Below are 56,199 nucleotides of genomic sequence, written 5' to 3'. Positions count from 1 at the left end.
ACGAGCGCGCCGGGCGGAACGCCGTCCCCGGCACCCACGAAGCATGACGTGAAGGTGATGGCCTACACCGCCGACGGCCGGGACCTGACCATCGCCTACGAGGGCGGGGTGTGCGCCGACTACACGGCGTCCGTGAGCGAGGGCTCCGACCGGGTGACGGTGACCGTGACCGGGACGCCCTGGCGGGGCAAGGTGTGCATCATGATCGCGAAGGTCTACCACGAGACGCTGCACCTGAAGGCGCCGCTGGGCGACCGCCAGGTGGTCGGTTCGGACGGCAGGCCGATCCCGAAGGGGACGGTGCCGGCCGACGGGGCGGGGCCCCCGCTCGCACGGTAGGAGGCCGGCTCCAGGGACGGACGAAGGCGGCGCCCCCCGGACCGGGGGTGCCGCCTTCACACGTCCGCGCCGGGCGCCGACTCAGCTGAAGGAGTCGCCGCAGGCGCAGGAGCCCGTCGCGTTCGGGTTGTCGATGGTGAAGCCCTGCTTCTCGATGGTGTCGACGAAGTCGATGGTCGCGCCGCCCAGGTACGGGGCGCTCATGCGGTCGGTGACGACCTTGACCCCGCCGAAGTCCTTCTCCACGTCGCCGTCGAGCGAACGCTCGTCGAAGAAGAGCTGGTAGCGCAGGCCGGAGCAGCCGCCGGGCTGAACCGCGACGCGCAGCGCCAGGTCGTCACGGCCTTCCTGGTCGAGCAGGGCCTTGACCTTGGCCGCGGCGGCGTCGGTCAGGATGATGCCGTCGGTGACGGTGGTGGTCTCGTCCTGTACGGACATCTACATCTCTCCCGGGTTGTACGGAGACTGCTTGCCGACGAGTGCAACCGGCCCGGCCGCGGATTCATTCCGGGCCGAGCACGCTTCCTCTCGCGTCTCGCTTCTTCTTCATGCTCGCACACGCCGCGAAACACGCCTACCGGCCTGTGGAGGGACGCGTCCCCGCAGGACCCCCGCCGGGATTCACGTCACATAGACGCAATGGCCATCGTCAAAGTGACATGAAGCGGTTATGATAGATAGCGTCAAATCGACGAAAAGGCTTGTCCAGCATGTCCCGCCGGCCCGTCCGAGGGCCGGCGAGCCGCAGAACAGAAAGGGTGCGTGTCGTGACCACCGCCCAGACCCAGGAGCTCGACGTACAGCCGACGCCCCTCGCCCTGCTGCTGCTCGGCCGTGAGGCCGACCCGAGGAGCGAACGGGGCGTCGAGTGTCCCGGCGAACTCCCCTCGCCGTCCGACCCGGACCTGGTCGAGCGCGCCCGCGCGGCCAAGGAGAAGCTGGGCGACAAGGTGTTCGTCCTCGGGCACCACTACCAGCGCGACGAGGTCATCCAGTTCGCGGACGTCACGGGCGACTCCTTCAAGCTGGCCCGGGACGCCGCCGCGCGGCCGGAGGCCGAGTACATCGTCTTCTGCGGTGTGCACTTCATGGCCGAGTCGGCGGACATCCTCACGTCGGACGACCAGAAGGTGGTCCTGCCCGACCTCGCGGCCGGCTGTTCCATGGCCGACATGGCGACCGCCGAGCAGGTCGCCGAGTGCTGGGACGCGCTGACCGAGGCGGGGATCGCCGAGCAGGTCGTCCCGGTGTCGTACATGAACTCGTCCGCGGACATCAAGGCGTTCACCGGCAAGCACGGCGGCACCATCTGCACGTCGTCGAACGCGCAGCGGGCCCTGGAGTGGGCGTTCCAGCAGGGTGAGAAGGTCCTGTTCCTGCCGGACCAGCACCTGGGCCGCAACACGGCCGTGCGGGACATGGGCATGTCCCTGGACGACTGCGTCGTCTACAACCCGCACCGGCCGAACGGCGGCCTGACGGCCGAGCAGCTGCGCGCCGCGAAGATGATCCTGTGGCGGGGCCACTGCTCGGTGCACGGCCGCTTCAGCCTGGACTCGGTGAACGACGTACGGGAGCGGATCCCGGGCGTGAACGTGCTGGTGCACCCGGAGTGCAGGCACGAGGTGGTCGCAGCCGCGGACCACGTGGGCTCCACGGAGTACATCATCAAGACCCTGGAAGCGGCTCCGGCCGGCTCGAAGTGGGCCGTGGGCACGGAGCTGAACCTGGTCCGCCGCCTGGCGAACCGTTTCGCGCCGGAGGGCAAGGAGATCGTCTTCCTCGACCGGACGGTGTGCTTCTGCTCGACGATGAACCGCATCGACCTGCCGCACCTGGTGTGGGCGCTGGAGTCCCTGGCGGAGGGGAAGCCGGTGAACCGCATCCAGGTGGACAAGGAGACGGAGGCGTTCGCGAAGCTGGCGCTGGAGCGGATGCTGGCGCTGCCGTAGCGGATTCGTCAGTACGCGGGTGAAGAGCGACGCTCAGTGTGAGCGGCGCTCTTCGCCGTTCTGGCCGCGTCCCCGGCCGCGCGTGCCGCAGCGGACGAGCCCTCTCCCACCACCAGAGGTCGTAGTGCGGCCGCCTCAGGCCGCACCCGGCGGCGGTTGCCACCGGTGCCCGGCCCGGCCCGCCGTCCACCGGCGCTTCGCCCGGTAAGGGCCCCGTCCGAGGACGGGGGGCCGGCTCACGCCGCTCGGTCGTTCCGCGAGCGATCGAGTCTGCGCGGTCGACACCAGCCGCGGTGGACCCGATCCGGTTGGCCCGGGCCCACCCGATCCGGCCGGCGGCACCGCCGGGTCAGGTCACTCCATCCGTGGACGCACCAGTCCGGACTCGTAGGCCATGACCACCAGTTGTGCCCGGTCGCGGGCGCCGAGTTTCGCCATGGCCCGGTTGACGTGCGTCTTCACCGTCAGCGGGCTGACCTCCAGGCGCTCGGCGATCTCGTCGTTGGAGTGGCCGCCGGCGACCTGCACGAGCACTTCGCGCTCCCGGCCGGTGAGCGTGCCGAGCCGGTCCGAGCGGGCCGGGTCGCGGCCGTCGTCGTCGCCCTGGGCGAGGAACCGGGCGATGAGCCCCTTGGTGGCGGCGGGCGACAGCAGTGCCTCGCCACCGTGGGCGACGCGGATGGCGTTCAGCAGCTCCTCGGGCTCGGAGCCCTTGCCGAGGAAGCCGGAGGCTCCGGCGCGCAGCGACCGCACGACGTAGTCGTCGACCTCGAAGGTCGTGAGGATGACCACCCGGACGTGGGCGAGAGCGGGATCGGCGCTGATCAGGCGGGTGGCGGCGAGGCCGTCCGTGCCGGGCATGCGGATGTCCATCAGGACGACGTCGGCGCCCCGCTCCTTGGCCAGCCGCACCGCCTCGGCGCCGTCGGACGCCTCGCCCACCACCTCCATGTCCGGCTCGGAGTCGACGAGCACCCGGAAGGCGCTGCGGAGCAGCGCCTGGTCGTCGGCGAGCAGGACCCGGATGCTCACGGGCGCTTGCTGGGTGGCGGTCACACGGTCTCCCCGGCTGCGGTCGTCGCGTGGTTCCTGACCGGCAGGATCGCATGGACCCGGAAGCCGCCTCCGTAGCGGGGGCCGGTGGTGAGGGAGCCGCCGAGAGCGGTGACGCGCTCCCGCATGCCGAGCAGGCCGTGGCCGCCGTTGCCGTCGTCGTCGCCGGGTGCGGTGTCCTCGCCCGGGCCGTCGTCGAGGACTGTGATCTCCACGTCGGGGCCCACACGGACGACGCTGACCTCGGCCTTCGCGGTGGACCCCGCGTGCTTGCGCACATTGGTGAGGGCCTCCTGGATGACGCGGTACGCGGCCAGGTCCACGGCGGCGGGCAGGGTGGTGCCGTCGTCGGCGCGGGCGACCTCGACGGGAAGGCCGGCGCTGCGGAAGGTGTCGGCGAGCTCGTCGAGGCGGGCGAGTCCAGGGGCGGGCTCGGTGGGGGCCTCGGGGTCGCCGGACTGGCGCAGCAGTCCGACGGTGGCACGGAGTTCGTTCAGTGCCGAGCGGCTGGCCTCGCGGACGTGGGCGAGGGCTTCCTTGGCCTGGTCGGGCCGCTTGTCCATGACGTGGGCGGCGACTCCGGCCTGCACATTGACCAGGGCGATGTGGTGGGCGACGACGTCGTGCAGGTCACGGGCGATGCGCAGCCGCTCCTCGGCGACACGGCGGCGGGCCTCCTCCTCGCGGGTGCGCTCCGCGCGCTCGGCGCGCTCCCTGATGGCCTGCACGAAGGCGCGGCGGCTGCGCACGGCGTCGCCGGCGGCCGCGGCCATGCCGGTCCAGGCGAAGAGACCGAGGTTCTCCTGGGCGTACCACGGCAGGGGGCCGGAGAGCATGGCGGCGCCGGTGAGCACGGTCATGGTCAGCAGGCCGACGCGCCAGGTGGTGGGGCGGTCGGTGGTGGAGGCGACGGTGTAGAGGGCGACGACGGCGGACATCGCGACGGGGGCGCGCGGGTCTGCCGTGAGCAGTTCCACGAGGGAGAGGACCCCGGTGACGGCGAGGACGGCCATGGGGCTCCGCCTGCGGAGGACGAGCGCTGCCGCGGCGAGCACCATGAGGACGAGGCTGAGGGCGCCGGGAGTGTGCGGGACCCAGGTGGCGCGGTGGTCCCGGGGGGCGGCGAAGGACGTGGCCAGCATGGAGACCAGCACGCCGAGGGCCAGGACCGCGTCGAGGACGAGGGGGTGGGCGCGGGCCCGGCACCGGGTGCGCTCTAGGGTGCTCACGGGTTCACGGTACGGGGTGCCTGCGGCGGGCGGAACCGAGGCCGCCGCCCGGCCGCACGTATGGTCCGGGGGCTGCGCCCCGGACCACCGACCGGCCTGAACGGCCTCGTCCTCGAACTCCCAAAAGCCCTTCCAGCAGGGGGTACCCCCAGCGGCTGGATCTCTGCCCCGGGCCGAACCGTGCCCGTCACCCAGGGATCAGCCCGTCTCCGCTCAGCATCTCCCTGACCTCCTCCAGACTCGCGTCCGGCGACGGCAGGATCAGTTCCGACGGTTCCAGGGAGTCGTCCGGGAGCGGGGAGCCCAGACGGCGGACCTCCGCGAGCAGCGCCGCCAGGGTGCGGCGGAAGCCGGCCTCGTCGCCGTGCTGCATCTCCGCGAGCAGCTCGTCGTCCAGCTTGTTCAGCTCGGTGACGTGGGCGTCGTCCAGCCGCACCTGACCCTCACCCATGATCCGCACGATCATGTCGCCCTCCTGAAGGGGTGAGACCGGCTCACTGCTTGTCGAAGCGTGGGGTGTCCTGCGGCTGGGACTGGTTCTGACCCTGCCCGGTGCCGCCCTCGAGCGCCTGCCGCTGGTCGGAGGAGCCCCCGGCCAGCTCCGCCTTCATGCGCTGCAGCTCCAGCTCCACGTCCGTACCGCCGGAGAGCCGGTCCAGCTCGGCCTGGATGTCGTCCTTGGCCATGCCGGAGGGGTCGTCCAGGGCACCGGAGGCCAGGAGCTCGTCGATCGCGCCGGCGCGGGCCTGGAGCTGGGCCGTCTTGTCCTCGGCGCGCTGGATCGCCAGGCCGACGTCGCCCATCTCCTCGGAGATGCCGGAGAACGCCTCGCCGATCCGGGTCTGGGCCTGGGCCGCCGTGTACGTCGCCTTGATGGTCTCCTTCTTCGTGCGGAAGGCGTCCACCTTCGCCTGCAGCCGCTGGGCCGCCAGTGTCAGCTTCTCCTCCTCGCCCTGCAGGGTCTGGTGCTGGGTCTCCAGGTCCGTCACCTGCTGCTGGAGCGCCGCGCGCCGGGACAGCGCCTCGCGGGCCAGGTCCTCGCGGCCGAGCGCGAGCGCCTTGCGGCCCTGGTCCTCCAGCTTCGACGACTGCTGCTGGAGCTGGTTGAGCTGGAGCTCCAGGCGCTTGCGGGAGGTGGCCACGTCCGCCACACCACGGCGGACCTTCTGCAGCAGCTCCAGCTGCTTCTGGTACGAGTAATCGAGGGTCTCGCGCGGGTCCTCGGCCCGGTCAAGGGCCTTGTTCGCCTTCGCGCGGAAGATCATCCCCATACGCTTCATGACACCGCTCATGGGCTTCGCGCGCCCCCTTCTGACCGACTCCGGCTCACAGCTCTGCGACAGAACCCACAGTACGGGCCCTGCATCCATTACCGCACTGTTCGGGAACGGATGCGGTCATCCCCAAGGACGACTGCGTACGGTCCCGCTCCGGCGTAGGGAGTAGGTGTCCCCCGGGCTTACGTACGGGAGGACGCCGGGTTTCCCTCAGCCACCCTGTGGAAGAACGTCGGCGGTCTTCCCCTCACGGCCGCCTCGTACCCGTGGAGACGAGCGGTGTTGCCGGATCGTTCCCCGCGGGGCTGGGGTCCATGCCCGATGACCCCGTACCCTTGGGTTTCGTGTTCCGTAGCCGTGCCAAGGAAGAGAAGGCCCCGACCGCCGACAAGGCGCCGGTGACCGTCTCCAAGCAGCCCCGTGACCCGCAGGCCCCGAAGGGCAGGCCCACGCCGAAGCGCAGTGAGGCCCAGTCCCAGCGGCGCAGCGTCGCCAACACCTCGATGTCGCGCAAGGACGCCGCCAAGCGGCAGCGCGAGGAGCGCCGCGTCGCGCTGGAGAAACAGCGGCAGGCGCTGGCCGGCGGGGACGAGCGGTATCTGCCTGCGCGGGACAAGGGCCCGGTCCGCAGGTTCGCCCGCGACCACGTCGACTCCCGGCTCAACGTGGCGGAGTTCTTCCTGCCGATGGCCGTGGTCATCCTCGTGCTGAGCGTGGTGCGGGTGGGTGCGCTGCAGTCGATCGCGCTGCTGCTGTGGCTGGTCGTGATCGTGGCGATCGTCATCGACTCGATCATCTCCGCGTTCCGTCTGAGGAAGCGGCTCGCTGAGCGCTTCCCCGACCAGAACAAGCGCGGCGCGGTCGCCTACGCGCTGATGCGCTCCCTGCAGATGCGCCGGCTCCGGCTGCCGAAGCCGCAGGTCAAGCGCGGAGAGCGGCCCTGAGCACGACGGCCTTCTCCGGGGGCGCGGACGCCTGGCTGAGCAAGCTCGGCGCTCTGCGTGATGTGGTACGGCAGGAGCTGGTGGCCCGGCATCTGGACGAGCAGATAGCCGGGCGGTTCCCGGTCGGGCAGCGGCTGCGGGTGCTCGACGTGGGCATGGGCCAGGGGACGCAGGCGCTGCGCCTGGCCCGGGCGGGGCATCAGGTGACCGGGCTCGAGCAGGACGAGAAGATGATCGCCGTCGCCCGCGAGGCGCTCGCCGGTGAGCCGGAGGGCATCCGGGAGCGGATGCGGATCATCGAGGGCGACGGCCGGGACACGGGCGTGCACTTCCTGCCGGGCAGCTTCGACGTGGTGCTCTGCCACGGCGTGCTGATGTACGTGGAGGAGCCGGACGCCCTGCTGGCGGGGCTCGCCCGCGTGCTGGCTCCCGGTGGGCTGCTCTCCCTGCTGGTGCGGAACGGGGACGCGCTGGCGATGCGGCCGGGCCTGTCCGGTGACTGGCCGGGCGCGCTGGCCGCGTTCGGCACCGTGTCCTACACCAACCGGCTCGGCCTGGAGGTGCGCGCGGACCGGTTGGAGGCGTTGACCGCGACGCTGGCGGGGATCGGGGCACCGCTGCACGCCTGGTACGGGGTGCGGGTCTTCACCGACACGGCGGCGGACGACGCGGAGGTTCCCGCCGACGTCGAGACGCTGCTGGCCGTGGAGGAGCGGGCCGGCAGGACCGATCCGTACCGCGGGGTCGCGGCGTTGCTGCATCTGTGCGGGGTGCGCGGCTGAACGGGTGGCTCCGCCACAAGACCTTTCGGCAACGCGGATGGGGTCCCCCTGCTCGCAGAGCCCGGTGAGTGAGTGCCGGGCGTCGCGAGCCGGGCGCCCATGGTGTTCGGGGCTCCGAGAGCGGGGCGGTCCCGTTCGGGTGATCACCGGGGGCAGGGCCGCCGGCCCTTGGCGAGACTCGGGGCATGGACGCTTCCCGGACCCGTGCGCCGCGCCGGCTGTGCGCCGCGCTCCTCGTGTGCTGTCTGCTCCCGCTCGGCGGCTGCACCACCGGCTCCGGGAACCCGTCCCGGCGGGAGGACACGGCGGCCGGTGACCTGCAGAGCGAGTACCAGCGGGTCATCAAGGACGTGCTGCCGTCCGTCGTGCAGATCCGGACGGGCAACGCGCTCGGGTCCGGCGTGGTCTACGACGGCAGGGGACACATCGTCACCAACGCGCATGTGATCGGGCACGAACGGGTGTTCCAGGTGACCGTCGCCAACAGCGAGCGGCCGCTGACCGCCCGGCTCGTCTCCTCGTACCCGGAGCAGGACCTCGCCGTCATCCGGCTGGACAGGGTGCCGCGCGGGCTGCGGGCGGCCTCGTTCGGGGACTCGGCCAAGGTCGAGGTGGGGCAGGTCGTACTCGCCATGGGCTCCCCGCTCGGGCTGTCGTCGAGCGTGACGCAGGGGATCGTGTCGGCGACCGGACGGACCGTCAGCGAGGGCGGCGGCGACGGCGGCGGTACGGGCGCCACCATCGGGAACATGGTGCAGACCTCGGCGGCGATCAACCCGGGCAACAGCGGGGGCGCGCTGGTCGACCTCGGCAGCCGGGTCATCGGCATTCCCACGCTCGCCGCGGTCGACCCGCAGCTCGGGGGCGGTGCGGCACCCGGCATCGGGTTCGCGATCCCGGCGTCCCTGGTGAAGACGGTCGCCGACCAGATCATCAGGACCGGGCATGTCACCGACTCCGGGCGCGCGGCCCTGAACATCACGGCCCGCACGGTGGTGAACGACTCCTACCAGCCGGCCGGGGTCGCGGTGGTCGACGTCAAGAGCGGGGGCGCGGCCGACCGGGCGGGGCTGAGGGCCGGCGACGTCATCGTCGAACTCGGCGACACGCGCATCACCACGGTGACGTCCCTGGCGCAGGCACTGGCCGGTGACAGACCGGGGCAGCGGACGACGGTGACGTTCCTGCGGGACGGGCACCGGAAGAGGGTGGACGTCACCCTGGGCGAGCAGTAGGCAGACGGGCGAGGGCCGGGCCCCCGCCCCCGTGCCGGTGGACTACTGCTCGGCGTGCAGGCTCATCGGCCCGTAGACCTCCGTGCCGTCCTCGAACAACCGGACCTGGTCGGCTCCTCCGGCGAGCAGTTCCTTCCAGTGCTCCCCGATCCAGGACTCGGCGTCCCCCTGTGTGGTGAACTCCTCGGGCGCGACCGCGGGCTGGACCTCCGTTCCGTCGGCCTTCTCGAACCGCCACGTCCATGGCACCATCTACGCCTCCACGATGTGAGCACCTGCGAACCGGGGGCCGGATCTCGGTCCGGCTCGTGTGTCGAGCCTAGCCGGATGGGCAAGACCTGCGGGGACCCGGGAAAATCGGGTCCGTGGAACTCACTGTGCTCGGTACCGGTGCCCCGCTCGGACTCCCCCGGCCCGGCTGTCCCTGCGCGGCCTGCGCGCGGGCGCTCGGGCCCGCGGCGCGGGCGGCGACCTCCCTGCTCGTGGACGGGGCGCTGCTGCTCGACCTGACGCCGGGCGCGGCGTTCGCGGCCGCGCGTGCCGGGCGGTCGCTGACGGGCGTACGGCAGGTGCTGCTCACGCACCCGCACGACGGTCCCCCGGTGGAGGTGCCGGCGGGCCTGCCGCAGCCCGGGAGGGTGCCGGACGGGCGGGAGTTGGCGCTGCTGACGGGGCACCGGGTGCGGGCGCTCGCGATGGACGCGCCGGGCACGGGGTACGCGGTGACCGGCCCGGACGGGATGCGGCTGCTGTATCTGCCGCCGGGCGCGGCGCCCGCGGGGCTCGCGGGGCCGGTGGAGCCGTACGACATGGTGGTGGCCGATGTCGTGGGGCGGCCGGACGCGCTGGCGAAACTGCGGGCGGTGGGGGCGCTCGGGCCGGCCACGGACGTCGTCGCCGCCCATCTGGACCATGAGGTGCCGCCGGGCGCCGAGCTGGCGCGGCGGCTCGCGGCGGCGGGGGCGCGGGCGGTGCCGGACGGCGCGCTGCTGGCCGTCGGCGCCGCTGAGGACGTACCGGACGTCCCCCGGCGCACCCTGGTGCTGGGCGGGGCGCGGTCCGGCAAGTCGGTCGAGGCGGAGCGGCGTCTGGAGGCGTTCCCGGACGTGCTGTACGTGGCGACGGGCGGGTCGCGGGGCGGGGACACGGAGTGGGCGGCGCGGGTGGCCGCGCACCGGGAGCGGCGGCCCGGGTCCTGGCGCACCGCCGAGACCTGCGATCTCGTACCGCTGCTGAAGGAGGACGGGCCGCCGCTGCTGATCGACTGTCTGTCGCTGTGGCTGACGGACGGGATGGACGCGGTGAACGCCTGGGACGACGCGGAGTGGACGGCCGGTGGCGAGCGGGAGCTGCGGGCGCGGGTGGACGAGCTGGCGGCGGCGGTCCGTGAGACCCGGCGCACGGTCGTCGCCGTGTCGAACGAGGTGGGCTCCGGTATCGTCCCGGCGACCGCGTCCGGCCGCCGCTACCGCGACGAACTCGGCCGTCTGAACGCGGCGTTCGCGGCCGAGTGCGAGCATGTGCTGCTGGTGGTGGCCGGGCAGGCGCTGACGCTGCGCGGATGACGGACAAGGGGTGCTCTCGCGCACTCCGTGGGCGCGGGTGGCGCCTTGGCGTTCGATCTCTGCCGGTACTGTTCGGCGAATGAGCTCGCTTAATCTCGACGACTTCACCGATCTGATCGAGCGCCCCGACGGCGGGGTGCGCCGCGACGCGGAGGCGCGCCGGGAGCGTCAGATCGTTCCGCCCGGGGCCCTGGGTCGCCTGGACGACCTGGGTGAGTGGTTGGCGGCGGCGCAGTCGGCCGTGCCGGTGCGGCCGATCGAGCGGCCGCGCGCGGTGTTGTTCGCGGGCGACCACGGGGTCGCCTCGCTCGGCGTGTCGGCGCGGCCCGCGGGCGGCGCCGACCGGCTGGTGCGGGCGGTGCTTCAGGGAGCCGGCCCGGTGTCGATCCTGGCGCGGCAGCTGGACGTGCCCGTGCGGGTGGTCGACATGGCTCTCGACTGCGACCCGGAGGAGCTTCCGGCGGACGTCGTACGGCATCGGGTGCGGCGCGGCAGCGGGCGCATCGACGTCGAGGACGCCTTGACCCTTCAGGAGGCGGAGGCCGCGCTCCGGGCCGGTGTCGCGGTCGCGGACGAGGAGGCGGACGCCGGGACGGACCTGGTGGTCCTCGGCGATGTGAGCGTCGGCGGGACGACGCCGGCGGCCGTGCTGATCGCCGCGCTGTGCGGGACCGACGCCTCCGTGGTGACCGGGCGCGGAGGCCTCGCGATCGATGACCTGGCGTGGATGCGCAAGTGCGCGGCGGTCCGGGACGCGCTGCGGCGGGCCCGGCCCGTGCTCGGCGACCAGTTGCAGCTGCTGGCGGCGGTGGGCGGTGCCGATCTGGCCGCGATGACCGGTTTCCTGCTGCAGTGCGCGGTGCGCAAGACGCCGGTGATCCTGGACGGGGTCGTGTCGGCGGCGTGCGCGCTGGTGGCGCAGCGGATCGCGTTCCGGGCGCCGGACTGGTGGCTGGCGGGCCAGGACAGCGGGGAGCCGGCCCAGGCGAAGGCGCTGGACCGGATGGCCCTGGAGCCGCTGCTCGACCACGGTGTGACGGTCGGTGAGGGAGTCGGGGCCCTGCTCGCGCTGCCCTTGGTGCAGGCCGCCGCCGCCCTGGCGGCGGAGCTCCCGGAGAAGCCCGCGGAGGCCGACGGCAAGGAGTGAACCGGCCCGTTTCTGCCTTGAACCGCTCCCCCGCACGCCCCCAGGCGCCCCATATCATCGCCCTTCATGGGAGATGCCCGATTTAGCGTGGAACGGGAACGCTCGGTTCGGCCTGGGGGCGGGGGGCGGGTCTCCCGGCGGGCCGCCGCGTTCGCCGTCTGGTACCTGCGTGCCGTCACGTTCGTCAACTTCCTCTCCGCCGTCTGGGTCTCCTTCGGGCAGGACGTGCGACGGCACAACCAGGAGAACCTCTTCACGCCGTACCTGCTGACCGCGGGTTTCGCCTCCGGCGTGTTCACGATGTTCCTGGCCGTCACCATGCGGCGCCGCAAGCGGGCCGCGTGGATCCTCAACCTGGCGCTCAGCGGCCCGTTCCTGCTGCTGTTCGCGTTCGCCATGACCTTCCCGGAGATCCGGCGGTACGCCCAGAACTGGATCTCCCTGGTCCTCACCACGGCCTTCGCCGGCGCGCTCGTCGTCGGCCGGCGCGAGTTCTACGCCAAGGGCGACCGGTCCAACCCGCGGCTCGCCGCCGCCGTCGCCGCCGTCGGTCTGCTCAGCACCTCGCTGCTGGCCGCGCTCGTGGTCACCGTCACCAACACCGCGCGGGACGCCCACCGTTCGACCTTTGCGGAGCGCTGGCGCTACGGCACCCTGCGCCTGGTCTCGGTCACCGTCGACGACTCGCACTACCCGGGGATCGCCACCCCCAACTGGGTGAACGTCACCATCAACGTCTTCAGCACGCTGCTCGTCCTCGCCGTCCTGTACGCCGCCTTCCGCTCCCGGCGTGCCGTGGACCCGATCACCGAGGACGACGAGAAACGCCTGCGGGCCCTGCTCGAACGGCACGGTGAACGCGACTCCCTCGGCTACTTCGCGCTGCGCCGCGAGAAGAGCGTCATCTGGTCGCCCACCGGCAAGGCGGCCGTCGCCTACCGGGTCGTCGGCGGCGTCTCGCTCGCCTCCGGCGACCCGCTCGGCGACCCGGAGGCCTGGCCCGGCTGCATCGAGCCCTGGCTCGCCGAGGCCCGGGCGCACGGCTGGATCCCGGCCGTGATGGGTGCGAGCGAGGAGGCCGGGACCGTCTACGCGCGGCACGGGATGGACGCCCTGGAACTCGGTGACGAAGCCGTCGTGGACGTCGGCGAGTTCACCCTCGAGGGGCGGGCCATGCGCACCGTCCGCCAGGCCTGCAGCCGGGTCCGGCGCGCCGGGTATTCGGTCCGCATCCGGCGTCACGCGGACATTCCCGCCGCCGAGATGGCGTTCCTGCTGCAGAAGGCCGACGACTGGCGCGACGGGGCCACCGAACGCGGTTTCAGCATGGCGCTGGGCAGGCTCGGCGACCCGGAGGACGGGCAGTGCGTGATGCTGGAGTGCACGGACGGTGCGGGCCGGTTGCGGGCACTGCTGTCCTTCGTGCCATGGGGACCGCACGGCCTGTCCCTGGACCTGATGCGGCGCGACCGGGACTCCGACAACGGCCTGATGGAGTTCATGGTCATCGAACTGCTGCGCGGCGCCCGGGAGATCGGGATCACTCAGGTCTCGCTCAACTTCGCCATGTTCCGCTCCGTCTTCGAACGTGGTGCACGGCTCGGCGCCGGACCGGTGCTCAGGCTGTGGCGTTCGCTGCTCAGCTTCTTCTCGCGCTGGTGGCAGATCGAGTCGCTGTACCGGGCCAACGCGAAGTACCGGCCCATCTGGGAACCCAGGTTCCTGCTCTTCGAGAAGAGCGCGGACCTGCTGCGCATCGGCGTCGCCTCGGCGCGCGCCGAGGGGTTCCTGGGGGGCCTGGCGTCGGATTCCCGTCGTCCGCCCGGAGGGCGGGCCCTGCGGCGTCCGGTGCGTGCGATCGCAAGGCGCCGGAACTGCCTCGACGGGGGTCCCCCCTGCTCGAGCGGAGCCGAGAGCTCGGGGGAGGAGCCACGTGGGCGCTTCGGCGACGCGGCGTGAGGGTCCCCCCTGCTCGAAGGGCTTGGGGGCGTGCGTGCCGGGCGCCGCGGGGCGGGCGGGAATCCGGCGCCGGGCCCCGCGGCACCGGGGCTGCCGAAGTGGCTGCACCGCACGTACTTTCAGTCGCACAGGTGAGGAGCACGGGGGACGTGATGAGCGCCGGGGACGTGACGAGCGCCGGACAGATGCGGACCGCTGGATGAACGCCCTCGTCCGCCTGGTCGGCGCCGAATGGGGACCGCCGTACGTCACCGTGCGCCGGGCCCTCGCGCGACGCAGCTGGCGGGCACTGCCGATGACGCTCACGGCCGTGTGCCTCACCTCGGTCCTGCAGTTCGCGCAGAACCAGCCGTGGGGCTTTGGGTTCGTGCAGCGCATCGGGTCCGTACGGGCCGAGGAACCGCTGCACATCGCCCTGTTGCGCACCCCGCTCTCCCTGTTCGTACCGGCTCTCGACCTGCCGGTGTGGGGGGCGCTGCTGCAGATGCTGTTGGTATTCGGGACCGCCGAGGTCTGCCTGGGCCGGCGGCGCACCCTCGTCATCGCCTACACGGCGACGCTGGCCGGCACCCTGTACGCGCGCGTGGGCATCGGGCTCGGCCCGCACCATCCGCTGGGGCTGCCCGCGACGGACGCTCAGGTCGTCGACACCGGGCCGTCGGCGGCGGTGATCGGGCTGGCCCTGTTCCTGTGCTGGCGGTACGGCGCCCGCGTCACGGGAGGCGTGGTCACCGCGGCCATGGTCGTGGAGCTGCTGGTGAAGGACAACCTCGCGGGCAAGGAGCACATCGCGGCGATCGGGGCGGTGGCGTTGCTGTGCCGGGTGTCGGAGCTGCGTGAGCAGTCCCTGGCGGGTGCCTGGTTGCGTGATACCCGGGGGTGAGGCGGGATGGGGCGCCGGCCCGGCCAGCTACGCTGCCGCCGTGTCCAGGATCCCGCCCGCCCATGGTCTCCGTTTCGCCTTCGGCACCCTCACCGTGCTCCCCGTCAAGGTCACCCGGTGGGACCGGGACGCCGCGCGGGAGGGAATGCTGTGGGCGCCTCTCGCCGGAGTGGTCGTCGGGGGGATCGCCGGGCTGGTCGGGGCGGCGATGGTCACGCTGGGGGCCGGAGCCCTGCTCGCCGCCGTGGGCTGCGCCGCCGTGCCCGCCGTGCTCACCCGGGGGCTGCATCTGGACGGGCTGGCGGACACCGCCGACGGGCTCGGGAGCGGCAGGCCGGCCGAGGACGCCTTGCGGATCATGAAGCAGTCCGACATCGGACCGTTCGGTGTGATCACGCTGCTGTTCGTGCTGTCGGCCCAGGTGGCGGCGCTCGCGCAGGCGTACGGCCACTCCTGGGAGCGGGGTGCCCTCGCGGCGGTCGTCTCGGCGACGGCGGCCCGCGTGGCCCTCACCCTGGCCGCGCGCGACGGCATACCGGCCGCCCGGCCCGAGGGGCTGGGGGCCGCGGTCGCGGGCGTGGTGCCGGCGGGCGGTGCGCTGGCGGTGGGCATCGCCGTCGCCGTGGCCGCGGCGGCCGGGGGCGCTCTCCTCGGTGCGTACGACTCCGCCCGTACGGCCTTCGCGGTCGTCGTCGCCGTCGCCGTCGCCGAACTGCTGCTGCGGCACTGCGTGCGCCGCTTCGGCGGGGTCACCGGTGACGTCTTCGGCGGGCTCGCCGAGACCGCCGCGACGGCGGCGCTCGTCGTGCTGTCACTGGGCTGAGCAGGCTGCCGCCAGGTCCGGCAGGACGTACTCCGCCGAGCGCTCCGCTCGTCGAGCGCCGGCGGATCCGCACGCCGCAGGAGGCGGGCTCCGGGAGGTGCGGGACCGTGCCCGGCGGCCGTCGCGGACGCCGGGCGCCACAGAAACCGGCCACCGCGCGTAGGCTCGGGGCGGGTGTTTCCCCACCCAGGTGAAGACCGGACGAGCACAGCGATCTAGGGTCGGTTCCCGGGCCGGTCGACCCCACCCGTTCGGCCACCTGAAACTCAACTGGAAGCGAGATTTCACCACCGTGACTGCTCTCACTCTCAGCACCGCCGCCGCGGCCGGCCTGCGCGCCGACGCGATCGTGGTCGGTGTCGCGAAGGGCGCTGAAGGCCCGGTCGTCGCACCGGGCGCCGAGGCCGTGGACCAGGCGTACGACGGCAGGCTCGCCGCCATCCTGCAGACCCTGGGCGCCTCGGGCGCCGAGGGCGAGGTGACGAAGCTGCCCGCGCCCTCCGGCTTCAAGGCTCCCGTCGTGGTGGCGGTGGGCCTCGGTGCCGAGCCGGACAAGGACGAGACGTTCACCGGCGAGGCGCTGCGCCGCGCCGCCGGATCCGCGGCCCGCGCGCTCGCCGGCTCCAAGAAGGCCGCCTTCGCCCTGCCCATCACGGACGCCGCCGACGCCGGTGTCATCGGCGAGGGCGCACTGCTCGGCGCCTACTCCTTCGACACGTACAAGGAGAACGGCGGGAACGGCCGGAACGCCAAGAACGGCAAGGGCCCGCTCGCCGAGGTCGCCCTGCTCGGCGGCAAGCCCCGTGACAAGGCGTACAAGGCGGCCGTGCAGCGCGCCGTCGCCGTCGCCGAGGAGCTCAACCGCGCCCGCGACCTGATCAACACCCCGCCGAACGACCTGAACCCGGCGACCTTCGCGGCACTCGCGCAGACGGCGGCCAAGGAGCACGGCATCAAGGTGCAGGTGCTCGACGAGAAGGCACTGGCCAAGGGCGGCTACGGCGGCATCCTCGGCGTCGGCGCGGGCTCCGCCTCCGCTCCCCGCCTGGTGAAGCTGTCGTACACGCACTCCAAGGCGAGCAGGCACCTGGCCTTCGTCGGCAAGGGCATCACCTACGACTCGGGCGGCATCTCGCTGAAGCCGGCCGGTCACAACGAGACCATGAAGTGCGACATGTCCGGCGCGGCGGCGGTCTTCGCCGCGGTCGTGGCCGCCGCCCGCCTCGGTCTCGAGGCGAACGTCACCGGCTGGCTCGCCCTCGCCGAGAACATGCCGTCGGGCTCCGCGACCCGTCCCGGTGACGTGCTGCGCATGTACAGCGGCAAGACGGTCGAGGTCCTCAACACGGACGCCGAGGGCCGGCTGGTCCTCGCGGACGCGCTGTGGGCGGCCTCGGAGGAGAGCCCGGACGCGATCGTGGACGTCGCCACCCTCACCGGCGCGATGATGCTGGCGCTCGGCAGCCGCACCTTCGGGGTCATGGCGAACGACGACGCGTTCCGCACCGCGGTCCACGAGGCGGCCGAGGAGGTCGGCGAGGACTCCTGGCCGATGCCGCTGCCGGAGCACCTGCGCAAGGGCATGGACTCCCCCACGGCCGACATCGCCAACATGGGCGAGCGGATGGGTGGCGGTCTGGTCGCCGGCCTGTTCCTGCGGGAGTTCGTCGGCGAGGGCATCACCTGGGCCCACCTCGACATCGCGGGCCCGGCGTTCAACGAGCAGGCCCCGTTCGGCTACACGCCGAAGGGCGGCACGGGCTCGGCGGTGCGCACGCTGGTCCGGCTCGCGGAGCTGGCGGCCGCCGGCGACCTGGGCTGATCGCGGCACACACCGACGAGGGCGGCCCCTGGACCGGAGCGGTCGGGGGCCGCCCTCGTCAGCGCTCGGGGCGTTACGCCCTCGACGAAATCCGTACCGCCCGCCGAGGCCGCGACCCTGCGACGTGACGGATCAGACGTCTCACACACCGGCCCCGCGTCTCGGTGGCCGCCGACAAGTGCAAAGATGGGGTCTCGGCAGGACAGGGCCCCACCGAAGGGCCGAAGCATCAAGCGGCCGGACACCAGCCGCCTGCCGGTCACCGACGACCGGCGCACGGCGCACATGCATGGAGGACGTGACGTGGCGAACGACGCCAGCACCGTTTTCGACCTAGTGATCCTCGGCGGCGGTAGCGGTGGTTACGCCGCGGCCCTGCGCGGGGCGCAGCTGGGCCTGGACGTCGCCCTGATCGAGAAGGACAAGGTCGGCGGCACCTGCCTGCACCGGGGCTGCATCCCCACCAAGGCCCTGCTGCACGCGGGCGAGATCGCCGACCAGGCCCGCGAGAGCGAGCAGTTCGGTGTCAAGGCCTCCCTCGAGGGCATCGACATCGCGGGCGTGCACAAGTACAAGGACGAGGTCGTCTCGGGCCTGTACAAGGGTCTGCAGGGCCTCGTCGCCTCCCGCAAGGTGACCTACATCGAGGGTGAGGGCTACCTGTCCTCCCCGACCTCCGTCGACGTGAACGGTCAGCGCGTCCAGGGCCGCCACGTCCTGCTCGCGACCGGCTCCGTACCGAAGTCGCTGCCGGGCCTTCAGATCGACGGCAACCGCATCATCTCCTCCGACCACGCCCTCGTCCTGGACCGCGTGCCGCAGTCCGCGATCATCCTGGGCGGCGGCGTCATCGGCGTCGAGTTCGCCTCCGCGTGGAAGTCCTTCGGCTCGGACGTCACCGTCATCGAAGGCCTCAAGCACCTCGTCCCGGTCGAGGACGAGAACTCCTCCAAGCTGCTCGAGCGCGCCTTCCGCAAGCGCGGCATCAAGTTCAACCTGGGCACCTTCTTCCAGAAGGCCGAGTACACCCAGGACGGTGTCAAGGTCACCCTCGCCGACGGCAAGGAGTTCGAGGCCGAGGTCCTCCTCGTCGCCGTCGGCCGCGGCCCGGTCTCCCAGGGCCTCGGCTACGAGGAGGCCGGGGTCGCCATGGACCGCGGCTACGTCCTCGTCGACGAGTACATGCGCACCAACGTCCCGACCATCTCCGCCGTCGGCGACCTGGTCCCCACCCTCCAGCTCGCCCACGTCGGCTTCGCCGAGGGCATCCTGGTCGCGGAGCGTCTGGCCGGCCTGAAGACCGTCCCGATCGACTACGACGGCGTGCCGCGGGTGACGTACTGCCACCCGGAGGTCGCCTCCGTCGGCATCACCGAGGCCAAGGCCAAGGAGATCTACGGCGCGGACAAGGTCGTCGCCCTGAAGTACAACCTGGCGGGCAACGGCAGGAGCAAGATCCTGAAGACCGCGGGCGAGATCAAGCTCGTCCAGGTCAAGGACGGTGCCGTGGTCGGCGTCCACATGGTCGGCGACCGCATGGGCGAGCAGGTCGGCGAGGCCCAGCTGATCTACAACTGGGAGGCGCTGCCGGCCGAGGTCGCCCAGCTCATCCACGCCCACCCGACGCAGAGCGAGGCGCTCGGCGAGGCCCACCTGGCCCTGGCCGGCAAGCCGCTGCACGCGCACGACTGACCCTCGGTCGACGAACGCGACGACACAGACTTCCGCTTCCCCCGGTTCTCGACTCCGCTCGAACCGGGGGAGACCCCATCCGTAAGGAGCAACCGAAACCATGGCGGTTTCCGTAACCCTTCCGGCGCTCGGCGAGAGCGTCACCGAGGGCACTGTCACCCGCTGGCTGAAGGCCGAGGGCGAACGCGTCGAGGCCGACGAGCCGCTGCTCGAGGTCTCGACCGACAAGGTCGACACCGAGATCCCGGCGCCGGCTTCGGGCGTGCTGTCCTCCATCAGGGTCGCCGAGGACGAGACGGTCGAGGTCGGTGCCGAGCTGGCCGTCATCGACGACGGTTCCGGTGCGCCCGCGGCCGCCCCGGCCCCCGCCGCCGAGGCCGCTCCGGCTCCGGCGCCCACCGAGACGGCCGCTCCGGCCGCGCAGACCCCGGCCGCCCCCTCCACCCAGCAGGCCGCCCCGGCTCCGGCCCCGACCGCCGAGGCCACCGCCGGTGCCGGCACCGCGAAGGGCACCGAGGTGGTCCTGCCCGCGCTCGGCGAGTCCGTCACCGAGGGCACCGTCACCCGCTGGCTGAAGTCGGTCGGCGACACCGTCGAGGCCGACGAGCCGCTGCTCGAGGTCTCCACGGACAAGGTCGACACCGAGATCCCGGCGCCCACCTCCGGTGTGCTGCTCGAGATCGTCGTCGGTGAGGACGAGACCGCCGAGGTCGGCGCGAAGCTCGCCGTCATCGGCGCCCCGGGTGCCGCTCCGGCTCCGGCCGCCCCCGCCCCGGCTCCGGCGCCCGCCGCCCCGGCTCCGACCCCCGCCCCGGCTCCCGCCGCTGCCGCCCCGGCTCCGGCCCGGCCCGCGCCTCCGGCCCCCGCGCCGGCCGCGCCCGCGCCCACCCCGGCCCCGGCTGCTCCGGCCGCCGCCCAGCCGACCGACGAGGGTGCCTACGTGACCCCGCTGGTGCGCAAGCTCGCCGCCGAGAACGGCGTCGACCTGTCCACCGTCAAGGGCACCGGCGTCGGCGGCCGTATCCGCAAGCAGGACGTCATCGCCGCCGCCGAGGCCGCGAAGGCCGCAGCCCCGGCTCCGGCCGCCGCCCCGGCCGCGAAGGCCCCGGCGCTCGAGGTCTCCCCGCTGCGCGGCCAGACCATCAAGATGCCGAGGATCCGCAAGGTCATCGGTGACAACATGGTCAAGGCCCTGCACGAGCAGGCCCAGCTGTCCTCGGTGGTCGAGGTCGACGTGACCCGCCTGATGAAGCTGCGGGAGCGGGCGAAGGCCTCCTTCCAGGCACGCGAGGGCGTCAAGCTCTCCCCGATGCCGTTCTTCGTCAAGGCCGCCGCCCAGGCGCTGAAGGCCCACCCGGTCATCAACGCCCGGATCAACGAGGCCGAGGGGACCATCACCTACTTCGACACCGAGCACATCGGTATCGCGGTGGACTCCGAGAAGGGCCTGATGACCCCGGTCATCAAGAACGCCGGTGACCTCAACATCGCCGGTATCGCCAAGGCCACCGCCGATCTGGCGGGCAAGGTCCGGGCCAACAAGATCACCCCGGACGAGCTGTCCGGTGCGACCTTCACCATCTCCAACACCGGTTCGCGCGGTGCGCTGTTCGACACGATCATCGTGCCGCCGGGCCAGGTCGCGATCCTCGGCATCGGCGCCACGGTCAAGCGCCCGGCCGTCATCGAGACGGAGGAGGGCACGGTCATCGGCGTCCGCGACATGACCTACCTGACCCTCTCCTACGACCACCGCCTGGTGGACGGCGCCGACGCGGCCCGTTACCTGACGGCGGTCAAGGCGGTCCTGGAGGCGGGCGAGTTCGAGGTCGAGCTCGGCCTCTGATCCCCTCAGGGACACGGTTGTACGGTGCCCCCGTCCGGAGCTCTCCGGGCGGGGGCACCGTGTTTGCCGGATGTAAGCCTCGTCTCACCTGCGCGAAAGCGTCGGTATGCGCCCTTCCCCCGAGCCCCGTCAGCCGTATTGTCTAAACGTCAACGCCCCCGGGGGCCAGTGGGCCCCTTTCTAAGGAGCCCTTCATGACCGCGCCCGTCGTCCACTCGCTGCGCGAACAGATCCGCGAGCACATCGTGGAGGGGATCGTCAGCGGTCGCTGGAAGCCGGGCGAGCGGATCGTGGAGCGGCGGATCGCGACCGAGCTGGAGGTCAGCCAGACGCCGGTGCGCGAGGCGCTGCGGGAGCTGGAGTCGCTGCGGCTGATCGAGTCGGCGCCGAACAAGGGCGTACGGGTGCGGAACCTGACGGCGGCCGACCTGGAGGAGAGCTACCCGGTCCGGGCCGGTCTGGAGGCGATCGCGGCGGAGCTGGCGGCGCAGCGGCTGGCGGAGGACTGCTCGGCGCTGGAGCCGCACGTGGCCGCGCTCTACGAGGCGGACCGCAGGTCGGACGGTACGGCGCAGGTACGGCACACGGTCGCCTTCCACCGGGAACTGGTCCGCGCGGCCGGCAACTCGGTGCTGCTGCACACCTGGGAGGGCCTGGGCATCGAGGTCTTCACAGCCCTGTCCATCCGCTGGCTGGGCACGGTCCAGCAGTCGTACGCGGAGGAACACGAGGAACTGGTGCAGGCGTTCAAGCGCCGCGACCCGGGGATCGCCGAACTGGTGAAGGCCCACGTGCTCGGCTGCGCGCCGCGGGCGTGAGCGGGCGGACCCACCCTGAACACCCGAGCGAGTTCCCGCTCGAACGCGCTCCGACCTGCCAAAAGCTCGAGCCACAGCGTCACCCGGTGCCACCACCCACGGCACCCCGTGCCGACTTTCTCGTGATCAAGAGGTTTTGCCCCTCAACCCTTTGATCGATCATCGATCAGGGAGTTACAGTCCCCGATGGACTCTCACCAGAGCCCACGCCCTGTCCTGCCAAAGACCTGGGGCACCCCCCGGCCCTTACCGATAAGGGCACCCCCTTCGACTGAGGAAGGCGGCGACATGACCGACCCCCACGCCATCCAGCCGAGCGAGCTCGACCAGCTCCCGGACCGCGACCCGGAGGAGACCGCCGAATGGCAGGCCTCCCTGGACGCCGTCGCCGAGGCGGCCGGGCCGCACCGTGCCGCGTACCTGATGCGCCGCACGCTGGAGCGTGCCGAAGGGGCCGGCATCGCGCTGCCGAAGCTCCTCGAGACCGACTACGTCAACTCCATCCCCACCGCCGCCGAGCCGTCCGTGCCCGGTGACGAGGAGATGGAGGCCCGGATCACCGCCTGGAACCGCTGGAACGCGGCGGCCATGGTGACCCGCGGCAGCAAACACGGCGTCGGCGGCCACATCGCCACCTTCGCCTCCGCCGCCTGGCTGTACGAGACCGGCTTCAACCACTTCTTCAAGGGCAAGGAGGGCGACGGCTCGGGCGACCAGCTCTACATCCAGGGCCACGCCTCCCCCGGCATCTACGCCCGCGCCTTCCTCGACGGCCGCCTGACCGAACAGCACCTGGACAACTTCCGCCAGGAGGCCGGCGGGAACGGCCTGCCGTCCTACCCGCACCCGCGCCGCCTGCCCTGGCTGTGGGAGTTCCCGACGGTGTCGATGGGCCTCGGCCCGCTCTCCGCCATCTACCAGGCGCGCTTCAACCGCTACCTCACCAGCCGCGGCATCAAGGACGTCTCCGCCTCGCACGTGTGGGCGTTCCTCGGCGACGGCGAGATGGACGAGCCGGAGTCGACCGCGGCCCTCGCGCTCGCCGCCCGTGAGGAGCTGGACAACCTCACCTTCGTCATCAACTGCAACCTGCAGCGCCTCGACGGCCCGGTCCGCGCCAACTTCAAGATCGTGCAGGAGCTGGAGGCCCAGTTCCGCGGCGCCGGCTGGAACGTCGTCAAGACGCTGTGGGGCACCGCCTGGGACGAGCTGTTCGCGCTCGACACCACGGGCGCGCTGGTACGCCGCCTGCGCGAGGTCCCGGACGCGCAGGTCCAGACGTACCAGACCCGCGACGCCGCCTACATCCGCGAGGACTTCTTCGGCAAGGACCCCGCGCTCGCCGAGATGGCGAAGCTGCTGGGCGACGACAAGATCATCGAGTGCTTCCACTTCTCCCGCGGTGGTCACGAGGCACGCAAGGTCCACGCCGCCTACAAGGCCGCCCTGGAGCACAAGGGCGCGCCGACCGTGATCCTGGCCCAGACGGTGAAGGGCCACACCCTCGGTGAGGGTTTCGCGTCGAAGAACGCCAACCACCAGATGAAGAAGCTGACGGTGGACGAGTTCAAGGCGATGCGCGACCGCCTCGGCCTGCCGATCAAGGACGGCGACTTCGTCGACGGCGTGGTCCCCTACGGCCACCCGGGCGCCGACTCCCCCGAGGTCCGCTACCTCCAGGAGCGCCGCGCGGCCCTCGGCGGCCCGGCCCCGGCCCGCCGGGTCCACCCGGTGGCCCCGCTGCCGGCTCCCGCCGGCAAGGCCTTCGCCGCCTTCGACAAGGGCTCCGGCTCCCAGAACGTGGCCACGACCATGGCGTTCGTCCGCCTGGTCAAGGACCTGGTCCGCGACAAGGAGACGGGCAGGCGCTGGGTGCCGATCGTCCCGGACGAGGCACGCACCTTCGGCATGGAGTCGCTCTTCCCGTCCCTCGGCATCTACTCGCCCAAGGGTCAGACGTACGAGCCGGTCGACCGCGACCAGCTGATGTACTACAAGGAGGCCGAGAACGGCCAGATCCTCAACGAGGGGATCACCGAGGCCGGTTCGATGGCCGACTTCATCGCCGCATCCACGTCGTACGCGACGCACGGCGAGGCGATGATCCCGTTCTACATCTTCTACTCGATGTTCGGCTGGCAGCGCACCGCCGACCAGATGTGGCAGCTCGGCGACCAGCTCGGCCGCGGCTTCCTCGTCGGCGCGACGGCCGGCCGTACCACGCTGACCGGTGAGGGCCTGCAGCACGCGGACGGCCACTCCCCCGTCATCGCCGCGACCAACCCGGCGGCGCTGACGTACGACCCGGCGTTCGCGTACGAGATCGCGGTCATCGTCAAGGACGGTCTGCGCCGTATGTACGGCGAGGCGGCCCCGGGCGAGGACCAGAACGTCTTCTACTACCTCACCGTCTACAACGAGCCGCTGCCACAGCCCGCGAAGCCGGCCGCTCCCGGCATCGACGAGGGCATCGTCAAGGGCCTGTACCGCTTCAACACGGCGGAGTCCGCGGGCGTGACCGTTCCGGCCAACGCCCCGCGCATCCAGCTCCTCGGCTCCGGTACGGCGATCCACTGGGCGCTGAAGGCGCAGAAGCTGCTCGCCGAGGAGTGGGGCGTCGCGGCGGACGTGTGGTCGGCGACCTCCTGGACGGAGCTGCGGCGCGACGCCCTGGACGCGGACGCGGCGCTGCTGCGGGGCGAGGAGCGGGTGCCGTACGTGCGCCGGGCGCTCCAGGGTGTCGAGGGCCCGGTGCTGGCCGTCTCCGACTACATGCGCCAGGTCCCGGACCAGATCGCGCAGTGGGTGGAGCAGGACTGGTCCTCGCTGGGCGCCGACGGCTTCGGCCTCTCGGACACCCGTGAGGCGGCCCGCCGCCACTTCGGCGTCGACGCCGAGTCGATCGTGGTCGCGTCCCTGGCCCAGCTCGCGAAGCGCGGCGAGGTCAAGGCGGCGGCCGTGAAGGAGGCCCGGGAGAAGTACGGCCGGTAAGGCCCCGGGAAGTCCGGGAGGGGGTACGGCGGTCTCGCCGCACCCCCTCTCTCTTGCCATACCCCCTGTCAGTGGTCCCCGGCATGATGAACCCATGCGTGCCGCCCGTCTGATCAAAATGGTGCTGCTGCTCCAGGCCCGGCCCTCCATGACCGCCGCCGAGCTGGCGAAGGAGCTGGAGGTGTCGGAGCGGACCGTCGCCCGGGACGCCCGGGCGCTGTCGGAGGCGGGGATCCCGGTGTACGCGGACCGGGGGCGGGCCGGCGGGTACCGGCTCGTCGGCGGGTACCGCACGCGGCTGACCGGTCTCGCCCGCAGCGAGGCCGAGGCGCTCTTCCTGAGCGGCGTACCGGGCGCGCTGCGCGAGATGGGCCTTCAGGACGCGGCCTCGGCGGCCCGGCTGAAGGTGTCCGCGGCCCTCCTCCCCTCCCTGCGTGACGCGCCGCGCACGGCGGCGCAGCGGTTCCATCTGGACGCGCCCGACTGGTTCAGGGAGCCCGAGAAGCCCGCCCTGCTCCCGGCGGTCGCGGACGCCGTGTGGGACGACCGCCCCGTCACCGCCTGCTACCGGCGCGGCGAGGAAGTGGTCGAGCGCGAACTGGAGCCCCACGGGCTCGTGCTGAAGGCGGGCGTCTGGTACCTGTGCGCGCGGACCAGTGAGCCCCGGGGGCGCGCCGGTGTCGAGGGTGCGTGGGAATCCCCCCTCCCCGGGCGAAGTCGAGAGCTCGGGGAGGCGCGGAGGCCCGAGGGACCGAGCACGGTCGCGTCCCCGACACCGGCCCAAGCGCCCCGGAGCCGGGCCGTACGGGGCGAGGGGCACAGCTCCTTCCGGGTGTACCGCGTCGACCGTTTCACGGCCGTGGACGTGGGCGGGGAACACTTCGCCCGGGACGAGGAGTTCGACCTGCCGGCCTTCTGGGCGGAGCGCGCCGAGCAGTTCGCCCGGTCGCTCCTGCGGGCCGAGGTCCTGGTGCGGCTGTCCGAGGACGGCGTCCGAAGACTGCCGTACGCCGTCGGCCGCACCTCGGCGCGGGAGGCGCTGCGCGAGGCGGGCGCCCCCGACGAGCGCGGCTGGGTGACCGCGACCCTGCCCGTGGAGTCCGAGGAGGTCGCGTACACGCAGCTCACGGCGCTGGGCCCGGAGGTCGAGGTGCTGTCGCCCGAGGGGCTGCGTGCGCGTTGCGCGGGCGCCGCTCGGCGGCTCGCGGATCTCTACGGCCCCTGACGTCCCGGCGTACTCCGCGTGCGCCCCTTGCGCCGAGGGCAGATGCTGGTCCCGTGATGGACGAGACGGAGTTCTGGGACCTGGTGGACGCGAGCCGCGAGGCCGCCGAGGGCGACCCCGAGGAACAGGCCGACGTGCTCGTCGAGCGGCTGCTGACCCTTGACCCGGAGGCGGTCCTGGACTTCGCCCGGCACTTCGAGTCCCGGTTCAACCGCTCCTACCGCTGGGACCTGTGGGGTGCCGCCTGGGTGCTGCTCGACGGGGCCAGCGACGACGCGTTCGACTCCTTCCGGTGCTGGCTGATCGGCCAGGGCCGGGATGCCTTCGAGGGCGCTCTGCACGATCCCGACTCGCTCGCCGACCTGCTGGAGGACTTCGACGAGGACATCGACGGCGACGGCGAGGAACTCGGCTACGCGGCGGACGAGGCGTACGAACAGCTCACCGGCACCGAGACACCCGACCTGGGCATCCCGCCCGCGCCGGCGGAGCCGGAGGGCACATCGTTCGACCTGGAGAACGACTCCGTGCTGGCCGAGCGCTACCCGAGACTCTGGGACCGTTTCCGGTCCTAGTGCCGCAACAGGCACTGGGTCTGTTTCCCGCGCTCTTCCGTGGTCTGTCGGACCGCGCCTCGGGCCGCGCGCCTGCAGGTCGGGGCCGAGGGCGGAAAGGCCTGTGCCCGGCCGACGTCCGGGAGGCGGGGGTGCGGCGCCTGACCGGGCTTCGCCGCGTGGTGGAGCCGTGCCCTGTCGGCCTGGTCCAGCGCGGACGCCGTGGCGGCGGCCGGGGCCAGGACGACCGTGACGGCCACGCAGAGCACCGTCCACGGGTCACGCGCGGCCCCCGCCCAGGTGTCCGGCTCCGCCGTCCTCGTCTGCGTACGGCTGCTGCTCATGGTCCCGCCTCCGGTCGGCTGGTGCCGGCACCGTGGGCCGTCGGGTTCTCAGGACCCCGCGGTCGGCCTGTGGTGCTGCTGTGGACCGGGCCGCGGCGGACCGGAGCAGCGGGTCATGAGGAGCCGTCACTTCCTGCCCTGGAGGTGGGCCGCCTTCTGTCTGATCGACGGGAGCAGGGCGGCGAGGGCCGCGCCGGGGCAGTCCGTCCTGTAGCCGTCGTTGTGGCCGGCGAGGGCGGGCAGCAGGACGGCGCTGCCCGCCGGGTAGCGGCTCTGGCCGTTGCTGGAGACCAGCTTGACCTTGCTGCGCGGGTCGACGTCCGCGAGGCCCAGTTTCCAGGCGGCCAGGGCGGTGATCGCGTCGGTCATCGCCTTGGGCACGGGCACGCCCTGGGAGAAGGTGCCGATGGCGGCGATGCCCGAGGTACGGTGGTTGAAGCCCTTGGTGTGGGCGCCGGTGACGGGCCGTTCGACGCCGCCCGCGCGGCCCTCGTAGATCGTGCCGCACCGGTCGACCAGGAAGTTGTAGCCGATGTCGTCCCAGCGGCGGTAGCCGGTCTGGCCGGCGTAGAGGGCCCGGATGATGCGGGGTGTGTCGGCGCAGTCGTACTGGTTGGGCGAGGCGGTGTGGTGCACGAACACGGCGACGACCTTGTCGTCGTACCGTGGCGCCGGCCGGCTCCCGGCGCCCGCCTCCGGCTCCGCCCAGGCGGACCTCGGCAGGATGCGCGGCCTGGGTGCCGTGTGCAGGACGGCGGAGCGGGCGCCGGCGGGCCGCTGGGGCGGTACCTCGACCGGGGTCTCGGCCGCCAGGGTCCCGATCACCAGTGCGGCACCGGCGGTGAGTCCGGGCAGACAGCCGACCAGCAGCAGGACGACGCCGGAGATCCGCACCGCACGGAGCGAACGGAGCGGGCGTCTCCTGTCCCTTCGTGATCTTCGGAAGACACGCATGGACCCACTGTCCATCCCCGCCGCCGCGTCCGCGATGTGTGGTGTGCCACCCGGTGGAACCATCGTCCCGGTCCAGGACGTTTTCCCCAGTGCGCGCCGCGCGGTTCCCCCGGGCGACCGCACCGCCGGGCAGGGGTCCGGTGGTGGTCTTCCGGGTGATGCAGCGCAGGTCGACGCGCGCGGGGCCGATTTCCGGCGCCACGCGCGCGGTGCTGATCATTGGGCCCCCGCTGCGCGTACTAAGGGGTCCAAGAGAAAGGCGGCTTCGTGGACCTGCTCGACATCCTGCTGATGCTGGTCGTCCTGGCCTACGCGGCGTCCGGCTACCGGCGCGGACTGGTGGCCGGCTGTGTCTCCCTGGCCGGTTTCGTGGGCGGCGCGGTCGTCGGTGTGTGGATCCTGCCCTGGGTGATGCATCTGGTGACGCGGGGGACGACCGCGGCGACGGTGACGGCGGTGTTCACGGTGCTGGTCCCGGCGGCGATCGGCCACGAGTTGGCGGGCCGGCTCGCCATGAGGCTGCGGCGCGAGATGGACCACGGACCGCTCAGGGTGGCCGACGGGATCGGCGGGGCGGCGGCGAACTCACTGGCGGTGCTGATCGTGGCGTGGGTGGCCGCGAGCGTCCTCGGCGCCTCCTCCTCACCGCTGGTCACCGAGGCGATCCGGGACTCACGGCTGCTGGGCGCCGTGCAGAGCGTGATGCCGGACACCACCCCCACCTGGTTCTCGCGCGCGACCTCCGCGCTCACCCAGGCGGGATTCCCCCAGGTCTTCAACCCCTTCGAGAACGAGCCGACGGCCACGGTGGCCAAGCCCTCCGGGGACAACGTCACGCCGAGCGCGACGAACGCCGCCAAGCTCAGCACGGTCAAGATCGAGGGGGCCTCGGGCGTCCAGGGCCGCGAGGGCAGCGGGTTCGTGTACACGGCGCGGCATGTGATGACCAACGCCCACGTGGTGGCCGGCATCGACCACCCGACCGTGCGCGTGGGCGGCGTCGGCCCGGCATACGCCGCACGAGTGGTGCTCTTCGATCCGGACCGGGACGTGGCCGTGCTGTACGTGCCGGACCTGCGGGCGCCCGTGCTGCGCTTCGACGACAGCGCCAAGCGCGGCGACGCGGCCGTGGTCGCGGGCTATCCCCAGGACGGCGACCTGACGCTGCGGGCCGCCACGGTCGCGAACAGGATCCGGGCGACGGGCCAGAACATCTACAGCACGGACACCGTCACCCGGGAGATCTACTCCATCCGCTCGACCGTGCTGCCCGGGAACTCCGGCGGCCCGCTGCTCACCACCGACGGCGAGGTGTACGGCGTGGTGTTCGCCCGGTCCACCTCCGACCAGGAGACGGGGTACGTGCTGACGGCGGACGAGGTGGCGGGTGACGCCCGGCGCGGGGCGACCGCCACGACGCCGGTGGACACGGGTGAGCTCGTCACGTCCTGACCACCGTGGGCGTCACAGGGAGCGCCCCATGAACACGTCGTCGACGTACTCACCCTCGATCAGGAACTCCCCCGGCAGGATGCCCTCCACCACGAAGCCCTCGGACTCGTAGAGCCCCCGGGCGGGGGTGTTGTGGCCGAGGACGCGCAGGGTGATGCGGCGCGCGCCGCGGCGGCGGGCCTCGTCCTGGGCGGCCCGCAGCAACGCCCGGCCCACGCCGGCGCCGCGTGCCTCATCGGCGACGGCCAGGCCCTGGATCTGCCGGACGTGGGAGTTGCAGGGGAGCGAGGTCGGGAACCCGAGCCGGATGTAGCCGACGAGGGTGCCGCCGAGTTCCGCGACGAGGTGGTCCCTCGGCCCGAAGCGCTCGTCGTAGAAGGGCTGGTACGGCGGCCGGGGGCGGGGCTGGACGGCGTGCCGCGGGGACCAGGTCTCCCGGTCGAGCCGACCGAGCGCGTCCTCGTCGTCGAGTGTGGCGAGACGTATGTACGCAGCGGGCATGAAGGTCACTGTACGGCGGGGTACGCATGTCCTGACCGAGGTTTCAGGCGGCGCGGGACAGGATGGATTTCATGGAACTCTCAAGAATCGCCGTGGCCGGTGCCTCCGGTCTCATCGGCGGTGCCCTCATCCGGTCGCTGGTCGCGGAGGGGCACGAGGTGGTGCGCCTGGTGCGTCGCGCCGCCCGGGGCAAGGACGAGGTCCGCTGGGATCCGGAGGGGCGGTACGTCGACACGGCCGGGCTGGCCGGGTGCGACGCGGTGGTCAACCTGGCGGGGGCCGGTGTCGGCGACCACCGTTGGACGGACGCGTACAAGAAGACGCTGCGGGACAGCCGGGTGCTCGGTACGGCGGCGCTCGCGGAGGCCGTCGCCTCCATGCCCGAGCCGCCGCGTGTTCTGGTGAACGCCAGTGCGATCGGCTACTACGGCGAGACCGGGGACCGGACGGTCGACGAGGAGGCCCCGCCCGGGGACGGCTTCCTGCCCCGGTTGTGCGTGGAGTGGGAGGAGGCGACGGCCCCCGCGCGGGAGGCGGGCCTACGGACGGTGCTCCTGCGCACGGGGCTGGTGGTGGCCCGTGAGGGCGGCGCGTGGGGACGGCTGTTCCCGCTCTTCCGGGCGGGGCTCGGCGGGCGGATGGGAGACGGGCGCCAGTACTGGTCGTTCATCTCGCTGTACGACGAGGTGGCGGCGATCCGTCATCTCCTCGGCGCCGAGGGGCTGTCCGGGCCGTTCAACCTCACGGCTCCCGAACCGCTGACGAACCGTGAGATCACGGCGGCCATGGGGCGGGTGCTGCATCGGCCGACGCTCTTCCAGGTGCCCGCGCCCGCACTGCGGCTGGCGCTCGGCGAGATGGCGGGGGACGTCCTCGGCAGCGCCCGCGTGGTGCCGAGACGGCTGCTGGAGTCCGGGTTCTCGTTCACCTTCCCCGGGATCGAGGACGCGTTGCGGGCGGCGCTCCGGCAGTGATCCGACGACCCGGCGGCGGCACGAGACCTTTCGTGTTCGACCATATGCGACCGCTGTGCGACCGTGCTCTGTTGATGCGCGACTTCACTTGACCGCGCGTGGCCCTACCCTCGAGCAGAACTCGGGTATTCCTGGAGCCGGTCGCGGGCATGTCGTCCTCGCCGACCGCGCAACCTCGAGGAGGGGCACGTGTTGAAGCCCGTGAATCAGGCGGACGTCGTCATCGTGGGGGCCGGAGTGGCGGGCCTCGCTGCGGCCCACCGGTTGACCAGCGCAGGAGTGAGTACCACCGTCCTGGAGGCCGCCCACGGGGTGGGCGGCCGGATGTCGACCGAGAAGGTCGACGGCTTCCGGCTCGACCGCGTGGGACAGCTCCTGTCCACGTCGTATCCAGAACTGGGCCTGACCCCCGGGCTCGACGCGCTCATCCTGCGCCCCTTCGCACCGCGCGTCCTGGTGCACAGCGGGGGCCGCCACCGGCGTGCGGGCGCTCTCCCGGTGGCAGGGGGCGCACGGGGAGCGCTCAACGCCGTGCGAGCTCTCACCGGCGCGCCCCGTTCGGGGAGCGGAACGGCCGGCGTACGGCCGCCCGTCCGGCCGAGGGCGGCAGGATCCCCCGCCCCGCTCGGCGGTGCCGTCGACCAGGCGCGGCTCAACGCGGTACTGGCCCGGATGGCCGCGACCCCCGTGGAACGGCTGCTGGCGCGACCCGAGTTGCCCGCCGAGCGTGCGCTCGCGGCCCGTGGAATACCCGCCCGTACGGTCGAGGCCTTTCTGCGCCCGCTGCTCGCCGCGCTGTTGTGCGACCCGGAGCTGAGCATGTCGAGCCGTGCCGCGGACCTCGCGCTGCACACCTTCGCGACCGGCCGCCTGTGCATGCCGGAGGGCGGCGCGGAGGTGCTGCCCGAACTGCTGGCACAGGCGCTTCCGCCGGGCACGGTGCACACGGGCGTGCGCGCCGTCTCCATCTCCACCACCTCGGTCGCCACCGCGGAACACGGTGAATTCCGCTGCCGCGCCGTGCTGCTGGCCACCGACGCGCATGCCGCCGCCGAGTTGCTGCCCGGGCTGCGCGTGCCCGACTTCCACCCGGTCACCGTCGTCCACCACACCATGGACGAGCCCCCGCCGACCGGTGCGTCGCTGCTGCTCGACGCGGACCGCGACGGCCCGGTGGCCCACACGGCGGTGGTCAGCCTGGTGGACCCGTCCCGGGCGCCCGTGGGCCGGCCCCTGGTCTCCTCCACGGTTCTCGGCGCGCCCCCGCAGGACGTCGACGCCGCCGTGCGGGCCCATCTGTGCCGCCTGTACGGCACCTCGACGACGCGCTGGGAGACGCTCGCCGTGCACCACACCGCGCGGGCCGTCCCGGCCATGCGTCCGCCGTACGACGTACGCCGGCCGGTGCGGCTGCTGGCCGGCCTGTACGTGTGCGGCGACCACCGGGACACGGGCACGGTGCAGGGGGCCCTGCACTCGGGCCACCGGGCGGCCTCCGCGGTCCTGGCGGATCTGGGCACGGGCCCGACCGAGCTGGCGGACCCGCTGCCGCGGGCGGCCTGAGGGGAGCCGTGAGGGCCTGGGGTCAGTGCAGGGCGGCGACCTTGTCGCGGTAGCCGCGCACGGACGCGGCGTCCCGGTACGGCTCCAGGCGGCGCTCGAAGTCCCGTACGTACTCGGTCGCCCGCACCGACCGCATCTCCGCGGCCTGCGCCGCGGCCTCGGCCGCGAGCTGGCACGCCTGGTCCAGCTCGCCGAGGCCGAGCCGGGCCGTGGCGAGCACGACCCGGCAGAACAGCCGGCTGCGGGCGTAGCCGGGCGCCCGCAGCTGCAGCGAGCGCTCGGCGTGCTGGACGGCGGCCCGGTACTGCTGCAGGTCCCGGTGGCAGTGCCCGAACTCGTCGGCGAGCTGCGCCTCGTCGAAGAACCGTGCCCAGTACGGGACTTCGTCGCCGGGGCGGGCCGACTCCAGGGCCCGCTCGGCCCGTACGAGGGACGACGTGCAGGCGCGGACCTCGCCGAGCACGCCGTGCCCGCGCGCCTCCACGGCGTGCAGCAGCGCCTGCAGGACGGGGGGCGCCGAGGTACCGACACCCTGTTGCGCCACGCGCGCGAGCTGCACCGCCTCGCGGCCGTGGCCGAGGTAGACGGCCTGGCGGCTCATCGTGACCAGCACATAGGCCCCGTACATCCGGTCCCCGGCCGCCTGGGCGAGACGGAGTGCCTGGACGAAGTAGCGCTGAGCGAGCCCGTGCGCGCCGATGTCGTACGACGTCCAGCCCGCCAGCCGGGTCAGGTCGGCGGCCGCCGCGAACAGACGGCGGCCCGTCTGCTCGCCGTAGACGCCGCGGAGCATCGGCTCGGCCTCGTGTTCGAGGTAGCGCACGAGCGCCTGGCGGGCGTGGCCGCCGCCGTAGGCGTGGTCGAGGGCGCGGAACAGTTCGCCGACCGAGCGCAGGGCGGCGATGTCGCCGCCGGTGACCTTCTGGCCGGGGCCGCGCTCGGAGTGGCCGCGCTGCCGGGGCACGACGGGGCGGCCCTGGGCGGGAACGCGGGGGGCGCCCTCTCCCCGGGCGACCTTGTCGTCGGGGCGCCCGATCAGCCAGTCGCGGCTGGGAACGACGAGCCCGGCCGGCGTGAACGCGATCTTCCGCAGCTCGGCGTGACTGCCGGAGTCCTTGCGCCACAGGCCGCTGACGATGTCCACGGCCTCCTCCGGGGTGGCGGCGAACTCCAGGCCCGCGTACACCGGGGCGCAGGCGTCGAGCCCCAGGTCCTGAGCGGTGAGCCGGCGCCCGAGGCGGCGGGTGAACACCTCGGCGATCAGCGCCGGGGTCGTGCCGCGCGGCTGCTGCCCGCGCAGCCAGCGCGTCACGGACGTCTTGTCGTATCTCAGATCAAGCCCGTGTTCGAGGCCCAGCTGGTCGACGCGACGGGCGAGACCTGCGTTGGAGAACCCCGCTTCTGCGATGAGCGCGGCGAGCTGTCGGTTGGGGGTGCGCTGCGCGGGTCGTTCCGTCATCTGCGGTGCGGTCTCCTGCCTGCCCTGAATCGTCTGTGAACAGCACTTATGGCCTGGTGGACGGCGTGAATGTAGCGGAGAGTGAGCATCCGATCGCACTCTTTCGCATCCATTCATCCGATCGTGTGAGGATTGCTCGGTCGGGCTGGCGCAGCCCGGGCGACACCTTCACCCCCGGCCGGACGTACAGTGGCGTGGGCGCGTTTCGCGCCTTACGAGGCTTCTAGGGAGGCGCTTGCCGTGAGTGAGTTGCGGTTCGTCCGTATGGGGTTCGGGGCCGAAGCCGTCGACTACCAGGAGGCGTGGGACGAGCAGCGCCGGGTGCACGCCGCCCGCTTCGCGGACGAGATCCCGGACACCTGCCTGCTCCTGGAGCACCCGCCGGTCTACACGGCGGGCCGGCGCACGGCGCCCGAGGAGCGGCCCCTGGACGGCACACCGGTCATCGACGTGGACCGCGGCGGCAAGATCACCTGGCATGGCCCCGGTCAGCTCGTGGGCTACCCGATCCAGAAGCTCCCGCGCCCGGTGGACGTGGTGGCCCACGTACGGCGCCTGGAGGAGGCCCTGATCCGCACGTGTGCGGAGTTCGGCCTGGAGACGACGCGGGTGGAGGGCCGCAGCGGCGTCTGGGTCCTCGGGGACCCGGTCGACCGGCGTCCGCCCCTGGGCGGTCTTTCCCTGGACTTCGACCCGCGCCTGCACGACGAGGAGTTCGACCCTCGGCTGAACGGGCCGGAGTACGCGCCGTCCAACGCGGGGCAGCGGCGGGAGGACCGCAAGATCGCGGCGATCGGCATCCGCGTCGCCAAGGGCGTCACGATGCACGGCTTCGCGCTGAACGTGAACCCCGACAACGCGTGGTTCGACAGGATCATCCCGTGCGGGATCCGGGACGCGGGTGTCACGTCCCTGGCGAACGAGCTGGGCGGGGACGTGACGATCGGGGAGGTGCTGCCGGTGGTGGAGCGGCACCTGCGGGATGTGCTGGAGAGCGCCGAGCCCAGGCCGCGGGAGGTCGAGCGGGCGTCGGCGTGAGCCACGCCGAGGAGGTGCCGAGGGGTTGTCCCGCCGCCACCCCCGCCCCCCGTCCCGTTCCTGGGGCCCGCCGCCCTCGCCGGGGCCGAGGGGACGAGGGGGCGACAACACGGACGGGTGCACCCGGCAGGGGAATGCACCCCCGTCACCCGAGGTTGGCCTCGACGCGGGGGCCCACATACACGGGCGTACCCTGGTGTACGCCGAAGAATCGAAGCTACAGGGAGCCGACGTGTCCGCAGTCGCACCCGACGGACGCAAGATGCTGCGCCTGGAGGTCCGCAACAGCCAGACCCCCATCGAGCGCAAGCCCGAGTGGATCAAGACCCGGGCGAAAATGGGCCCCGAGTACACGAAGATGCAGAACCTCGTCAAGAGCGAGGGGCTGCACACGGTCTGCCAGGAAGCCGGCTGCCCGAACATCTACGAGTGCTGGGAGGACCGCGAGGCCACCTTCCTCATCGGCGGCGACCAGTGCACCCGCCGCTGCGACTTCTGCCAGATCGACACCGGCAGGCCCGAGGCGCTCGACCGCGACGAACCCCGCCGCGTCGGGGAGTCCGTGGTGACCATGGATCTCAACTACGCCACCATCACCGGCGTCGCCCGCGACGACCTGGAGGACGGCGGCGCCTGGCTCTACGCCGAGACCGTACGGCAGATCCACCGGCAGACGGCGGACCGCGAGGGCGGCCGGACCAAGGTCGAACTCCTCGCCCCCGACTTCAACGCGATCCCCGAACAGCTCGAGGAGGTCTTCTCCTCCCGCCCCGAGGTCTTCGCCCACAACATCGAGACCGTCCCGCGGATCTTCAAGCGCATCCGCCCCGGCTTCCGCTACGAGCGCTCCCTCAAGGTCATCACCGCCGCCCGTGACTACGGTCTGGTGACGAAGTCGAATCTGATCCTCGGCATGGGCGAGACCCGCGAGGAGGTCAGCGAGGCCCTGCGCCATCTGCACGAGGCGGGCTGCGAGCTGGTCACCATCACCCAGTATCTGCGCCCGAGCGTGCGCCACCACCCGGTCGAGCGCTGGGTCAAGCCGCACGAGTTCGTGGAACTGAAGGACGAGGCCGAGCAGATCGGCTTCTCCGGTGTCATGTCCGGCCCGCTCGTACGCTCCTCCTACCGCGCCGGGCGGCTCTACCAGATGGCCGTCGAGCAGCGCCGCTCGGCTCCGCGCCGGGGCGGCGCCCATGTCGCCGCGCAGGCCGTCTGAACCGGCCGTTACCCCGGTTCTGGCACTCCGTGCCAGTTTCCGTGTGTGAATCCGCACACAAGCGGCTACCTCCCGGTAGTGGCCTGTTGACGCGGTTCCGACCGTCCCCGCAGCTAGCGGGCACCGTCGGGGCCGCGTCCGGCTTTCGGCGCTGCGCAGCGAGGCTTCATTGGCGTTTGACCGGTCGGTCACGTGCTGGTAACACCGAACAGTGAGCCTGTTTGTACTCCACGTAACGCCAGGCCACCCGCCGCCGACCCGAGGGGGAACACCGCCATGCAGGCCGCACCCGTACGTGCCAACGCGATCCCGTCGTTCACCGATGCACTCCGTGCCATCGAGTCACTGCTCATGAGCGGCGGTCAGCGGACCGCCCGACGCAACGCCTGGACCTCCGTCCTGGAGGACCGCCGCCGCGCCAAGGACCGGGTCGAGGCCGAACGCGTCCTCGAGGCCGCGACCTCCCGCTCGTAGCAGCCGGTCCCGGTCAGCCCAGTCCGTCCCAGTCAGTCGCGCGCACGTCCCGGTCACGGCCGCGACGCGAACCGCTGACAGCAGTCCCGCGCCCCTCCCCGGCGCACCGGAGCGTCCCCACCGCTCCCCCACACCTCCGGCCGCTCCGGCCCGGCACCGCCGTCGTAGCCGCTTCCCGGGCCACGTAGACTTCGTGGCATGGCGAGGAAGGAACCTGCAGCGGACGCTGCGAACGCCGGGCGACTGAAGCAGATCGCCCTGACCTACAAGATGACCCGCAAGGCCGATCCGAAGATCGGTCTTGTACTCGCGGCTGTCGGAATCGTCACCCTCGGTGTCTTCCTCGCGATCGGTTTCTTGATCGGCCACCCCCTCTATCTCGGCATTCTGGGCCTCCTGCTCGCCTTCCTCGCGATGGCGATCGTCTTCGGACGCCGGGCCGAGCGTGCCGCCTTCGGCCAGATGGAGGGCCAGCCGGGCGCGGCGGCAGCGGTCCTGGACAACATCGGCCGCGGCTGGACCACCACCCCGGCGGTCGCGATGAACCGCAGCCAGGACGTGGTGCACCGCGCGGTCGGCAAGGCCGGCATCGTCCTGGTCGCCGAGGGCAACCCGAACCGGGTCAGGAGCCTGCTCGCCGCCGAGAAGAAGAAGATGGCGCGCATCGTCGCGGACGTACCGGTGCACGACATCGTCGTGGGCAAGGGTGAGGGCCAGGTCGAGCTGAAGAAGCTGCGCACGACGATGCTGAAGTTCCCGCGGGTGCTCACCGGTCCCCAGGTGACCGCCACGAACGACCGTCTGCGGGCCCTCGGCGACCTGATGAGCAACATGCCGCTGCCGAAGGGACCCCTGCCGAAGGGGATGCGGATGCCGCGAGGTGGCCCCAAGGGCCGTTGAGCCGGCAACCAGCCGAGATCGCGTCGATCGGCCGTCCCGTCCGGGACGGCCGATCGCGTTTCTCTCAGTTCCTGACCTCGACCGTCCCCGCCATCCGGTCGTGCAGCCCCCTGCCGTCCCGGTCCCAGACCAGGGGCGGAATGGCCAGGCACAGCAGGAACGTGCGGAGGACCGCGCGCAGCGGGGACACCCGGCCCGTGGCCAGGGTCACCACCCGCAGTCCGAAGAGGCGCTTGCCGGGGGTGCAGCCGATCGTGCCGACCGTGAGGACGCCGAGCACGAAGAAGACCAGCAGCGCCCAGTTGCTCGTCGCGGGGTCGTAGCCGTGGGTGATCAGACCGTAGGCGATCAAGACGCACAGGCCCCAGTCGACGGCGAGAGCGCCCAGACGCCGGCCGGGGCGGGCGACGGAGCCCGGCCCGTGCTCCGGCAGACCGAGTCGCTCTCCGCGGTATCCGAAGTCCGCCCCGGCGTCTTCCATGGCCGCGCGGGGACCGGAGAGCCACGATCCGATTGCTTGCCTGTTGTCCACCCGTCCACGGTATCGCTCCCGATTCGGCGACCCGGGAGGCGGGTCACGCAGGCGCGAGCTGGTTAACCTGGGAGAAACAAATGGGTCACGCCTGAGAAACCGCCCGTCCCTATGGTCGGCTGCAGCGTGTGCCACCGCACTGGCCGCACGAACGAACTACCACCCCGGCACGGACGGTCGGGAGTAGGAGGAGCTGGATGTTCCAGAACGCCGACGAGGCCAAGAAGTTCATCGCGGACGAGGACGTCAAGTTCATCGACGTCCGCTTCTGCGACCTGCCGGGCGTGATGCAGCACTTCACGGTGCCGGTCGAGGCGTTCGACCCGGACGACGAGCTCGCCTTCGACGGATCCTCGATCCGTGGCTTCCAGGCCATTCACGAGTCCGACATGGCGCTGCGCGCCGACCTGTCGACCGCACGCGTCGACCCGTTCCGCCGGGACAAGACGCTCAACATCAACTTCTTCATCCACGACCCGATCACGGGCGAGCAGTACTCCCGTGACCCGCGGAACGTGGCGAAGAAGGCCGAGGCCTACCTCGCCTCCACCGGGATCGCCGACACGGCGTACTTCGGTCCCGAGGCCGAGTTCTACGTCTTCGACAGCGTCCGCTTCGCCACCAGCGCGAACGAGTCGTTCTACCACATCGACTCCGAGGCCGGAGCCTGGAACACCGGTGCGCTGGAGGACAACCGCGGTTACAAGGTCCGCTACAAGGGCGGCTACTTCCCGGTCCCGCCGGTCGACCACTTCGCCGACCTGCGCGCGGAGATCTCCCTGGAGCTGGAGAAGGCCGGTCTGAAGGTCGAGCGGCAGCACCACGAGGTGGGCACCGCCGGCCAGGCCGAGATCAACTACAAGTTCAACACGCTGCTCGCCGCCGCGGACGACCTGCAGCTGTTCAAGTACATCGTGAAGAACGTCGCCTGGCGCAACGGCAAGACGGCGACCTTCATGCCGAAGCCGATCTTCGGTGACAACGGCTCGGGCATGCACGTGCACCAGTCCCTGTGGAGCAACGGCGACCCGCTGTTCTACGACGAGGCCGGTTACGCGGGCCTGTCGGACACCGCCCGCTACTACATCGGCGGCATCCTCAAGCACGCCCCGTCGCTGCTGGCCTTCACCAACCCGACGGTGAACTCGTACCACCGTCTGGTGCCGGGCTTCGAGGCCCCGGTGAACCTGGTGTACTCGCAGCGCAACCGCTCCGCCGCGATGCGTATCCCGATCACGGGCTCCAACCCGAAGGCCAAGCGCGTCGAGTTCCGCGCGCCCGACTCCTCCGGCAACCCGTACCTGGCCTTCTCGGCCCTGCTCCTCGCGGGCCTGGACGGCATCAAGAACAAGATCGAGCCGGCCGAGCCGATCGACAAGGACCTGTACGAGCTGGCTCCCGAGGAGCACGCGAACGTCCCGCAGGTCCCGACCTCGCTCTCGGGCGTCCTCGACTCGCTGGAGGCCGACCACGAGTTCCTCCTCCAGGGCGACGTCTTCACGTCGGACCTGATCGAGACGTGGATCGACTTCAAGCGCACGAACGAGATCGCCCCGCTCCAGCTGCGTCCGCACCCGCACGAGTTCGAGCTCTACTTCGACGTGTGAGCCGGCCGCTGCCTCAGCACTGACACGGAGCCCCGTCTCCGCCCCCGGGCGGAGACGGGGCTCCGGCGCGTGCGCCGCTGTCCTTTGCCCGGGCCCACCGGGATCCACAGCGACTCTTTGCCTGCCGTGGGGCGGTTCGGAACCGGTTCATGGGGCGGGTTGGGCGCACAATGGGGGTGGGACGAGTGCCTTACTGCGGGGTACTGCGGGGTGATGCACGATGCGGAGCCGGTTCCAGAGTGATCGGCGGCTGACCGTCCGGATGACGGTCACGCTGTTCCTGCTCGGATTGCTGTACGTGGCGTTCGTCGCCGCGTTGATCGCGTTGCTGAAGTCCTGGGTGCTGGTCGTCGTGATCGCGGCCGCCGCGCTGGGCGCGCAGTACTGGTTCTCGGACCGGATCGCGCTGTACGCCATGCACGGGCGGATCGTGGAGCGCGAGGAGTATCCGCAGCTGCACGGTGTGGTGGACCGGCTGTGTGCCGTGGCCGACATGCCGAAGCCGCTCGTCGCCGTCTCCGACCTGGACATGCCGAACGCGTTCGCGACCGGCCGCAACGCCGACCACGCCGTGCTGTGCGTGACCACCGGGCTGCTGAGGCGGCTGGAGCCCGACGAGCTGGAGGGCGTGCTCGCGCACGAGCTGTCGCACGTGGCGCACAAGGACGTCGCGGTGATCACGGTGGCGTCGTTCCTCGGGGTGATCGCCGGGCTGGTGGTCCGGTTCGCCTTCTACTCGGAGCTCTTCGGCGGTCGCGGCCGCAAGGACCAGAACACGATCGCCGTCTTCGGCGCCGTCATGGGGATCTCGGCACTGGTCTACGCGATCAGCTTCCTGCTGATCAGGGCCCTGTCCCGGTACCGGGAGCTGGCCGCCGACCGCGCCGCCGCGCACCTGACGGGGCGGCCCTCGGCGCTGGCGTCCGCGCTGACCAAGGTCTCCGGGGACATCGCCCGCATCCCGACGAAGGACCTGCGGACGGCGCAGGCGTTCAACGCCTTCTACTTCACCCCCGCCTTCGGTGCCGAGCCCGGCATCGCCCGCCTGTTCTCCACCCACCCGACCCTGGAGCAGCGGCTCGAGCAGCTCGCCCGTATCTCCGCGGAGCTGGGCGAGGCGGCGGCGCCGGGAAAGGCGGGCTGAGCGTCGATGGGGCTCCTGGACATCCTGCTCGGCCGCACGAAGCCGGTGGCACCAGACCTCGACCAGCTGTTCGCCCTGCCATCGGCGGCGATCACGCTGGAGGCCGCCGCCGGGTTCACCCCGACGGGGACCGGCGCGGTCTGCTTCGCCACGGTGGAGGGAGGTGCCTTCACCGAGACCAACCGCGAGGTGCAGGCGCTCCTCGACGCCGACACCGAGCGCACCGGACCACCCGTCGAGCTGCAACGGGACGACTACGGCTACTCGTGGCTGGTCTCGCGCCGCAGCCCCGGCCAGCTGTCCTCCCTCGTCAACGACCTGCACGCGGTGAACAGCGCGATGGAGGTCAACGGCTTCGGCCCGCAGCTGCTGTGCTCGGTGGCCGGCTTCCAGGACGAGCGCGGGCGTCGGCTGGGACTGGTCTACCTGTACAAGCGCGGCACCTTCTATCCGTTCGCGCCGCTCACCGGGCAGGGCGAGCGGCGCGACAACGCGCTGGAACTGCAGGTCAAGGCGGCCCTGGCCGACGATCTGCGGATCGAGCAGGACCTCGGCCGGTGGTTCCCGATCTGGGGAGCACCCGGCCTGTGACACCTGCTCCTGCCCGCTCCTCCTCCTACGTGCCGCGTTCCTGACGCCGGGCCGCCGAGGGGCGCTCGCGGCGGTAGCGGCGCTCCCACTTGGCGTGCTGGTCACGGCGCGCGCGGTACTCCTGGTAGGTGGCCGCCGAGGCCGGGGCTCCCGGCGTGCCCGCGGAGGACGAGCCGCGACCGTGGCGCGCGTAGAGGAAGACCACCGCTGTGGCGACGAGCCACCAGATGTGGTTGCCGAATCCGAAGACGACGAGGACGGCGGTTCCGGCAAGGATGATGGTGCCCATGACGCCCTCCTTCGCTTGAGTGAGTGGTTGTGCCACGAGGGTTCGACGGGGTGCCGGGGATCCGTGACCGCCGTCGATGTGTGTCCAGCGTAGGGAGGCGGTCACGCAAGGTGCATCTGCTTTTCGACCGGGGGGAGAGGGCGCGGGCGGTCCAGGGCGGTACATCGGGACTGTGGCGCGTCCTGGGACGGGGAGCAACTGGGCCGGGAGGCGTACGGGGCGATCGCGGCGGAGGCGGCCCGGCTGGGGGCGCGGCCGGCCGGCACCCGGGTGACGCCACGTTTCCGGACACCGCTGGAGAAGGAGCTGTCCCGGTAAGGCCGAAGGCCGATCGGGGTTCTGGGGGGAGCCCCCGGTCGAGGGGCACGACAACGCCGGGCGCCCGAGAACGAGAGGGCGCCCGGCGCCACGCTCAACGGCTGTACCGCATCAGCGCCCGCACCATGTGGCACGTCGTGTCCGACGGCGGCCGTATCCCGATCCGGTCCGCGGTGCTCCGTATCGTCTCGTTGTGCGCCTGGTTCGGGACGTACACCCCGGAGTCGAGCAGGGCGATCGCGAGGCGCATGGCCTTCAGGCGCCGGTTGTGGGTGACGTACCACTCGCGCGGCCGCCCCGGCGGGAGCGGTCGCTTGGCCGTCGGTGCGTACGGCAGGTCCAGCGGGACCGGCCGCCGCGCCGTCGACTGAGTGGGCTTCGGCTTGGTTGCGGCAGCGGGCACGGGCATCCTCCTGTCGCGGTCGGGGAGCCACCGGACACCCCGGCACCTCCCTCGAACACTGCTTCTATTTTACTGCCGCCCACTGACAAAAGCCCCTGGCCACAGGGTATTTGCGCCAGGACGTGACACCGGTGAGAAGCGGTGTGTCGACTACCGTGTGCGGCATGGAGATCTGGATCAACCCGGCCTGCTCGAAGTGCCGCAGCGCCCTCACCCTGCTGGATGCCGAGGGCGCCGACTACACCGTGCGCCGCTATCTGGAGGACGTGCCGACCGAGGACGAGATCCGCGAGGTCCTCGACCGGCTGAAGCTCGAACCCTGGGACATCACGCGCACCCAGGAGGCCGACGCCAAGGAACTCGGCATGAAGGACTGGCCGAAGGACGCCGCGTCCCGCGGCCGATGGGTGCGTGCGCTCGCCGAGCACCCCCGGTTGATCCAGCGGCCGATCATCACCGCCGACGACGGTACGGCCCTGGTCGGGCGCACGGAGGAGGCCGTGCGGGACGCGCTGTCCCGCTGACGCGCCTTGCCTGTGACCTACGTTACTTCGGTGAATCCTGTAAACCGCTGAGTAACTCCGTTCGGTATCTCGTACATAGCGGCGTACCCATCGCGTCCGGTCGCCGGTGACGGCGGCCGGGGACAGGAGGCGCGCATGTCGCGTAGGAGAACTCTCAGTCCCAAGAAGAAGATGGCGCTGGCGGTCACCGCCCTCGCCGTGGCCGGCAGTGGGGCCTTCGCCCTCGCCGCCACCTCGAACGCGGCGAACGTGCAGAACGCGTCGACCTCGACGGTCTGTCAGGGCCTGGCCACCGCGCTCGGCAACAACGAGTCGTTCATCGCCGCGCAGAAGGCCAACCCGGACGCCCAGTCGGCGGCGCGGATCGCCAACCGCGAGGCGGTCGTCGCCGAGATCAAGCGGAAGCAGGAGGCGTCCGGCTGCCAGGTCGGGGAGTCGATCCAGGCGGGCGGCGGCTCGGGATCGGCGCAGGCCGGCGGTGCGGCGCAGGCCGGGGGGTCGGCTCAGGACCCCCAGGCCTCGCAGGCCGCCACCACCGCGCCCGCCACGACCGCGCCCGCGAACAACACGGGAGGCGCCGGCGCCGCTGCCTCGGGCCGACAGGTCTGCAAGGGCTCCACGGTGACGCTCTCCGGTGAGGGCGGCGCCCCGGCCGCGTCCAGCAACCAGTTCCCGGCGGGGACGACCCTGAAGGTCACCAACCTGGACAACAACAAGTCCACGACGGTGAAGGTGACCTCCGTCTCCGGCAGCTGTGTGCTCCTCAACAACGCCGCCTTCGAACAGGTCCGGGAACCGGGCAAGTTCCTGATCCGCCGGGCCCTGATCGAGAAGGTGGGGTGAGGCAGGCGCCTCCAGGAACTCCAGGAGGCGGCACTCACGTGGCACGGTCCTGCTGTTCGCGGCCACGAGCAGCAGGACCGGCACGCGGGCCGAGCGCTGCGCGGCGGCGCTCGGACGCGGGCCCGTGACCGGTCCGAAGAGGGCCGGCCGTCGTCTCCTGGGGCGCGCCGCTCCGCGTGGAGCGGCGTCCGAGGCCGGCCACCGCACGGGGGGCGGTAGCCGGCCTCACGCATACCCAGCCGCGCTCGCCGACGGCGCCCGGCACAGGAGCCCCCGGTTACACGGGGTTCACATCGGAGCAATGGTCGAGAAATCGCCTGTTGACAAGCTGCCGGGCATCACCCGGCGCCCCACTGCCGCAGCGCCGCGCACCCGCACGACCTCTGCGACTGCGCTGTCGACCAGGCAGTCGAGACCACCCCCGAAGGATGTGGCCCATGGCCTTCAAGGCTGAGTACATCTGGATCGACGGCACCGAGCCGACTGCCAAGCTCCGTTCCAAGACGAAGATCCTGGCCGACGACGCCAAGGGCGAAGAGCTTCCGATCTGGGGCTTCGACGGGTCCTCCACCAACCAGGCCGAGGGCCACTCCTCGGACTGCGTGCTCAAGCCGGTCTTCTCCTGTCCCGACCCGATCCGCGGCGGCGACGACGTCCTGGTGCTGTGCGAGGTCCTCGACACGGACATGACCCCGCACCCGTCCAACACCCGTGCCGCGCTCGCCGAGGTGGCCGAGAAGTTCGCCGCCCAGGAGCCGGTCTTCGGTATCGAGCAGGAGTACACCTTCTTCGACGGCCCGCGTCCGCTCGGCTTCCCGGAGGGCGGCTTCCCGGCCCCGCAGGGCGGCTACTACTGCGGCGTCGGCGCCGACGAGATCTTCGGCCGTGAGATCGTCGAGGCGCACCTGGACAACTGCCTGAAGGCGGGCCTCGGCATCTCCGGCATCAACGCCGAGGTCATGCCGGGCCAGTGGGAGTTCCAGGTCGGCCCGCTCTCGCCGCTGGAGGTCGCCGACCAGCTGTGGATGGCCCGCTGGCTGCTGTACCGCACCGCCGAGGACTTCGGCGTCTCCGCGACCCTCGACCCCAAGCCGGTCAAGGGCGACTGGAACGGCGCCGGTGCGCACACCAACTTCTCCACCAAGGCGATGCGCGAGGGCTACGACGCGATCATCACCGCCTGCGAGTCGCTCGGTGAGGGCTCCAAGCCGCTGGACCACGTCAAGCACTACGGTGTCGGCGTCGAGGACCGTCTGACCGGTCTGCACGAGACCGCGCCGTGGAACGAGTACTCGTACGGCGTCTCCAACCGCGGCGCCTCGGTCCGCATCCCGTGGCAGGTCGAGAAGGACGGCAAGGGCTACATCGAGGACCGCCGTCCGAACGCCAACGTCGACCCGTACCTGGTGACCCGCCTCATCGTCGACACCTGCTGCACGGCGCTGGAGAAGGCCGGCCAGGTCTGACCCGCGCACCCGTACGGCTCCCGAGGGGGCGTCCACCGCGAGGTGGGCGCCCCCTCGCGCGTCGGACGACCCACGCGGAGGGTGTGGTGCCGCGGCGGCCCGACCGGCCGCGGGTGGGTCCTGAGCCGGCGGTGGAGACGAAGGTGCCGGAAGCCGGAAGGGTGTACCTGACACCACCTCCTGAGGGTGCTTCGGACGAGTGCCCTCGGCGCGTGCCTCGGCAAGACTGACCGCATGAACACCAACACGAAAGACGGCGACGTCCGGGCACGCGCCCGTGAGGTGCTGCTCGCCGCCGTACGGGGGCTCGTGCTGGCCGTGGCGGTGCTGCCCTTCTCGGTGCTGTGCTTCGTCCTGGCTCTCGTCTCCATGGCGCTGATTCCGATCGGCGTCGGCGTCGTCACGACCCCGTGGGTCCTGACCGGTGTGCGGGCCCTCGCGGACACGCGCCGGGAGCTGGCGGCGCGGTGGTGCGGGCTGCGGATACGGTCGGCGTACCGGCCGATACCCGAGGACGCCAACCCCTGGGCGCGGACGTACGCGATGCTGCGCGACCCGGCGACCTGGCGGGATCTGCGGTGGCTGCAGGTCGACATGACGGCGGGCCTGCTGACCGCGCTGCTGCCGGCGGTGCTCCTCTTCTACCCGCTGGAGGGGTTCGCCGTCGCGGCGGGGCTGTGGCGGCCGTTCTCCGGGTACGGCGGCTACTGGTACGGCTTCGTGCACGTCACCGACCAGGCCTCGGCGCTCGGCGCCGGGGCCCTGGCCACCGCGCTGCTGGCCCTCACCCCGCTCGCCCCGCGTCTGCTGACCGCCCACTTCCGGCTCACCCGGGCCGTCCTCGGCGCGAGCCAGGGCGAGTTGGCCGAGCGCGTCCGGGTACTGACCGAGACCCGGCGCGACGCCGTGGACACCTCCGCCGCCGAACTGCGCCGGATCGAGCGGGACCTGCACGACGGGGCACAGGCCCGGCTGGTGGCCATGGGCATGGACCTCGGCACCATCGAGATGCTGATGGAACGGGACCCGGCCCGGGCCAAGGAGTTGCTCGCCCGCGCCCGCCGCAACTCGGCCGAGGCCCTGGAGGAACTGCGCGACCTGGTCCGGGGCATCCATCCGCCGGTGCTGGCCGAGCGCGGACTGGGCGACGCCGTGCGGGCGCTGGCGCTGCGGCTGCCCCTGCCCGCCGAGGTCACCGTGGAGCTGCCGGGCCGCGCGGACGCGCCGGTCGAGTCGGCCGCCTACTTCGCGGTCAGCGAGGTGCTCACCAACGCCGTCAAGCACTCCGGGGCCGACCGGATCCGGGTCGACGTGCACCACACGGACGGCACTCTGCGGATCACGGTGACCGACGACGGCGAGGGGGGCGCCGCGATCGAAGCGGGTTCGGGGCTCGCCGGGGTCGAGCGGCGGCTCGGTACATTCGACGGCGTCCTCGCCGTCAGCAGCCCCGCGGGCGGTCCCACCCGGGTGACCCTGGAGATCCCGTGCGCGTTGTCCTAGCCGAGGACCTCTTCCTGCTGCGCGACGGACTGGTGCGGCTGCTGGAGGCGTTCGGCTTCGAGATCGCCGCGGCCGTCGAGTCCGGCCCCGAGCTCGCCCGCGCGCTGGCCGAACTGACGCCCGACGTCGCCGTGGTGGACGTACGCCTGCCGCCGACACACACGGACGAGGGGCTGCAGTGCGCGCTGACGGCCCGCCGGAAGCGGCCCGGGCTGCCGGTGCTGGTCCTCTCGCAGCACGTGGAGCAGCTGTACGCACGGGAGTTGCTCGCCGACGGTCACGGCGGGGTGGGCTATCTGCTGAAGGACCGGGTGTTCGACGCGGAGCAGTTCGTGGACGCCGTACGACGGGTCGCGGCGGGCGGTACGGCGATGGACCCGCAGGTGATCCAGCAACTGCTGGCGCGGCACACGGCGGACGACCGTCCGCTCGGGCGGCTGACGCCGCGTGAGCGGGAGGTGCTGGAGCTGATGGCGCAGGGCCGTTCGAACGCGGCGATCGCCGACCGGCTCGTCGTCACCGAACGGGCGATCGCGAAACACACCTCCAACATCTTCTCGAAACTGGGCCTCGAGGTTTCCGACGACGACAATCGGCGGGTTCTCGCCGTGCTCGCCTATTTGGATCACGGCCGCTGAACGAAATTCAAGGATTTGAGACCTACCCTCTTCGACTGCCCCTGAAACAGGGGCTTCTGCACCTCTTGCACCCGAATTGCCCTCAGGAACTTCCAAGTTTTTCTCCGGCCTCTGAACACCCCACCGGCCTCCTGCGTATGGGAGAGCGCCGCTTCACCCCTGTCGGGCGCCTCCGCCCCGAAAGGAAGTCAGAGGAGTTCCATGGGACGCAACACGAGAAAACGCCGTACGCCGCTGGCCACCAAGGCCATAGCCGCCTCGGCTGCCCTAGCGCTCGGTGGGGGCGGGTTGCTCTGGGCCAACTACTTCGCCTCGGCACACGAGGCGAACAACCAGGCGTGGGGAGGGAACCAGACCAAGGCCGCCAGCGCCCAGGTGGCGACGATCTCCTGCCCGGACGTCGGCCAGAAGCTGACGAACGTGCCGACCGCGGCCCGCAACGGCGTGGCCGCGGAGCTCGCGAACCTCGACAAGCAGATCACCGAGGCCTACTCCCGGCTCGCCTCCACGCGCCAGGCCCAGGCGAACGACGCGAGCTTCGTGCAGAACGCGATCGTCGGTCCCCTCAAGGACAAGCGGACCGCCACGATCGACCGGATCAGGATCGACATCCAGCGCGTCGGTGGCAGGTTCGACAGCGCGCTGTCGCAGCTCGCCGCCTGTACGACGCAGACCGCCGACCAGACCACGGGCGGGGGTCAGCAGCAGAACGGCGGCGGCCAGCAGGGCAACGCCGGACAGCAGAACGGCGGCGGCCAGCAGAACGGCGGCGGCCAGCAGGGCAACGCCGGACAGAACATCGGCGGGCAGGCCGGCAACGGCCCGGTCGCGGCCGACTTCGTCGACATCACCAAGGTCGCCCCGAACGTCCAGGGCAGGCCGCGCCGGCTCAACAACGCCTCGACCGGCTCCTTCACCACCCGCTGCGGGGTGAACGCGAACAAGGTCCGCAACACCGACAACGTGATCGTGGCGCCGGGCGTGAACAACGGCGCGCACCACACGCACGACTATGTCGGCAACCAGAAGATCAACGCGTTCTCCAACAACAACAACTTCCTGCAGGGCGGTACCAGCTGCCAGAACAGGAACGACCTGTCGGCGTACTACTGGCCGGTGCTCCGCCTCCAGGACGGCACGCAGGAGGTCGATCAGAACCAGCTCGGCGGCGGCAAGGAAGGCAACGTCGGCAAGATCCTGACTCCCGTGACGGCCGAGATCAAATACGTGGGCAGTCCGGCGAGCAAGGTCGTGGCGATGCCGCAGTTCCTGCGCATCATCACCGGTGACGCCAAGACCACCACCAACGGTCTGGCGAACGCCAACGCGCACTGGAGCTGCACCGGCTTCGAGAACAAGGTGCAGCTGACGCAGCAGTACCCGATCTGCCCGCAAGGCAGCAAGGTGGTGCGTTCGTTCGCCTTCCAGAGCTGTTGGGACGGGCAGAACATCGACAGCGCCAACCACCGCACGCACGTGGCCTTCGCCGATCCCGCGAGCGGCGTCTGCCCGAACGGTTTCAAGGCCATCCCGCAGCTGACGATGCGCCTGGTCTACGACGTCCCCGCGCCGACCATCCAGAACGGGCAGGTGAAGAACGCCTTCGCGGTGGACGGGTTCCCGGAGCAGTTGCACAAGCCGGCGACCGACCACGACGACTTCATCAGCATCACGACCGGCGGCCTGGCGAACAAGATCGCCAACTGCATCAACTCCGGCCGGAGGTGCCAGTGACACCGGTGAGCCGGTGACCCACTGAAGAAGGCCGGTGGCGGGATATCCCGTCACCGGCCTTCTTGTGTGCCCCGGGGCCGTCTTCCGGACGGCAGGTCCTGGGCTCGGCTCAGCCGGCGTGGGAGTGGTGGTCGGTCCCCACCTCCACATCGCCGCCGAGCCTGCCACGCAGCGCCTTGACCACACCGCCGTCGCCGACGGCGACCCACTTGCGGCCCACGAGGTAGTAACCGCCGTAGTCCTTGGCATCGTTGATCCACTCGCGCTGGCCGCGGTCGGTGGCGAAGGTGGCGAGCACGAACCTGCCGTCGGAGTTGGTGCAGAGGGCCTGACGGATCTCGTCGGCGTCCGTCTGGATGTCCGGCTTGCAGTTCACATCCGCCGCCAGGTCCTCCAGGCTGCCGGTCGCGGCCGCCGGCACCTTGTCCTGGGCGACGCCGGACGATCCGCCCGATCCGCCGCAGCCGGTCAGCACCAGCAGGGCGACGACGCCGCCGGCCGCCAGCCTCTCGCGCGTCCACCTCATGTGTTCCTCCGGTCCTTCGGGCCGTGCCGCTGGGAGCCCTTCCGCGAGGGACCCCGCCTTCCCTACGGCTGCGGTGCGTCCGGTGCTCAACGGCGGCACATCTGTGCGACAGTGTGCCGCCGGTACTCGGAACGCGATGGGAGGGCGAGCGATGAGCGCACCGGACTGGGAGGAGCGTCTGGCGGCCGCCTGGGAGAGCTTCGACGACTGCGCCGAGGAGGACGCCGCGGACTTCCGGGCGGTGATCGACGCCCTGGTCGCCGAACTGCCCGGGGACAGCCCGCTCGGGCCGTTCGAACAGGCCTGCGCCTGGGACTCGACGGGCCACTCGGACCGGGCGGTGCCGCTGTACCGGGAGGCGCTGGCACGCGGCCTCGACGGCTACCGCGCCCGCCGGGCCAGGATCCAGCTGGCCAGTTCGCTCAGGAACACCGGGCAGCCGGAGGAGGGGGTCAAGCTGCTGGCACCGGAACTCGACGGCCCGTCGGACGAGTTGGACGACGCGGTACGTGCCTGCCTGGCCCTGTGCCTGTCGAGCCTGGGCCGCGACCGTGAGGGCCTCGCCCTGGTCCTCGGCGCACTCGCCCCCCACCTGCCGCGCTACCAGCGGTCGATGGCGAACTACGCGCGGCTGCTGGTCGAACCCGGGGGCTGAGCCACCCGGGCGTCGGCCGGCCGTGTGGCATCCGGAGGGGCCGCGGGGTGACCAAGCCCCGTCTCGCTCGTTCTGCCGGACGTGCAGTCACAGGATGTCGCCCCGCGCCCAGCTCCGGCCTCCGGACCGGTCGTCGACGTCGAGCAGGCCGAGGCCGCGCTCGTCGAGCACTACCCCCGGCTGGTCCGGCTCGCCTATCTGGTGCTGCCGCCGGGCCTGGGCCGCACCCGGCGGGTGCTGACCGCGCACGCCCTCGCCCAGCGGGCGCTGCCCCACGGCCGTGCCTCCACGTCGGTGATCCCGGCCCAGGCGACCGGCCGCGACGGCGACCCCGGGTACTCCTACGTCCGCCTCCGGGTGCTGCGCACGGCACTGGAGGCGGGAGCGCCGCTGCGGCGCGTCGCCTGGCCGAAGCGCTCCCAGCTGCCGCCGCTGCTGCCGCAGGTGTGGGGCCTGAAGCTCTTCCCGCGTTCGGGCGGTGCCGACGAACTCGCCCTGGACCAGCGGCTGTCGGCACTCTCCGCCCCGGCCCGCGCCGCCTGCGTCCTGCGCGCCATGGAGAAGCTCTCCGCGGACGAGGTGCGCAAGGTGCTGGCCGCGGCGGGCGTCACGGACCCGGCCATCGCGGTCCGGCAGGCCGCGAAGGTGCCCGTGCAGGACGGGCTGCTGGACTCCCCCGAGTTCGACCCGTGCTCGCTCCAGGCCCGGCCCACCGACCTGATGCGGCGTCGCCGGCACGCCAAGGCGGCGCTCGCCGCGGCGGCGGCCGTCGCGGTGTGCGGGGCGCTGTTCACGCTGCCCGGCGGCGGCTGGGGCGCGGACGGCGCGGCCGCCCCCTCGGAGGCGCAGAACCCGGCCGCCCGGGCGGCCCTGGACCCGGCCCGGGTGACGACGGTGCCACCGTCCGCCTGGAAGACCTCGGCGCGCACGGACTTCTCCGTGTGGCCCGCGCGCGGCGCCCTCATCCATGACCGGGCGCTGCTGCGGCGCGCGCTCGCGGCCTGGGCGCGGCCCGGTGGTTCGGTCCGGGTCTCGGCGACCCCGGGCACCCCCTCGGGCGGCCCGCCCGGACCTCCGCGACTGCTGTACGCGGGGCAGGTCGACTCCGCGCGCGTGGTGGTCTTCTACGACGGTCTGCGCATCGTGCGCTACGCCGAACCGAAGGACGGCTCCGAGGTGGCCGCACTCGACTTCGCCCGGGTCGACGGGGCGAGCGGAGCGGAGGCGGAGGCGGTGGTCCTCGACCGGGCCGACACCAACGTCCGCTACCTGACGGCCCCCTGGGTGACCGGAGCCGCCGAGCGGGACCTCCGCAAGCCGACGGCGGGAGCGATGAACCTCGGCCTGACCGGCGGGGTGACCGCACCGCTCGCCAGTCCCGCGCAGCAGTCCGGCCCCTGCCCGTCGTGGAACGTGCTGCAGCTGACCGGCGGGTCGGGCACGCACCTGCTGACCGACCTCGGGGAGCTGGTGCCGGCGCACCTGACCGTGGGGCGGCCGGGCGCGTCGCAGGAGGCGTCCGGGGCGACGGCGCTGCGCGCGTGGGCGCCCTTCGCCTGCTCGCTGGCGGTGGTGCGGTCGCAGGGCGTGAAGTCCGTGAACGCCTGGGAGTACGCCCGGCAGGCGCTGCCGGACGCCTCGGGGGACGCGGGCTGGATGTGCACGCGGGCGGACACCTGGCGGGGTGACGGGGCCCGGGCGCAGGCGCAGTTCCACACGCCGGGCGGCGTCTACGGAGCGGTCGCGGCACAGGCCGAGGACGTTCCGGCGTGCGGTGCGAAGGATCCCCATGTGCTGGCCGGTGTGCTGTGGAAGTCGGCGAAGGGCGACTGGTATCTGCTGGCCGCCGGTGCCGACGGCACCAAGTCGATCAGGGCGACGGGCGGGGTGGACGGCTCGGCGAACGGAAAGCTGCTCACCGTGCGCGCGAAGCAGGGAGCCCAGGCGCGGTTGAAGGGGACGCTGAAGGACGGAAGGACGATCACCGGGTTGCGGTGACACGGCACGGGGCTCGCGCGCCGCGCCTGCTCGTGAGAGACCTGTGATTGAGATGTGAACAATCACTCCCGTTCGGAGCCCTGCGCGGCTGGATTCGATCGGTAAGGTGTTCGCATGACAACCGGGGTACGTCGCAGACTGGGAGTCGAGGAGCGGCGGCAGCAGTTGATCGGCGTCGCGCTCGAACTGTTCAGCCGGCGCTCCCCCGACGAGGTGTCCATCGACGAGATAGCGTCGGCCGCGGGCATCTCGCGGCCGCTGGTCTACCACTACTTTCCCGGCAAACTCAGCCTGTACGAGGCCGCGTTGACGCGCGCCTCCGAGGATCTGGCGGCCCGCTTCGTGGAACCGCAGGAGGGACCGCTGGGTGCCCGGCTGCTGCGGGTGATGCGCCGGTTCTTCGACTTCGTGGACGACCACGGCCCCGGTTTCTCCGCGCTGATGCGCGGCGGCCCGGCCGTCGGCTCCTCCCGTACCAACGCGCTCGTCGACGCGGTGCGGCAGGCCGCCTATGTCCAGATCCTTGCGCACCTGCAGGTGCCGAACCCGCCCGCCCGCCTCGAGTTGGTGATCCGCTCGTGGATCTCGCTCGTCGAGTCCACCGCACTGATCTGGCTCGACGGCCGGCGGATCCCGCGCCGGGAGCTGGAGGCCCAGCTCGTGCGCGACCTGGCGGCGCTGACGGCGGTGAGCGCCGCCTACGACGACGAGATGCGCGTGCTGCTGCGCCGTATGCTCGGTGACGAGCCGGCCGACGGGCCGTTCGGCGATCTGGTCGCCCGGCTGGTCACCCTGGCGCCCTGAGGGGCCGTCAGCTCTCGGACTTCCGGTACGAGGCGTCCAGGTCCCGCACCTCGGCGGACGCGTGCAGTGCGAGGCCTCCGGCGGGCTTCACGTACTCCCGCAGCAGTTCCAGCGCCGCCTCGGCGAGCTTCGCCTTGGTCTCGTCGGTGCGCCCGGCGAGCAGCCCGATGGTGACGTACACGATCGCGTGCCCCTCGGTGTCGGCTCCGACCGTGGTGTCCTCGGTGCGGCGGAACCGCGTCTTGCACGCCTCGATCCGCGCGGCCGCGATATCGACCACCCGGTCGTGCAGCGCCAGCGCGAACGCACGCCGGTCGAAGGCGTCCTGGAGCGGTGTGGAGTAGTCGACGGTGATCTGCGGCATGGGCACTCCTGTTCTGCGGCGGACGCCCTCACCCTAGGCCCTGCCGTCACAGCGCCTCCGCGCCGGTGCGCATCCGGGCCCCGCGCACCGCGGCCCGTACGACCGCCTGGATCTCCTCGGGTGCGGCGGGCACCGGCAGACAGGCCTCACCGCCGCAGTCCAGCCCCCGGCAGCGGACTCCGGGGCCGGCCGAGGCGGCCGAGAAGTGCACGACGGGCAGGGCGGCGGTGGGCGGTGACGACGTGAAGGAGGACGGGGCGGACCGAGAGGCTCCGGTCCGCCCCACCACGCTGGTGCCCTAGGGCGTGCCCCGGGTGAAGACCGCGACGGTACGGCCCGGAACGGCGAACGTGCCGGATTCCGCCGCGAAGGAGGCCGACTTGACGACAGGGTCCGCGCCCCCGGCCTGCACCGGGTGCAGCGCGTAATGCTGTCCGGCCAGGGCGGCGACCGTCTGCTCCTTGGCCGTCGGCGTCGCGTTGAAGACGACGACCAGGTCGCCCAGCTCCATCGTGATCACGCCGGGTGTCTCGTCCTTCCCGGAGAGCGGGAAGGAGAGGTGCGACTGCACCTGGTCGGCGGTGGCGAGGGAGAAGACGGGCTCGGTGGTCCGGATCCGCAGCAGATCCCGGTAGGCGGCCGAGGCACCGGTGATCTGCGGGCAGCCCACCTTGACGCTCGTCAGCAGCGGCCGGGCGTAGTCCCACGTGGACCGGTTGTCGGCGGCCATGGGCAGCCCGCGGCCGAAGCCGTTGCCGTCGGCGCAGTCCCAGTGGATGGCGTTGAACCAGTCGCCGCTGTCGAAGGAGTTGCGGTCCAGCGACTTCGAGCGCAGCAGGTCGGTGCCCGCCTGGGACAGGGACGGCCCCTGCGAGAGGGCGGCCGTGGCCATCGCCAGCACCTGCATCCGGGCCCGGTCCGCAGCCGGGGTGTCCTTCGGCAGCTTGTACGTCAGCGCGTCGAACAGCGACTCGTTGTCGTGCGCGTCGACGTAGGCGAGGGCGTCACCGGGCGCGTCCGCGTAGCCGGCGGGCGAGCCGCCGTAGTCGATCACCGCGCCGGTGACCTCCTTGCCGTCCGTGTCCGTGAAGTGGTACTTGGCGAGGTTGCCGGTCAGCCCCACCTTGATCAGGTCCTGGTAGTGCAGCAGCCGGGCCTTCTGCTCGGCCGGAGTGCCGTTCGCGGTGGAGGTGTTCGGGTCGGTGTACAGCCCGGACGCGAAGCCCTGGATGCCGGGGTCGGAGTCGAAGGGGCTGCCGCCGCGCACGGCGTCACGGGCGCGGTCGGAGAAGGTGGCGATGCCGGTGCCGGCCATGTTCTTCTGCGTGGCCTGCACGAACCGGGCGTCGTTCGCGACCTCCCCGAAGTTCCAGCCCTCCCCGTACAGGATGATCTTCTTGCCGTCGACGCCGTCCTTGGCGGGGGTCAGCGCGTCGAGGGCCTTCCGTACCGCCAGGATGTTGGCCTTCGGGTGGTGGCCCATGAGGTCGAAGCGGAACCCGTCGACCTTGTAGTCCCTGGCCCAGGTGACGATCGAGTCCACGACCAGCTTGCCCATCATCGCGTTCTCCGGCGCCGTGTTGGCGCAGCAGGTGCTGTTGGCCACGGAGCCGTCGGCGAGGAGCCGCTGGTAGTAGCCGGGCACGATGCGGTCGAGCACGGAGGTGTCGGCCTCACCGGCGGCCGCCGTGTGGTTGTAGACGACGTCCATGACGACCCGGAGGCCGTCCTGGTTGAGCGCCTGCACCATCCTGCGGAACTGGACCGTGCGGGCGGTGCCGTCGGGGTCGGTCGCGTACGAGCCCTCGGGGACCGTGTAGTGGTACGGGTCGTAGCCCCAGTTGTAGGCGTCCTTCGCGGCGGTCTTCGCCACGCACTCCTGCTGCTGGTCGGAGTCGGCCGGGTAGGAGGCCAGGTCGCAGTCGGGAGTGGCCTGGTCGGCCTTCCTCTCGGGGACGGTGGCGATGTCGAAGGCCGGCAGCAGGTGCACGTACGACGTGCCGGCCCTGGCCAGTGCGCGCAGATGCTTCGAGCCCTCGCTGTTCTTGTCGGTGAAGGCCAGGTAGGTGCCCCGGTCCTTGGCCGGGACGGTGTTGTCGGCCACCGAGAAGTCACGGATGTGCAGTTCCTGGATCTGCGCGTCCCTCAGCGGCACGGCCTTGGGCTTGTGCAGGTCCGACCAGCCCTTCGGGGCGAGGGACCTGTCGTTCAGGTCGACCACGAGGCTGCGCTCGGAGTTCGCGGTGAGCGCGTCCGAGTACGGGTCGGTGACCTCGTTGGTGACCACCTTGCGCACGCTGGGCGCCCACACCTTCACGACGTACCGGTAGGGCTTGCCCTTCCAGGACGCGGGACCGGTGACGGACCAGACGCCGGTGGCGCCGTTCCGGTGCATCGTCACGCGGTGTCCGTCGAGGTCCAGGCGGACGGACTGGGCTGTCGGCGCCCACACCGACAGGGTGGGCCTGCCGTGGTGGAAGACCGGGCCCAGCGCGGCCTCGGTGGCGCCGGCGTACAGGTCGTCCAGCACACCGGCGATCTGCACACCGGTCGCGGCCAGCACCGCGCCGTTCGCGGCCCGCTGGGAGGCCACGAGCTGCCCGTTCAGGGCCTCGCGCACCCGGTCCCGGTCACGCGGGTCGACGGACCAGGCGGTGTAGTCCTTGAGGTGCGGGAACTTCGCCTTCTGGGTGTCGCTGAGGGTGGTCTTCGTCAGCCGGAGCCAGCGCTCGTCGTCGCTGGTCAGCGTCCCGTCCTTGACGGTGATCGAGCCGTCGTGGGAGTACAGCAGCTGGGTGGAGGCGGCGCCCTCGGCGCCGTTCCAGGCGACGGTGTTCCGGTCGATCCAGATCGCCTTGGAGGTGGTCGGGTCGAGCGCGGCCGCGCTGCCCGCCGGCTGCGGCAGCAGGTACTTCTCCCGGCCGTTCAACAGCCACACCTCGTAGCCATCGGCCTTGAGGTCGAGGGACTGGTCGGCCGGGAGATCCTTCTCGTCGCCCTTGTGGACGATGTAGCTGAGGCTGGTGGCACCGGCGGCGAGCGGCACCTCGAAGACCGCGCCGTACGCGTCGGTCCGCACCGGCTTCAGGGGGGCGGCCCAGTCGGTGGGGTTCGCGGCACCGGTCCACACGTGCAGGCCCCAGCCGTCGTAGTCGCCGTCGGCGCGGTGGTAGTGGATGACGGCCTTGGTGTGGTCCTGCGCGGGATAGTCGGGCTTCTGCGTGAGGACGTCCGTCTTCCCCTGCT

Annotated in this window: 52 protein-coding genes and 2 pseudogenes (2 of these 54 cut by a window edge); 37 read left to right on the top strand and 17 right to left on the bottom strand. The window is 71.9% G+C overall.

What is annotated here, in order from left to right; translation table 11 throughout:
- Nucleotides 1-339: the final stretch of a hypothetical protein gene (locus tag AC5WS8_RS14210; RefSeq protein WP_496103722.1), read on the top strand. It extends 1,191 nt beyond the left edge of the window; 339 of the gene's 1,530 nt are visible here — the last part of the coding sequence; its start codon lies beyond the left edge, outside the window; it ends in the stop codon at nt 337-339.
- An 81-nt stretch (nt 340-420) separates the two neighbouring features.
- On the opposite strand, the gene AC5WS8_RS14205 is transcribed toward AC5WS8_RS14210, so the two are convergent.
- Entirely contained in the window at nt 421-777 is a 357-nt protein-coding gene (locus AC5WS8_RS14205) for an iron-sulfur cluster assembly accessory protein (RefSeq protein ID WP_055491910.1), read from the bottom strand.
- 329 nt (nt 778-1,106) lie between these two features.
- On the opposite strand from AC5WS8_RS14205, the gene nadA reads away from it, so the two are divergent.
- Nucleotides 1,107-2,291, top strand: coding sequence for a quinolinate synthase NadA (gene nadA / locus AC5WS8_RS14200; protein WP_496103721.1), 1,185 nt, complete (start codon nt 1,107-1,109; stop codon nt 2,289-2,291).
- A gap of 354 nt (nt 2,292-2,645) precedes the next feature.
- On the opposite strand, the gene AC5WS8_RS14195 is transcribed toward nadA, so the two are convergent.
- The 4 genes from AC5WS8_RS14195 to AC5WS8_RS14180 form a co-directional block, all read right to left on the bottom strand.
- Nucleotides 2,646-3,323: a response regulator transcription factor gene (locus AC5WS8_RS14195; protein WP_496103916.1), complete on the bottom strand. Its 678-nt coding sequence runs from the start codon at nt 3,321-3,323 to the stop codon at nt 2,646-2,648.
- 20 nt (nt 3,324-3,343) lie between these two features.
- A complete protein-coding gene (locus AC5WS8_RS14190) occupies nt 3,344-4,573 on the bottom strand; it encodes a sensor histidine kinase (RefSeq protein ID WP_496103720.1) in 1,230 nt (409 codons plus the stop codon).
- A gap of 187 nt (nt 4,574-4,760) precedes the next feature.
- On the bottom strand, nt 4,761-5,039 hold the full coding sequence (pspAA, locus tag AC5WS8_RS14185) for a PspA-associated protein PspAA (RefSeq protein WP_496103719.1): 279 nt from the start codon (nt 5,037-5,039) through the stop codon (nt 4,761-4,763).
- A 28-nt stretch (nt 5,040-5,067) separates the two neighbouring features.
- Complete coding sequence (locus AC5WS8_RS14180) at nt 5,068-5,865, bottom strand: PspA/IM30 family protein (protein ID WP_103843867.1); 798 nt, start codon at nt 5,863-5,865, stop codon at nt 5,068-5,070.
- Nucleotides 5,866-6,164: 299 nt separating this feature from the next.
- Here AC5WS8_RS14180 and AC5WS8_RS14175 point away from each other — a divergent pair, with 299 nt between their 5' ends.
- From AC5WS8_RS14175 to AC5WS8_RS14165, 3 genes are all read left to right on the top strand, one after another.
- Complete coding sequence (locus AC5WS8_RS14175) at nt 6,165-6,794, top strand: DUF3043 domain-containing protein (protein ID WP_496103718.1); 630 nt, start codon at nt 6,165-6,167, stop codon at nt 6,792-6,794.
- A gap of 80 nt (nt 6,795-6,874) precedes the next feature.
- Nucleotides 6,875-7,576 carry a class I SAM-dependent methyltransferase gene (locus tag AC5WS8_RS14170; protein WP_496103717.1) on the top strand — a complete coding sequence of 234 codons (702 nt, stop codon included), beginning with the start codon at nt 6,875-6,877 and terminating at the stop codon, nt 7,574-7,576.
- Nucleotides 7,577-7,761: 185 nt separating this feature from the next.
- A complete protein-coding gene (locus tag AC5WS8_RS14165; protein WP_496103716.1) occupies nt 7,762-8,811 on the top strand; it encodes a S1C family serine protease in 1,050 nt (349 codons plus the stop codon).
- 42 nt (nt 8,812-8,853) lie between these two features.
- On the opposite strand, the gene AC5WS8_RS14160 is transcribed toward AC5WS8_RS14165, so the two are convergent.
- Nucleotides 8,854-9,063, bottom strand: coding sequence for a hypothetical protein (locus tag AC5WS8_RS14160; RefSeq protein ID WP_496103715.1), 210 nt, complete (start codon nt 9,061-9,063; stop codon nt 8,854-8,856).
- A gap of 113 nt (nt 9,064-9,176) precedes the next feature.
- Between AC5WS8_RS14160 and AC5WS8_RS14155 the strand changes: the two genes are divergently transcribed.
- The 12 genes from AC5WS8_RS14155 to AC5WS8_RS14100 all read left to right on the top strand — a co-directional run bounded on the left by AC5WS8_RS14155 (nt 9,177) and on the right by AC5WS8_RS14100 (nt 26,157).
- A complete protein-coding gene (locus AC5WS8_RS14155; RefSeq protein WP_496103714.1) occupies nt 9,177-10,376 on the top strand; it encodes a bifunctional adenosylcobinamide kinase/adenosylcobinamide-phosphate guanylyltransferase in 1,200 nt (399 codons plus the stop codon).
- A gap of 79 nt (nt 10,377-10,455) precedes the next feature.
- Nucleotides 10,456-11,523, top strand: a complete 1,068-nt coding sequence (gene cobT, locus AC5WS8_RS14150) for a nicotinate-nucleotide--dimethylbenzimidazole phosphoribosyltransferase (RefSeq protein ID WP_496103713.1) — start codon at nt 10,456-10,458, stop codon at nt 11,521-11,523.
- 66 nt (nt 11,524-11,589) lie between these two features.
- Nucleotides 11,590-13,482, top strand: a complete 1,893-nt coding sequence (locus tag AC5WS8_RS14145; RefSeq protein WP_496103712.1) for a phosphatidylglycerol lysyltransferase domain-containing protein — start codon at nt 11,590-11,592, stop codon at nt 13,480-13,482.
- Between the two features lie 199 nt (nt 13,483-13,681).
- Nucleotides 13,682-14,365, top strand: a complete 684-nt coding sequence (locus tag AC5WS8_RS14140; RefSeq protein WP_496103711.1) for a hypothetical protein — start codon at nt 13,682-13,684, stop codon at nt 14,363-14,365.
- A gap of 40 nt (nt 14,366-14,405) precedes the next feature.
- Entirely contained in the window at nt 14,406-15,188 is a 783-nt protein-coding gene (locus AC5WS8_RS14135; protein ID WP_496103710.1) for an adenosylcobinamide-GDP ribazoletransferase, read from the top strand.
- 292 nt (nt 15,189-15,480) lie between these two features.
- Nucleotides 15,481-17,010, top strand: a complete 1,530-nt coding sequence (locus AC5WS8_RS14130) for a leucyl aminopeptidase (RefSeq protein ID WP_496103709.1) — start codon at nt 15,481-15,483, stop codon at nt 17,008-17,010.
- Between the two features lie 303 nt (nt 17,011-17,313).
- Nucleotides 17,314-18,702 (top strand): dihydrolipoyl dehydrogenase, encoded by a 1,389-nt coding sequence (gene lpdA, locus AC5WS8_RS14125; RefSeq protein WP_496103708.1) that lies wholly within the window; start codon nt 17,314-17,316, stop codon nt 18,700-18,702.
- A 100-nt stretch (nt 18,703-18,802) separates the two neighbouring features.
- Nucleotides 18,803-20,548 (top strand): 2-oxoglutarate dehydrogenase, E2 component, dihydrolipoamide succinyltransferase, encoded by a 1,746-nt coding sequence (gene sucB / locus AC5WS8_RS14120; protein WP_496103707.1) that lies wholly within the window; start codon nt 18,803-18,805, stop codon nt 20,546-20,548.
- A 194-nt stretch (nt 20,549-20,742) separates the two neighbouring features.
- Complete coding sequence (locus AC5WS8_RS14115) at nt 20,743-21,366, top strand: GntR family transcriptional regulator (protein WP_496103706.1); 624 nt, start codon at nt 20,743-20,745, stop codon at nt 21,364-21,366.
- A gap of 288 nt (nt 21,367-21,654) precedes the next feature.
- A complete protein-coding gene (gene aceE, locus AC5WS8_RS14110) occupies nt 21,655-24,357 on the top strand; it encodes a pyruvate dehydrogenase (acetyl-transferring), homodimeric type (RefSeq protein ID WP_496103705.1) in 2,703 nt (900 codons plus the stop codon).
- Nucleotides 24,358-24,451: 94 nt separating this feature from the next.
- Nucleotides 24,452-25,582 carry a helix-turn-helix transcriptional regulator gene (locus AC5WS8_RS14105; protein ID WP_496103704.1) on the top strand — a complete coding sequence of 377 codons (1,131 nt, stop codon included), beginning with the start codon at nt 24,452-24,454 and terminating at the stop codon, nt 25,580-25,582.
- Nucleotides 25,583-25,638: 56 nt separating this feature from the next.
- The gene (locus AC5WS8_RS14100) at nt 25,639-26,157 is read left to right on the top strand and encodes a DUF4240 domain-containing protein (protein ID WP_496103915.1); all 519 of its coding nucleotides are present in this window, start codon (nt 25,639-25,641) and stop codon (nt 26,155-26,157) included.
- Here AC5WS8_RS14100 and AC5WS8_RS14095 read toward each other — a convergent pair.
- Together AC5WS8_RS14095 and AC5WS8_RS14090 are read right to left on the bottom strand one after the other, a co-directional pair.
- Nucleotides 26,154-26,480 carry a hypothetical protein gene (locus tag AC5WS8_RS14095; RefSeq protein WP_496103703.1) on the bottom strand — a complete coding sequence of 109 codons (327 nt, stop codon included), beginning with the start codon at nt 26,478-26,480 and terminating at the stop codon, nt 26,154-26,156. The two genes, AC5WS8_RS14100 and AC5WS8_RS14095, sit on opposite strands and share 4 nt — an antisense overlap.
- Nucleotides 26,481-26,606: 126 nt before the next feature.
- Nucleotides 26,607-27,374, bottom strand: coding sequence for a peptidoglycan recognition protein family protein (locus AC5WS8_RS14090; RefSeq protein WP_496103702.1), 768 nt, complete (start codon nt 27,372-27,374; stop codon nt 26,607-26,609).
- A gap of 327 nt (nt 27,375-27,701) precedes the next feature.
- On the opposite strand from AC5WS8_RS14090, the gene AC5WS8_RS14085 reads away from it, so the two are divergent.
- Nucleotides 27,702-28,886, top strand: a complete 1,185-nt coding sequence (locus AC5WS8_RS14085; RefSeq protein ID WP_496103701.1) for a MarP family serine protease — start codon at nt 27,702-27,704, stop codon at nt 28,884-28,886.
- Nucleotides 28,887-28,898: 12 nt separating this feature from the next.
- Here AC5WS8_RS14085 and AC5WS8_RS14080 read toward each other — a convergent pair whose 3' ends face one another.
- On the bottom strand, nt 28,899-29,387 hold the full coding sequence (locus tag AC5WS8_RS14080; protein WP_496103700.1) for a GNAT family N-acetyltransferase: 489 nt from the start codon (nt 29,385-29,387) through the stop codon (nt 28,899-28,901).
- 71 nt (nt 29,388-29,458) lie between these two features.
- On the opposite strand from AC5WS8_RS14080, the gene AC5WS8_RS14075 reads away from it, so the two are divergent.
- Both AC5WS8_RS14075 and AC5WS8_RS14070 read left to right on the top strand, forming a co-directional pair.
- The gene (locus AC5WS8_RS14075) at nt 29,459-30,361 is read left to right on the top strand and encodes a TIGR01777 family oxidoreductase (protein ID WP_496103699.1); all 903 of its coding nucleotides are present in this window, start codon (nt 29,459-29,461) and stop codon (nt 30,359-30,361) included.
- A gap of 189 nt (nt 30,362-30,550) precedes the next feature.
- Complete coding sequence (locus AC5WS8_RS14070; RefSeq protein WP_496103698.1) at nt 30,551-31,924, top strand: NAD(P)/FAD-dependent oxidoreductase; 1,374 nt, start codon at nt 30,551-30,553, stop codon at nt 31,922-31,924.
- Between the two features lie 22 nt (nt 31,925-31,946).
- On the opposite strand, the gene AC5WS8_RS14065 is transcribed toward AC5WS8_RS14070, so the two are convergent.
- On the bottom strand, nt 31,947-33,383 hold the full coding sequence (locus AC5WS8_RS14065) for an NsdA family TPR-like regulatory protein (protein ID WP_496103697.1): 1,437 nt from the start codon (nt 33,381-33,383) through the stop codon (nt 31,947-31,949).
- A 240-nt stretch (nt 33,384-33,623) separates the two neighbouring features.
- On the opposite strand from AC5WS8_RS14065, the gene lipB reads away from it, so the two are divergent.
- The 4 genes from lipB (at nt 33,624) to AC5WS8_RS14045 (ending at nt 37,014) form a co-directional block, all read left to right on the top strand.
- Nucleotides 33,624-34,421 (top strand): lipoyl(octanoyl) transferase LipB, encoded by a 798-nt coding sequence (lipB, locus tag AC5WS8_RS14060; RefSeq protein WP_496103696.1) that lies wholly within the window; start codon nt 33,624-33,626, stop codon nt 34,419-34,421.
- Nucleotides 34,422-34,653: 232 nt separating this feature from the next.
- Nucleotides 34,654-35,640: a lipoyl synthase gene (gene lipA, locus AC5WS8_RS14055; protein WP_496103695.1), complete on the top strand. Its 987-nt coding sequence runs from the start codon at nt 34,654-34,656 to the stop codon at nt 35,638-35,640.
- A gap of 276 nt (nt 35,641-35,916) precedes the next feature.
- Entirely contained in the window at nt 35,917-36,114 is a 198-nt protein-coding gene (locus AC5WS8_RS14050) for an SCO2195 family GlnR-regulated protein (RefSeq protein ID WP_496103694.1), read from the top strand.
- Between the two features lie 198 nt (nt 36,115-36,312).
- Complete coding sequence (locus AC5WS8_RS14045) at nt 36,313-37,014, top strand: DUF4191 domain-containing protein (RefSeq protein WP_496103693.1); 702 nt, start codon at nt 36,313-36,315, stop codon at nt 37,012-37,014.
- Nucleotides 37,015-37,078: 64 nt separating this feature from the next.
- Here AC5WS8_RS14045 and AC5WS8_RS14040 read toward each other — a convergent pair whose 3' ends face one another.
- Complete coding sequence (locus AC5WS8_RS14040; RefSeq protein WP_496103692.1) at nt 37,079-37,546, bottom strand: RDD family protein; 468 nt, start codon at nt 37,544-37,546, stop codon at nt 37,079-37,081.
- Nucleotides 37,547-37,743: 197 nt separating this feature from the next.
- On the opposite strand from AC5WS8_RS14040, the gene glnA reads away from it, so the two are divergent.
- From glnA to pspAB, 3 genes are all read left to right on the top strand, one after another.
- The gene (gene glnA, locus AC5WS8_RS14035) at nt 37,744-39,153 is read left to right on the top strand and encodes a type I glutamate--ammonia ligase (protein ID WP_496103691.1); all 1,410 of its coding nucleotides are present in this window, start codon (nt 37,744-37,746) and stop codon (nt 39,151-39,153) included.
- A 220-nt stretch (nt 39,154-39,373) separates the two neighbouring features.
- The gene (gene htpX / locus AC5WS8_RS14030; RefSeq protein ID WP_496103690.1) at nt 39,374-40,297 is read left to right on the top strand and encodes a zinc metalloprotease HtpX; all 924 of its coding nucleotides are present in this window, start codon (nt 39,374-39,376) and stop codon (nt 40,295-40,297) included.
- Between the two features lie 6 nt (nt 40,298-40,303).
- Nucleotides 40,304-40,888, top strand: a complete 585-nt coding sequence (pspAB, locus tag AC5WS8_RS14025; protein ID WP_496103689.1) for a PspA-associated protein PspAB — start codon at nt 40,304-40,306, stop codon at nt 40,886-40,888.
- Nucleotides 40,889-40,913: 25 nt separating this feature from the next.
- Here the strand turns inward: pspAB and AC5WS8_RS14020 are convergent, their stop codons facing one another.
- Nucleotides 40,914-41,177, bottom strand: a complete 264-nt coding sequence (locus AC5WS8_RS14020) for a hypothetical protein (RefSeq protein ID WP_496103688.1) — start codon at nt 41,175-41,177, stop codon at nt 40,914-40,916.
- A 186-nt stretch (nt 41,178-41,363) separates the two neighbouring features.
- On the opposite strand from AC5WS8_RS14020, the pseudogene AC5WS8_RS14015 reads away from it, so the two are divergent.
- Nucleotides 41,364-41,495, top strand: a pseudogene (locus AC5WS8_RS14015) (winged helix DNA-binding domain-containing protein); the annotation flags it as partial.
- A gap of 94 nt (nt 41,496-41,589) precedes the next feature.
- On the opposite strand, the gene AC5WS8_RS14010 reads toward AC5WS8_RS14015, so the two are convergent.
- Nucleotides 41,590-41,898: a hypothetical protein gene (locus AC5WS8_RS14010; RefSeq protein ID WP_496103687.1), complete on the bottom strand. Its 309-nt coding sequence runs from the start codon at nt 41,896-41,898 to the stop codon at nt 41,590-41,592.
- A 164-nt stretch (nt 41,899-42,062) separates the two neighbouring features.
- Between AC5WS8_RS14010 and AC5WS8_RS14005 the strand changes: the two genes are divergently transcribed.
- The 6 genes from AC5WS8_RS14005 (at nt 42,063) to AC5WS8_RS13980 (ending at nt 48,606) form a co-directional block, all read left to right on the top strand.
- Complete coding sequence (locus AC5WS8_RS14005) at nt 42,063-42,422, top strand: arsenate reductase family protein (RefSeq protein WP_496103686.1); 360 nt, start codon at nt 42,063-42,065, stop codon at nt 42,420-42,422.
- Nucleotides 42,423-42,557: 135 nt separating this feature from the next.
- Nucleotides 42,558-43,265 carry an SCO2207 family protein gene (locus AC5WS8_RS14000; protein WP_496103685.1) on the top strand — a complete coding sequence of 236 codons (708 nt, stop codon included), beginning with the start codon at nt 42,558-42,560 and terminating at the stop codon, nt 43,263-43,265.
- Nucleotides 43,266-43,702: 437 nt separating this feature from the next.
- A complete protein-coding gene (glnII, locus tag AC5WS8_RS13995; protein WP_496103684.1) occupies nt 43,703-44,731 on the top strand; it encodes a glutamine synthetase in 1,029 nt (342 codons plus the stop codon).
- A 234-nt stretch (nt 44,732-44,965) separates the two neighbouring features.
- Entirely contained in the window at nt 44,966-46,234 is a 1,269-nt protein-coding gene (locus tag AC5WS8_RS13990; protein ID WP_496103683.1) for a sensor histidine kinase, read from the top strand.
- The gene (locus tag AC5WS8_RS13985) at nt 46,219-46,872 is read left to right on the top strand and encodes a LuxR C-terminal-related transcriptional regulator (protein ID WP_496103682.1); all 654 of its coding nucleotides are present in this window, start codon (nt 46,219-46,221) and stop codon (nt 46,870-46,872) included. The genes AC5WS8_RS13990 and AC5WS8_RS13985 overlap by 16 nt, the downstream gene beginning before the upstream one ends.
- 201 nt (nt 46,873-47,073) lie before the next feature.
- A complete protein-coding gene (locus tag AC5WS8_RS13980) occupies nt 47,074-48,606 on the top strand; it encodes a DUF1996 domain-containing protein (protein ID WP_496103681.1) in 1,533 nt (510 codons plus the stop codon).
- 109 nt (nt 48,607-48,715) lie between these two features.
- Here AC5WS8_RS13980 and AC5WS8_RS13975 read toward each other — a convergent pair whose 3' ends face one another.
- Nucleotides 48,716-49,132, bottom strand: coding sequence for a hypothetical protein (locus tag AC5WS8_RS13975; protein WP_496103680.1), 417 nt, complete (start codon nt 49,130-49,132; stop codon nt 48,716-48,718).
- 151 nt (nt 49,133-49,283) lie between these two features.
- On the opposite strand from AC5WS8_RS13975, the gene AC5WS8_RS13970 reads away from it, so the two are divergent.
- From AC5WS8_RS13970 to AC5WS8_RS13960, 3 genes are all read left to right on the top strand, one after another.
- A complete protein-coding gene (locus AC5WS8_RS13970; RefSeq protein WP_496103679.1) occupies nt 49,284-49,787 on the top strand; it encodes a tetratricopeptide repeat protein in 504 nt (167 codons plus the stop codon).
- An 81-nt stretch (nt 49,788-49,868) separates the two neighbouring features.
- Entirely contained in the window at nt 49,869-51,785 is a 1,917-nt protein-coding gene (locus tag AC5WS8_RS13965) for a hypothetical protein (protein WP_496103678.1), read from the top strand.
- A gap of 114 nt (nt 51,786-51,899) precedes the next feature.
- On the top strand, nt 51,900-52,589 hold the full coding sequence (locus tag AC5WS8_RS13960; protein WP_496103677.1) for a TetR/AcrR family transcriptional regulator: 690 nt from the start codon (nt 51,900-51,902) through the stop codon (nt 52,587-52,589).
- Between the two features lie 7 nt (nt 52,590-52,596).
- On the opposite strand, the gene AC5WS8_RS13955 is transcribed toward AC5WS8_RS13960, so the two are convergent.
- From AC5WS8_RS13955 to pulA, 3 genes and pseudogenes are all read right to left on the bottom strand, one after another.
- On the bottom strand, nt 52,597-52,953 hold the full coding sequence (locus AC5WS8_RS13955) for a 5-carboxymethyl-2-hydroxymuconate Delta-isomerase (protein ID WP_496103676.1): 357 nt from the start codon (nt 52,951-52,953) through the stop codon (nt 52,597-52,599).
- A 49-nt stretch (nt 52,954-53,002) separates the two neighbouring features.
- A pseudogene (locus AC5WS8_RS13950) lies at nt 53,003-53,194 on the bottom strand (protein phosphatase); the annotation flags it as partial.
- Nucleotides 53,195-53,251: 57 nt separating this feature from the next.
- On the bottom strand, nt 53,252-56,199 hold the 3' portion of the coding sequence (pulA, locus tag AC5WS8_RS13945; RefSeq protein WP_496103675.1) for a pullulanase-type alpha-1,6-glucosidase. 2,458 nt of this gene lie beyond the right edge of the window; 2,948 of the gene's 5,406 nt are visible here — the last part of the coding sequence; the start codon falls outside the window, past its right edge — the gene reads right to left on this strand; the stop codon is at nt 53,252-53,254.

Source organism: Streptomyces sp. PTL18, from assembly GCF_059510295.1.
The sequence above is the reverse complement of the archived record's forward strand: the minus strand, read 5'-3'. Positions and strand labels throughout refer to the sequence as shown.

What these genes read in the sequence shown, in the direction of transcription:
- AC5WS8_RS13980 (WP_496103681.1), top strand. Translation starts at nt 47,074, where the DNA reads ATGGGACGCAACACGAGAAAACGCCGTACGCCGCTGGCCACCAAGGCC.
- AC5WS8_RS14115 (WP_496103706.1), top strand. Translation starts at nt 20,743, where the DNA reads ATGACCGCGCCCGTCGTCCACTCGCTGCGCGAACAGATCCGCGAGCAC.
- htpX (WP_496103690.1), top strand. Translation starts at nt 39,374, where the DNA reads ATGCGGAGCCGGTTCCAGAGTGATCGGCGGCTGACCGTCCGGATGACG.
- AC5WS8_RS14105 (WP_496103704.1), top strand. Translation starts at nt 24,452, where the DNA reads ATGCGTGCCGCCCGTCTGATCAAAATGGTGCTGCTGCTCCAGGCCCGG.
- AC5WS8_RS14205 (WP_055491910.1), bottom strand. Translation starts at nt 777, where the DNA reads ATGTCCGTACAGGACGAGACCACCACCGTCACCGACGGCATCATCCTG.
- pspAB (WP_496103689.1), top strand. Translation starts at nt 40,304, where the DNA reads ATGGGGCTCCTGGACATCCTGCTCGGCCGCACGAAGCCGGTGGCACCA.
- AC5WS8_RS14100 (WP_496103915.1), top strand. Translation starts at nt 25,639, where the DNA reads ATGGACGAGACGGAGTTCTGGGACCTGGTGGACGCGAGCCGCGAGGCC.
- AC5WS8_RS14160 (WP_496103715.1), bottom strand. Translation starts at nt 9,063, where the DNA reads ATGGTGCCATGGACGTGGCGGTTCGAGAAGGCCGACGGAACGGAGGTC.
- AC5WS8_RS13955 (WP_496103676.1), bottom strand. Translation starts at nt 52,953, where the DNA reads ATGCCGCAGATCACCGTCGACTACTCCACACCGCTCCAGGACGCCTTC.
- AC5WS8_RS14005 (WP_496103686.1), top strand. Translation starts at nt 42,063, where the DNA reads ATGGAGATCTGGATCAACCCGGCCTGCTCGAAGTGCCGCAGCGCCCTC.
- aceE (WP_496103705.1), top strand. Translation starts at nt 21,655, where the DNA reads ATGACCGACCCCCACGCCATCCAGCCGAGCGAGCTCGACCAGCTCCCG.
- AC5WS8_RS14095 (WP_496103703.1), bottom strand. Translation starts at nt 26,480, where the DNA reads ATGAGCAGCAGCCGTACGCAGACGAGGACGGCGGAGCCGGACACCTGG.
- AC5WS8_RS14175 (WP_496103718.1), top strand. Translation starts at nt 6,165, where the DNA reads ATGCCCGATGACCCCGTACCCTTGGGTTTCGTGTTCCGTAGCCGTGCC.
- AC5WS8_RS13960 (WP_496103677.1), top strand. Translation starts at nt 51,900, where the DNA reads ATGACAACCGGGGTACGTCGCAGACTGGGAGTCGAGGAGCGGCGGCAG.
- sucB (WP_496103707.1), top strand. Translation starts at nt 18,803, where the DNA reads ATGGCGGTTTCCGTAACCCTTCCGGCGCTCGGCGAGAGCGTCACCGAG.
- AC5WS8_RS13990 (WP_496103683.1), top strand. Translation starts at nt 44,966, where the DNA reads ATGAACACCAACACGAAAGACGGCGACGTCCGGGCACGCGCCCGTGAG.
- AC5WS8_RS14000 (WP_496103685.1), top strand. Translation starts at nt 42,558, where the DNA reads ATGTCGCGTAGGAGAACTCTCAGTCCCAAGAAGAAGATGGCGCTGGCG.
- AC5WS8_RS14145 (WP_496103712.1), top strand. Translation starts at nt 11,590, where the DNA reads ATGGGAGATGCCCGATTTAGCGTGGAACGGGAACGCTCGGTTCGGCCT.
- AC5WS8_RS14065 (WP_496103697.1), bottom strand. Translation starts at nt 33,383, where the DNA reads ATGACGGAACGACCCGCGCAGCGCACCCCCAACCGACAGCTCGCCGCG.
- glnA (WP_496103691.1), top strand. Translation starts at nt 37,744, where the DNA reads ATGTTCCAGAACGCCGACGAGGCCAAGAAGTTCATCGCGGACGAGGAC.
- glnII (WP_496103684.1), top strand. Translation starts at nt 43,703, where the DNA reads ATGGCCTTCAAGGCTGAGTACATCTGGATCGACGGCACCGAGCCGACT.
- cobT (WP_496103713.1), top strand. Translation starts at nt 10,456, where the DNA reads ATGAGCTCGCTTAATCTCGACGACTTCACCGATCTGATCGAGCGCCCC.
- AC5WS8_RS14075 (WP_496103699.1), top strand. Translation starts at nt 29,459, where the DNA reads ATGGAACTCTCAAGAATCGCCGTGGCCGGTGCCTCCGGTCTCATCGGC.
- AC5WS8_RS14140 (WP_496103711.1), top strand. Translation starts at nt 13,682, where the DNA reads ATGAACGCCCTCGTCCGCCTGGTCGGCGCCGAATGGGGACCGCCGTAC.
- pspAA (WP_496103719.1), bottom strand. Translation starts at nt 5,039, where the DNA reads ATGATCGTGCGGATCATGGGTGAGGGTCAGGTGCGGCTGGACGACGCC.
- AC5WS8_RS13975 (WP_496103680.1), bottom strand. Translation starts at nt 49,132, where the DNA reads ATGAGGTGGACGCGCGAGAGGCTGGCGGCCGGCGGCGTCGTCGCCCTG.
- AC5WS8_RS14045 (WP_496103693.1), top strand. Translation starts at nt 36,313, where the DNA reads ATGGCGAGGAAGGAACCTGCAGCGGACGCTGCGAACGCCGGGCGACTG.
- AC5WS8_RS14180 (WP_103843867.1), bottom strand. Translation starts at nt 5,865, where the DNA reads ATGAGCGGTGTCATGAAGCGTATGGGGATGATCTTCCGCGCGAAGGCG.
- AC5WS8_RS14080 (WP_496103700.1), bottom strand. Translation starts at nt 29,387, where the DNA reads ATGCCCGCTGCGTACATACGTCTCGCCACACTCGACGACGAGGACGCG.
- AC5WS8_RS14020 (WP_496103688.1), bottom strand. Translation starts at nt 41,177, where the DNA reads ATGGGCACCATCATCCTTGCCGGAACCGCCGTCCTCGTCGTCTTCGGA.
- AC5WS8_RS14165 (WP_496103716.1), top strand. Translation starts at nt 7,762, where the DNA reads ATGGACGCTTCCCGGACCCGTGCGCCGCGCCGGCTGTGCGCCGCGCTC.
- AC5WS8_RS14050 (WP_496103694.1), top strand. Translation starts at nt 35,917, where the DNA reads ATGCAGGCCGCACCCGTACGTGCCAACGCGATCCCGTCGTTCACCGAT.
- AC5WS8_RS13970 (WP_496103679.1), top strand. Translation starts at nt 49,284, where the DNA reads ATGAGCGCACCGGACTGGGAGGAGCGTCTGGCGGCCGCCTGGGAGAGC.